This is a genomic window from Nostoc sp. DedQUE09 (genome assembly GCF_034530915.1).
Lineage (GTDB): Bacteria > Cyanobacteriota > Cyanobacteriia > Cyanobacteriales > Nostocaceae > Nostoc.
In genome coordinates this window covers 57,672-99,682 of record NZ_JAVRCE010000025.1, presented here as the reverse complement: position 1 = coordinate 99,682, position 42,011 = coordinate 57,672, and the positions used below count along the sequence as shown (strand labels likewise).

Genomic DNA, 42,011 nt, shown 5'->3' with positions numbered 1-42,011 from the left:
TACTCATTACTCATTACTCATTACTCATTACTCATTACTCATTACTCATTACTCAGCACTCAGCACTCAGCACTCATTACTCAGCACTCATTACTCAGCACTCAGCACTCATTACTCAGCACTCAGCACTCAGCACTCCTAAAGCTTTGCATCGCTTCTAATAAATCTTGATGAACAGATTTTGAAGCAGCTACGATCAATCCAGGCATACTATAGTTTTGACAAGTATGCAGTGGCGGTAAAGTCGAACCGTCCACAGTAGTTACAATCCAGCCAGCCTCTTTTGCAATAAAAGCAAGTGCAGCACTATCAAGAAACTTGCCCGACTTGATGACTGCTCCACTCAAGTCACCACTGAGAATACCATTAAGATTGGGAATTTGAATATCACTAGAGTAATCAGCCGCTATATCGATTACTTTATATCGATCTTTTAATAAATGTGCGATCGCATTCATTCCCCATCCCAATAAAATGAAGGTTTGGTGGATGTTATATCTAATGGGGCACAGGCTTCTAAGTTTATGTCCAGCGTGCCTTTAAAAGCACCTTCACCTCTAAGGGCGTAAAAATAAATGTTTTGGGCAGGAGAAATGGCAATTACTGCTTCAAAGTCATCCGCATTTAGAATACTGAGAATAATTTGGTAATTAGAATGTCCATCCATATAAAACTTCGTGCCATCAATCGGATCAAGTGTTACTAAATAATCACCTTCTGAACCGAGTTCGGTAGCGCGAAAATACTTGGTATTATTAGAACTTTCATATTCTTCACCATAAAAGCGAATATCTGGGAAAGTTCCTAGTAATACTACTTCTACTAAATTTTGAATAGCCACATCTGCATCAGTAAGTGCAGCACTAAAAAAGTTGTTTCCTTGTTCTTTGGCGGGAAGTGCAGCAATTTTTGGTTGAAGAAAATGGGCATAGGCTGCTGCTACTTTGAGATGGGGGAGTAAAGTCTCTAAAATTAATCGAGTAGTTGGTGTTGTGGACATTGCAGCAAACTCCTTTTAGAAATAATCTACCGTCAGCTGGCGATAGAATTCTATATCTAAACAAAATTACGGTATCATTTGGATGCAATGATACCACCGTTGCTATATTACTTTAATCTGTATGTCTCCAAGAGCCTATAGAGCGATCGCAAGTTTTCTTATGAGTTTAAGGGTTTAAAACCGAATGTCAACACTTAGTACAGCATTTCATTAATTCATCGCGAATTAAATTTGACCATACCTTGCATTGTTAATACATCGGCTTGTATTGTTAATGCAGCAGCTTGTATTGTTAAGGGAACTCCAAGAAAAAATTATCCAATATTGTGGGGTTGGCATCTTGCCCGCCATATAAACGCGTAGCAAGATCCCTGTTAGGGTATAATTTGGAATTTTTATTGATGGTTTTAGGAAACTTTTTCGAGCTTCTTCTGAGTAAATTTGGATAGATTGTGGCGTTTGAGTAATGAAGGTGCGCCAACAACAGTACCAAGAAAGAGCAGGCTAAGAATAGAAGTGGGTTCAGAAACAGTGACTATGGTTGCAGAAAAACTAATAGGTAACTCACTATCTTCTAATCCTAAATTTTCAAAACCTGGTATGAGTGGCGGCGCAGAAAATACCTCTAAATAACCTGGTGTCGGCAAAAAACTCGCGAAGAATGGACTAGAATAGTTTCCTCCCGAAGTGGAATACCCAAAACCATCACCTGTTAACTGCTGAGTATTAAGACTAATTAAATTATCAACATTAAAAGGTTCGTTTCCTGGGATTGGAGTCCCGGTGGGTTGCAAACCAGTAATTGTTTCACCATTTCGCGTACCAGTAATTCCAGTAATCAAGTAAGAACCCAAATCGTTAGGGGTGTCATTAGTAGTGAAAGTACCATTTGCCACAATGCCAGTACCAGAATAATTCCAATTCCAACTTAAAGCAGAAGCTGCTGGCATTGTCCCGAAAACTAATCCAGATGTGGTGGCGAGGGCTATGGCAGATAGAGCTAGATTTTTCATGGAAGTCGTTACTGCGATCGTTCCCGTGTATTATACGGAAATTAGGAAAGATCGTATTATCAATCTTGGCTATTTACTTAGCAGCGATCTAATAACCATACCAAAGCAGCATCAACATTACTAACCTGCTCCCCTGGCGGTATCGCTGGACGATTTACCATTACAACCTTCACCCCTAGTTCTCGCGCGGCAATAATCTTGGGCTTTGTGGCATCGCCACCGCTATTTTTACTGACGATGGTATCAATGTTATTCTCAATCAGAATTTGTCTCTCATTATTGAGGGTAAAGGGCCCGCGATCGCACAATACCATCCCCGGCGGTACTAAAGCATCTTCGCCAGGAGGGTCAATCATCCGCATCAAAAACCAAATTTTCTCCAAATGAGCAAAAGCGGCCAGTTCTTGTCTACCAACTGTCAAAAATACTCGCTGTGCCTGATTTTGCAGGGTTGTTGCTGCGGCTGCAACACTATCAACTTCAATCCAGCGATCGCCACTTTCTTTTTCCCAAGGCGGACGGATTAACATCAGACGGGGTACTCCAACTTCTGTTGCCGCATCTGCCGCATTGAAAGAAATTTGAGTCGCAAAAGGATGGGTTGCATCAATTAATAAGTTGATTTGCATGACTCGCAGATAGCTAGCCAATCCAGCCACACCCCCGAAGCCCCCAACCCGTAAATCGCCCAACGGTACTGACGGTTCACGGGTGCGTCCAGCTAGAGAGGTGATTACTTCTAATCCTTGGATAGCCGTAACTTTGGCAGCTAGTTCTGCTGCATCACTCGTCCCACCCAAAATCAAAACGCGCATCATTTAGATAGATAACGGTGGAATCTTTGCTAAAATCCCCTTTTTCATTGCTTCTGGACGCTCTGACCAAGGCAGTAAACCATCTGCTTTAGCATAGTATTGGCTAGCACATTCCAGTACCGCAGAGGCACTACCATCAACAGCTAAATCACCAAATAAATATGTTAATTTGCCTTTGGCACTAAAGGCGATTACACAAGAACGATTACAAGCACTCATGCATTCAACTTCCTGAATTGGGAATTGTTCTCGTAAATCCCAATCTTGTGCAAGCTGCTGAAGTTGGTGTAAAAGTTTTTCACCACCACTTTCACCTAAGCGTTTTCCATTTTGCCAAACACTGGCACAGGTTTTGCAAACAAATAAAGTATGTTCAGCAACACCCAATGGACTAGTTGGGGAAATATTTGCAGTCGTAGTCATCTGTACCTCGCAGATATGTGAAACTAATAAATCGATTTCGGCGGGCATCCTGACTCACTCAATTTGAGATTTTCGATTTAGTTCCTTAATCCCAAATTGGGTTCACAGTTGCGGGACAGCGCCGGATTTGCACCGAACTTTCCCCGTTACCTCTGGTGGCTGACTCCCACCAGAACCGAATAACCTTATCGATCATACACTAGGGTTATCGGAGAATACGAAACAACAAGCTTTGCGCCAACTATCAAACTGGACGACAACCAGATAAAATACTGTGCATATTCACTACTTGTCCAATAACTGCGATCGCAGGCGCACTAAATCCAGCTTCCTCTACCTGTGTGACTATTGTTTCCAATGTTCCAATTAATTCTTCTTGTTCTGGGCGCGTACCCCAGCGCACCAAAGCAATAGGCGTTTCTAAATTCAACCCAGCTGTAATTAATTCTTCCACAATATAAGGCAGATTGTGAATTCCCATATAAATTACAATGGTTTCGGAACCGTGAGCGATCGCACTCCAATTCACTTGCGGTCTATACTTACCCGCTGCTTCATGACCAGTTACAAATGTCACTGACGAACTATATAGCCGATGCGTCAAAGGAATACCTGCATAAGCTGCTGCTGCAATTCCCGAAGTGATACCCGGCACAACTTCCGTTGATATTCCCGCTTGAACTAATTCTTCCATCTCTTCGCCACCGCGACCAAAAATAAAGGGATCGCCGCCCTTGAGCCGCACTACAATTGCATGATCCTGTGCTTTTTCAATCAACAATTGAGTTGTTTCTGACTGCAACAACGAATGTCTCCCCGCACGTTTACCAGCATTAATTTGCTCGGCTTGGGGATTAATCATTGCCAGAATTGCCGGACTCACCAAAGCATCATAGATGACTATATCTGCACATTCCAACAAACCTTTCGCCTTCAGGGTAATTAATCCTGGATCTCCTGGCCCCGCACCTACTAAATAAACCTTTCCCAAATACTTGTTCTCCTGTTTTTCTGTGCGGTTCATCTCTGTGTTAAATCCCAAATTAGCTCGGCTAATTCTGCACTTGCTCCCAGTGGCTGCGCCAGTTGGAAATTCACCGCAGAAAATTGTAATTTTAGCTCCTCTATTGAGGTGGCGATCACATCGGTTATTCCACCAGCGAATAAAAAGTATGGCAAGATTGCAATTTCCCGATAACCAGCAGTTACCAACTCTTTCACCCGTGATTCTAAACTAGGAGGCCCAGCCCAATAAGCAGCAACTGCTCCCAAACTCGCTGCCATTGCTTCCACAGTTTTTTGCGAACCTGGGCGACGGCTACCATGAGCTAAGAGAATCCATGCTTCTGCTTTGATAGCAGCTATTTGCTTTGCCAGCAATTTCTCTAAATTGGGGTGAGAGCCTAAATATGGTTGCAACTCAATGATGATATTTTGACCAACAGCCTGTTGTGCAAGTGCTACTTCGGCAGGAATATCTGTCATCACATGCACTCCCGGCAGTAGAAATAGCGGTAGAATTTTCAGGCGATTTTCATTTGGAGACAGTAAGTAATCGCCAAAAGCACTTTTAGCAAATTGTTGAATCTGCTCGTGTAAAGGCTGAGGACTCATTTCTAAAGCAGCGATGCCAACCAAATGTTCGCTTGACAATTTCTGACATACCAGCCTAGCTAGTTGCTGCATAGCAATTTCTGGGCGGCGATCGCGACTTCCGTGAGATAATAGTAGATAGGCAGATGACATCGGCAAAGCTTGAACTTTCAGTTACTATATCTTACTTAAGATTCAGCCGGGGTTGATAAGTACTCTGGTAATGATTGAAACTATTATCAATTACTAAACAGAAGTATTATTAATCATTATTTACAGCAGAATTCAAGTTGTAAAGTACACACCTACTCGTTTTAAAACCAAGTAGAAAGCCTGTTTTTCTTTTGTTAGCGTAGAGGGGCGTAGCCCATTCTGACCCTTCTCTACGAGACGCTTTGCGTAGCTTGCTTCCCCGGAGGGGTACAACGGGCTCAGGGCATCGCTCCCAAATTCTGCTGTATATTCTTTTGCTGCTTACCTTATTGTTCTTCAGCAGTGTAAGTATAAAATTGATTAAAAGCTCCTACCGTTTCAAACTTGTATGAAGGTATCCAGGAGTTTATTTTCAAATCCGTATGGTAAACACTAAAAATAACGTAATTTTGCCTTTCTGTAGTTTTGGCAATGATTTCTTGGATTTGCGGGCTAGCCGAGTCAACCAATTTATCGCAATTAAAACGGATTAAATTTTCTATAATGTTAGTAGTTTTTTTACATACATCGGTTTTTAAGTATTTTGTCAGGCGTTGAACTGCATATTCTTCATATTCAGCTTGACCGGGATTGGTTTTCGCCATTGTCACACCCAAGGCGGCGAGGCCTACTGCTGCTCCAGTATACGCGATGATGGTCAATGGTTTCATATTTGCCAAGTAAAATTCATTGTAATTGTTAGATTCCAGAGACTCTAAATCAACTAAGTCCGTTCCTAGAACAAAACTCTTGATCGATTGCTAAATTATTGCTATAATTCAAATTGTTGAATGGCGAGCGTAGCCAAGTGGTTAAGGCAGTGGTTTGTGGTACCACCATTCGTGGGTTCGATTCCCATCGTTCGCCCTACATGATTTCATATTCATAATTTCATATTAATATCTACACTCCTCTAGAAGGTGGATCAAATGGTGTAAATCCTTGTAATCATAACTTTAACAAGGATAAAGATATACGATCTGTAGCTTTATAGACTTACAGAGTGGCGATCGCAATCCTAAAGCCGTGACCAAGTTCATCCTTGATAGTCTCTGTATTCTGAGATGGACATTAACATCTAAGAAACAACACGGCAAGATCCAGGATTCTGCGATGAACTATAAAGCTTGGTCGGTGCATTCGCTGTGACTTCCAACTCACCTTTGGCATTTATCAGCCACCCTGTAGCTTCTACAATGGGTTTTGGCGTAGCAGTAGTAGGTTTGATGGTAACAGGTAGACTCTTGATTCTCAGGAATTGTATTCTCTGGCTCAAATGAACCTATGGTAAGGAACAGAGAACATTTTTCCGTCTACTGACTTTCTTTGACCGCAGCCATCGCCTGCGTCTAACTCCCTCATCATAATGATTATCATTACTGAAGAAAAGCAATATTTACTTTACTCAAAGGTATCTCTGATCAGGTTCTCGCTGAATTCGGCTCAAATCCTGGCTCGTCAATATTTAGATGCGTTTGCCCTGCTAAGTAGGTTGGCACAATTAAACCGAACTATACAAAGTTTTGTATGGGTAAAGGGAAAAGGTTAAAGGGTAAAGGTTTTTCCCTTTTACCCTTAACCTTTACCCTTCTTAATTTAGTTGTGTTTTTTAGCACCTACTTACTTACCCCATCCAGTTGCGCACTTATAAATAAAGTTGATTTACTTGGTAATTGAGTTAATCTCTGCATAATCCACCCTCAGATAGATGAGTGAATTAGAATATCATTTTATTACAAAGATAAGGCATAAATATTGAAAAATTTTTCATGATTTGCTGTCAAACTTACATCATGTTCGACTGATTACTTAAGAATAAAATATCTCTATGTTCATGTTGTGTTTAACAATAGTGAAACACAACATAAATATGGATAAAATATTGGGTTTTGTTTTTCAAAAGTTGCTTGCTTGTCGGGAAACCCCCAGATGTTCGCGGTAGCATCCTTAAGAGTTGCTGTGCCATTGGTGTACCCTTACAGAGAAGCAAGCTATGTGTAGCGTCTCCCTTTGGGAAAAGAGAAGGTTTTACCCTGCACTATCGCCCTTGCTAGCTCCCCAAAGTACAGATATTATAAACATTCAACTAACCTGATATTACTTGTATATTAACAGCGCAGATAAAAATGAACTCTGCCAGCACCTATTCAAGGTTGGTTTATGGTAGCAATTTTGAAGATTTATTGCTGATTTATTGCTTTTTACGTAATTATACCGTGGCAAGTTGAGGCATTAGAAAGTTCTCTTGTAATTCTCTTAAAAAGAAGTTCAATATTTAGGTAATTTCAAGTATTTACTAAATAATTTTTATACAGTCTAGAGAAATGGGTTTCCTGAGACTTGCAGTCATTACGTTCGTTTCTAGCCAGTGAAGGATTGCCAGGAATAATCATTGCAGATACTTCGCCAATGTTAATGGACTACTCACGTATCAACTACGAAGACAACGGCAAGGCATACTATGATTTACAAGATCAGACCCAAAATACTGGTATTAGCAATTGTTCAAGGGATTGCTTTTCAACCAAATGACGCGCCTGTACCATCTGGGTATATTAAAGATATCGGGCAAGCCTACAATGATAGTAGAGGTTTTGGTTGGGTGCGCGAAGATAGCTTAGGCAATGCTACACACACTCCCCTTGATATCCAACTCAATACACGCGATCGCAACCAAAGTAGCATCGATCGGCGACTAAATAGACTGATTCATCTGCAATATCCTCTTAGCAGTGCGGGGCCAGGAGTCACGATACCTGCTGCTTGGGAATATGCCCTATCTAATGGTTCCTACAATGTGACTGTTAGCGTCGGTGATGCTACTAATACTGTAAATAGTAAGCACCAGATTAATATAGAAGGGACGGCTGCTATTTCTGGCTTTTTACCAACTGCAACCAAAAAGTTTGCCGCAATTACCCGGATTGTTAATGTTGCTGACGGCAAGCTCACAATTGATGCTAAAGGTGGTAGGAATACCAAGCTCAACTATATTGCGATCGCACCAGGTAATCGTCCCTCGATCAGAACGACCAATCCCAATGATGGTCAGACAAACGTGTCGCCAGATATCGCGATTACAGCAGACCTAAATCTCCCTAACAGTGGGATTGCGGTTAACACTATTTCTGCCTCAACCATCAAGCTGATCGATAGCACTACTAATATACAAGTCAATGCCAATTACAACACTTCTGGTGGTGGAGATGTGATTGTAGTGTCTCCGATAAATCGTCTCAAGAACAATACCAAATATTTGTTACAAATCACCGATGGGGTTAAAGATAGCAATGGTGCTGCATTCTTACCCTATAGCATCAGTTTCACAACAGGCTCCTTTGTGAAACCAGTAAGCAATATTACTTTCGAGCAAATCTCACTAGCTAATGTACCTATCAAACCTTACACCACAGTATTGATTGGGCCTGACAATAAACTCTATGCTGCTACCTTATTAGGTGAGATTTTGCGTTTCCCGATCAAGGCTGATGGTACTCTGGGTATGCCACAAACGATTTCCTCATTGCAGACTGCAAATGGTGGTAATCGAACGATCATTGGTATGCACTTCGATCCCTCATCAACAAATGCCAGCAACCTAATTCTCTGGGTAACAAATAACTACTACTGGAATGGAACTGTTGATGCGCCAGAGTGGAGTGGTAAAATTACTCGTTTACGCGGTACTAATCTAGAGACGGTAAAAGACTATGTGGTTGATTTACCGCGATCGAGTCGGGATCATCTAACCAATAGCATTGAGTTTAAGCCCAAAGAGGCAAATGTGCTGTATGTATTGCAAGGTAGTAATAGTAGTACGGGCGCACCAAACACTGCCTGGAGCAATCGTCCTGAGCGGTTGTTAACTGCTGCTGTATTACGAGTAGACCTGTCCAAAATCACCTCACCTCCTTTAAGCGTTAAGACGGAGGATGGAGGTACTTATAACCCCTTTAAAGCGGGCGCACCTGTAACTATCTTTGCTAGTGGTATACGTAATGCTTACGATCTGGTTTGGCATACCAATGGTCAGTTGTATGTGCCAACGAATGGTTCGGCGGCAGGTGGCAATACGCCAAATACACCTATCCCCCTGCCTCTTGCCTGTCAAAACCGGATTGATAAAGCTACTAATGGAGCATATACTAGTCCATCTGTGCCTGCTCTTAGAAGTCTAGGCACGCAGCGAGACTTTCTGTTTCGCGTTGTTAGAAATGGTTATTATGGCCATCCCAATGCGAAACGTTGTGAGTGGGTGTTGAGTGGAGGAAATCCTACAGCCGGTACAGATCCAGTTCAGATAAGTGAATATCCCGTTGGTACTCTACCTGACCGAAATTGGAAGGGTATTGCCTTCGATTTTGGAGAGCATTTTTCACCTAATGGCATTATTGAATATCGTAGTAATGTTTTAGATGGTCAGCTGCAAGGCAAGCTGCTTGTGACACGCTTCAGTTCTGGGAAAGACATCATTGTGCTAACACCAGGTGGCGCAAAGTTGGATATTATAAATTCCCAAATGGGTATTAGTGGTTTCACTGGTTTTAACCCAAGTCCATTGGATTTGGTTGAGAATCCCACGAATGGAAATCTCTACGTGGCGCAACTCAGTCAAGAGACAGGCATGGGCAAAATTACACTTCTGCGTCCACTTAATTAATATCAGTACCGAGCGATCGCAATCAATTCATGCTTGTACTTGGGAAGGGTTTTTACTGAAACGCGAGCATTCATGTTTGCATTTACTCTCCAACAAGCATTTATCTCATCAGTTAATTTTTCTACTTTTATAGTTCACTCCTAATTACGGTTGCGTTAGAATGCAACCGTAAACTTTTTATGTGCATTTATCTAAATCACCGATTACGCAGCATCTAGAATTTTATAACCCGCAACTTGGTTTATTATGTTAATACTTATATTCCAAATAATTCGGTAACACTAATTTTCTGCGAAAACTTCGCATAATTCAATTGAGTCCAAAAAACAGCCCCAAAAGATTAATTTGCGAATTTACAAAAGCCAGCAGCGGGATTTGAACTCGCGACCTTCCGATTACAAGTCGGATGCACTACCACTGTGCTATGCTGGCAAGTCTGACGATTACTCTTAATTAGCAACCACGATTTATTATTGTACCATAATCCATTTATTTGTCTAGCTGTAAATTCTAAAAAATATCTGCTCGATCATACAATTAGGCTAAAAGACCAGAAATTTTAGCAATATCAATGCTTTTGTCGGCTTAAATGATTGTTCTGGCGTTGCTATTGGGGTGAACCAGAAACAATCAGGCATTTTGAATCACTGATAAAGTTGATAAATTAATATTTATAGCAAAAGCTAACTCAAATCCTGGGCTAAACCCAAAAATACCTGGCCAGTTCTAAAACTGTATTTTCTTGACACGGTTGAATAAAGGAACAGAAATATATAATTATTTTTTACAGATTACAAGCATGGCAGCATTGCTCGGACGAGATTTATTAAGTCTAGCGGACATCACTTCTACTGAACTTCAAGAACTCTTGCAATTGGCAACTCAACTTAAATCACAGCAGTTGAAGTTGCAGTGTAATAAAGTTTTGGGGTTGTTGTTCTCCAAAGCTTCAACTCGCACACGGGTGAGTTTTACTGTGGCGATGTACCAACTGGGTGGACAGGTAATCGATCTCAATCCTAATGTCACTCAAGTTAGTCGCGGGGAACCTTTGCAGGATACGGCGCGGGTGTTAGATCGATATCTGGATATTTTGGCAATTCGTACTTTTGCACACCAAGATTTAGAAACTTTTGCTCACTATGCCAAGATTCCGGTGATTAATGCGCTTACTGATACAGAACATCCTTGTCAAGTATTAGCGGATTTATTGACGATTCAGGAAACCTTTAACACCCTGGCTGGGTTAACTCTGACCTACGTGGGCGATGGGAATAATATGGCTAATTCTCTGATGTTGGGCTGTGCTTTGGTGGGGATGAATGTTAGAATTGCTACTCCTAGCGGATACGAGCCAGATTCTCAGATTGTAGAACAAGCAAGAGCGATCGCTAATAACAAAACGGAACTCCTCGTCACTCACGATCCAGAATTAGCAGCCAAGGGTTCTAATGTACTTTACACTGATGTTTGGGCGAGTATGGGGCAAGAAGCCGAAGCAGACAACCGGATGCCAATTTTCCAGCCTTACCAAATTTCAGAGCAGCTATTAAGCCTTGCTGACCCAGAGGCAATTGTTTTACACTGCTTACCAGCCCATCGTGGTGAAGAAATTACCGAAGCTGTTATTGAAGGTTCTCAATCACGAGTTTGGGAACAGGCAGAAAATCGCCTGCACGCCCAAAAAGCCTTACTTGCTAGTATTTTAGGAGCAGAGTAGGAAATAGGGCACAGGGTATAGGGTATAGTTTTCTTGGTTGTAACCTGTACCCTCTAACCTGTAACCTGTAATATTCTTATTTGTCAAAAGGCAAAAGAGAAGAAAATAATTTTGCTTTTGCCTTTCATATTTTTACTTTTCTCTTGTTATGGGGAGTTTTTTGTAGTACTAATGTTCTAGAGACATTTATAATTACTTCCCGCAAATTTATGGAACGTCTAACAGAAGCTCAACAAGAACTTTACGAATGGTTAGCAGAATACATCAAAACGCACCAGCATTCGCCTTCAATTAGGCAAATGATGCAAGCGATGAACTTGAAGTCACCAGCACCAATTCAAAGTCGTTTAGAGCATTTACGCACTAAAGGATATATTGAATGGACTGAAGGACAAGCGCGAACGATTCGGATTTTGCATCCTGTAAAGCAAGGTGTACCGATTTTGGGCACGATCGCAGCTGGTGGTTTAATAGAACCGTTTACTGATGCTGTAGATCATTTAGACTTTTCTAATTTCGATTTACCTCCCCAAACCTACGCTTTGCGGGTAGCTGGCGATAGCATGATTGAAGATTTAATTACTGATGGTGATGTGGTATTTCTGCGTCCAGTAGCAGAACCAAATCATTTAAAAAATGGTACTATCGTCGCCGCCAGAGTAGATGGATTCGGTACCACATTAAAACGTTTTTATCGCCAAGGCGATCGCGTTACTCTCAAACCAGCAAATTCTAAGTACAATCCCATTGAAGTCATGGCTCAACAAGTGCAGGTGCAAGGTTCTCTCATTGGTGTTTGGCGTGGTTATAACTGAGGAATGGGGAATGGGAAAGATAAGTACCAATGACCAATAACTAAATAAATATGTACCTGACGAAAAATTCGGTGCAGCAACTGCCCACTTTCCGTTTAAAATTACCGTTTGCAAGGGAAAGTAAGGGCAGTTATTATACTCAGCAACCATTACCAGGATGCCCAAGAATGCCTGTGTCTCTGCAATTGCGGCAATATCAGCGACAAGCGATCGCTAGCTGGTTTACCAACAATGGCAGAGGGACGCTGAAAATGGCTACTGGTAGTGGTAAAACAATTACTGCACTAGCGATCGCTTGTGAATTATATCAGCAAATTAATTTACAAGTTCTCTTGGTGGTATGTCCCTATCGCCATCTCGTCACCCAATGGGCACGAGAATGTGAAAAATTTAATTTACAGCCCATTTTAGCTTTTGAGAATTTACGCACTTGGCAAAGTCAACTTTCTACCCAAATTTATAATCTGCGTTCTGGTTCTCAACGGTTTGTTACTGTGATTACTACGAACTCGACATTAATTGGAGATGGTTTTCAGTCTCAACTCAAATATTTTCCCGCCAAAACTTTAATTATTGGGGATGAGGCGCATAATTTAGGCGCACCCAAGTTAGAAGAAAGTTTACCGCGCAGTGTGGGGTTGAGACTGGCTTTATCTGCCACACCGGAAAGATACTTTGATGATTTTGGTACACAATCTTTATTTGATTATTTTGGCCCAGTTCTCCAGCCAGAGTTTACTTTGAGAGATGCGATCGCTCAAGGTGCTTTAGTACATTATCTTTATTATCCGGTGTTGGTAGAGTTAACTGAAGCCGAAAGCATTGCCTATTTAAAGTTAACTAAAAGAATTGGGCGATCGCTTCTTTATCGGGATCGAGAAAATGGACAAGCAGGAAGTTTTGAAGACAATGAAGATTTAAAACCGTTGTTGATGCAAAGAGCAAGATTAATTGGTGCAGCAGAAAATAAATTAACCGCCTTGCATGAATTAATGGCAACTCGCCGCGAAACTAGCCACACTCTGTTTTATTGCAGTGATGGTTCCCAAGATGCGGGACAACGTTCATCACTACGCCAACTTAAAGCTGTTGCTAAAATTCTCGGAGTGGATTTAGGTTACAAGGTAAGCACATATACGGCTCAAACAACTTTACAGGAAAGAGAAATATTGCGGCATCAATTTGAAAGTGGAGAGTTGCAGGGTTTAGTCGCAATTCGTTGTTTAGATGAAGGTGTCGATATTCCTGCAATTCAAACTGCAGTAATTTTATCAAGTTCTGGTAATCCCCGCCAGTTTATTCAGCGACGGGGGCGAGTTTTACGTCCTCATCCTGGTAAAGAACGTGCGACAATATTCGACATGATTGTTTTGCCACCAGATTTAGATAGAGAAACTATAGAAGTTGAACGTAATCTATTGAAAAAGGAATTGCGTCGCTTTGTGGAATTTGCTGATTTAGCTGATAACGCTGGTGAAGCAAGAATGAAGTTACTTGATTTACAAAAACGATATGGTTTATTAGATATTTGATGATGAACTATATAGTTGTATTTTTTTGTAAAATTTTTCGAGTTTTTAAAAAACAAGCATTGAGTATGAAATAATAAAATCATGAATTAGATCATAATGGGATGTAAATAGCTTTAAAAATTCTGCTTACATCCCATTATGGTCTAGATTGTTAATATTAATAATAACAGAAGGCAATTCAATAATAAAGTCTTTTTTCAAAGAAAAGTGTAAATTTAAAAAAATAGTTTTTACAAAATTAAAGATAGCGCTAACAGTGGCTTTACGGAGGTAAATGCAGTACTAGAGAAAGTTAAAATATAGAAAAACTATATTTCCAAACCGAAGATGTCACAAGGTGCGAATATCGATGATGTGCAAGAGCCAATAAACAGCGCTCCGCCGGAGGTACGGCGAATTATTGAGCGGGTATGGAAGCTGGAAAAAGGCAGGCTAGATAAGAAGATTAACAGCCATATAAATGATAATATTTTGGACATTATTAAGGAAGAGGTGCGATGAAGCTGACTTCAATCAAGCTATGCAACTTTCGCTCCTTTTATGGTACGACACCAGAGATGATTCTGGCTGGAGGGGATGTTCAAAACACAACGATTATTCATGGCAATAATGGCTCTGGAAAAACCAGTTTACTAAATGCCTTTACGTGGGTATTATATGAAAAATTTAGTGCAGCATTTGCATCGATAGAACAGTTAGTAAATAAGCGTGCGATCGCAGAAGCTCAAAAAGGTCAAGTTGTAGAATGTTGGGTAGAAATTGGCTGGGAACATGAAAGTAAACGCTATCGAGTGAAACGCGCCTGTCGGGGTTATAAAAACGAAGGTGATTTTGACGCTAGCAAAACTCAACTAACCATGTGGGTTGGTGCGGATGATGGCAAATGGAATATACCAACTCAGCAACCAGACGATATAATTAATCAAATTTTACCCGCTACTCTACATCAATATTTTTTCTTCGACGGCGAACGAATTGAAGAAATAGTCCGTTCTGACAAAAAAGCTGAAATTGCTGAAGCTACAAAAATCTTCTTGGGTGTGGAAGTAATCAACCGTTCCATCAGACATTTGGGAGATGCTAAAAAAACTCTAGAAAATGAGTTAAAAGCTATTGGTGATTCTGAAACTAAGCAACTATTACGACAGCAAGAAAAGATAGAACGCGAACGTGAGCGCATTACCAAGCGGCAAACTGAAATTAAAGAAGAGTTAGAATATCAGCAAACTTTTAAAAAAGAGACAAGTAACCGTTTGCGAGAACTGAGTGCTGCTAAAGAACTGCAAGAAAGATGGCAATATCTAGAATCGCAGAAGACGGCGAATCAAGAAGAATATAAAAAAACTAAGGAAGCGCTAAAAAAAGTTATTTCCGCACGAGGTTATACAGTTTTATTGTCGGAAACTACAGCGCAGTTTCGAGGTATTATCAATGATTTGAAGCAGCGCGGCGAATTAACATCAGGAATTTCACGAGAATTTGTGAATGATTTACTCAATTCTCAACGCTGTATTTGTGGTGCAGAGTTACACGAGGGTAATCATTCTCATACTCATGTAAGTACTTGGTTAAATAAAGCCGGTTCGTCGGTGGTGGAAGAAACTGCAATTAGGATGATAGCTCAAGTAGATGAAATTGATAAGCAAGCGGTAGGATTTTGGGAAGAAGTTGATAGAGAACAAAGTAGAATTAATCAGTTAAGGCAAAGCATATCTCAAATTGAAGGCGATTTAGATAATATTCAAGAACGGTTGCGAAAAGATGCTAATGAAGAAATTAGCAGTTTACAAAAACGCTTAGATGAAATTGAAAGTAAAATTGATGAATTAAATCGAGAACAAGGTGCAAATCAGCAGCAAATTGCTCAACTCACAACTGAGATTGAAGGTTTAAATAAACAAATTGCAAAGCAAAAGCTGAATGAAGACAAGCAAACTCTAGCACAACGACGAATTAACGCCACTCAAGATGCAATCGAACGGTTAACGGAAGTTAGAAATCGTCAAGAGCAACAATTTCGCCTGCAACTGGAAAAGCGAGTGCAAGAAATATTTATGGAAATTTCTGTTACTCCCTACATTCCTAAAATTAGCGAAAAATATGAACTGACATTAGTAGAAAATACTACAGGCATAGAAGCACCAGTTGCAGCATCCACCGGGGAGAATCAAATTCTCAGTTTATCCTTTATTGCCAGCATTATTGACAAAGTACGGGAATGGAGTGAGAAGCGTAAAATGATGATGATTCCCGATAGTAGTACTTTCCCAATAGTGATGGATTCACCCTTTGGTAGTTTGGATGAGAATTCGCGGCGACACATTGCGAAAACAATTCCCCAATTAGCGAATCAGTTGATAGTTTTAGTTACTAAGACTCAGTGGCGGGGTGAAGTTGAAGCAGAAATGACAGAAAGAATTGGGAGAGAATATGTGCTTACGTATTATTCTTCCAAGCCTGATTGTGAGCAGGATTATATTGAATTGGGTGGGGAAAAATATCCTTTGGTGAAACAAAGTCCCAATGAGTTTGAGTATACGGAAATTATGGAAGTTGAACGGGATAAGTAATTACAGTGTGTCAACTTAGAACAAGGGCGATTAAAACCGTCTTTTTAACTTCTCAAGCCCCCGCGAAATGCTTTAATGGCTTTAGTTTATACTAAAGCTTACTAATGCTCCTCCGAAAAACTACACTAGTCGTTGTCTCCCTCTTAACTCTATCAACCCCCAACGCCCTAGCCTTTTCTGATACCCAAAGCTATTGGGCAAAAAATTGTGTCCAGCAACTAGGAGAGCGTAAACTTATTACAGGCTACCCTGATGGTAGTTTTCGCCCAGAAGCAACAGTGACACGCGCGGAAGCAGCAGTGTTGATGCTAAATGCTTTTCCTGATTCACCAGTGAAACGCACTGCTACGTCATTTAAAGATGTACCCAGTAATTATTGGGCGAATAAAGCAATTTCTACCGCTTACCAAAAAGGATTTTTTTCTGGTTATCCCGGTGGAATTTTCCAACCCAACCAGCCAATTCCTCGTGCCCAAATCATTGGTGTTGTAGCTGGTGGTAAAAATTACAGCCCTTTATCCAACCCAACGCAGATATTACAACAGTATTTTAACGACGCGGGACAAATTCCTAACTATGCCCAGAGTTCCATTGCATCTGCGACTATTAATAGTATTGTTGTCAATTATCCCAATGTTAAACAGCTAAAACCATTGCAAAGCGCTACTAGAGGCGAAGTTGCAGCTTTGATATGTCGGGCGTTAAATATCTACACGGTTCCCCCACAATATATTGCCGGAATCGAAGTACATCCGCAAGAAGTCCGCCCTTTACCAGGAAAACTCGATATAATTCCCACCTTTAACAGTAATAGTCCCGAACTCGTCACAACTGAAGGAATTTTACTCTCAACTTTTCCTCCAGATGGGAAGCAAGTACAAGAAGCGCATTTAAATTATCCCTTTCAAGGCAGATTTGATATATTTGCTCATCATATTGTCAGGGCGGAAACATCAGCCCAAAGCCGTACTGTTTACCAAGGAATACTCGTACATAATCCAGGGAATGAACCTGTGACACTGCAAGTTTTACAAGCAGCTAGTTATCTTACCAGAGAAGCACCATTTATCGCTTTACCTGATATGGTAGAAAATCCTCAAGGTACAGTTTACTCTGGGCCAGGCGATCGCACAATGAATGATGTGTTGCGGGAAGTTAGGCAAGGGATTTTCCCTGAAAAGCTGGTGATAGAACCAAAAGGAACTCAAATATTAGCGAATTTACCCATTCCCGTACAGGCTCCTGCTTCTAACGGTCGCACTACAATGATGCGCTTGGCAAGTAGTAGCCCAGTTTATCTGGCGAATTTAGCAAAGAATAGTGATCGCTCTCCCACCTTAGCCGAGTGGCAAAAGCTGCTGGATACTGGCAGTTTAGCAGGAAAACGTGACCCCATTCCCACACCTCTCGACCCTCCCAGAGAACCAACAGTATTTAGTCGCGTCGCTGGTGTCTCCCAAGGAACGCAATGGCAAACACAGCTTACGGATAATCCTAATGTGTCTGAGTTAACGATACCCCAACCAGGAAAGGCGTTTTCTTATCCTTTGGGAACTGTACATTTAATTACTCTCAGTACTAGACAAATTCAAAGCGCAGCAATGCTAAAACGCTATCCTGATACGGCGTACTTTGCTCACAGTAACTATGGTGTTGAATACAATCTGACTTTACCCCTCAGAAATATTACTAACCAAACTCAGACGGTAACTGTATCAATCCAGACTCCTGTAAAGGATGAAGGGGGAACAGATAGACTTTTGTTTTTAAAGCCAGGTGTAGAACAAATATTCTTTCGGGGAACAGTGCGGGTGCGTTATATCGATGATAGTGGTGTGGAAAAGACGCGCTATGTGCATTTGGTACAGCGTCGAGGACAAAGGGGTGAACCGTTGGTGACGCTGAAAATGTTAGCGGGTGGGAAGCGAGAAGTACAGGTGGACTTTTTGTACCCTCCAGATTCTACGCCGCCGCAGGTTTTGACGGTGAGAACGGAGGGGTGATGATGAGGTAGCTGAAGCTGAACCCGCAGTACCAGGATGGACTATGTTAGTGGATAATTTGTTTGTTTAGCGATCGCCCACATACTAGTATAAAATAATGCGGTAAAATGTGCGATCGCTTTTGACTTTCGGTTAAGATGGCAACACGGTAAATATTAAAACAATGCCTGCAAACAGAATCAAGATTGCTAAAGATAAAGCTGAGTTGGTGAAATCCCTAGTATCCTCAAAAGACACAACTGGGCCTTTTCAAACTTATGTAGAAGTTATGGTGTTTGCAGCAGCTTTGGGAGCAAAGCAAAAAAAACGAGTTCCTTTAGAAGGAATCGCTAAAGATTTATCTCCATTACGACAAGATTATTTTGCTAGTAGCTTTATTCTGTTAATTAATTTGTTATCAATCACTGAAACTAAAGACATCAGAATTATAAGTGATGATGATTTAGCTGACGAGCAGCGCATCCATATTTTTGAAGAGTATGCTAATGGTGGACTAGAAATTTTGCAAAATAAACTGCATGGAGCGGTAGACTATTCAGAGAGACTTCTATTGGTTCTTAGCTCGGAAAGATTTAAGGAGGAACAAGATGAAGAAGAATTTGATTTAAGCAAATTTTTAGCTTAAATTATCACGCCTAAAATGTTTTTTTATTTTTCCATTTCAGGTATGTCTAAATATGAGTACATGAAGAGAGTAAACGCTTAAAACTAGATGAGCTATCCAATAGTAAAACTTGCACTCCCTTCATCTCAAATTTTATAGTTTTTACCAACCAAGTTGAATTTTTGCTACATGAACAGCCGTTTTTACGGCACTTCCACTAGCAGTGATTTTGTAGGGTTTTGCTGGATCTTTGGGATTTGGATCTTTTCTAACTACATTATTCTCCCATAGCTGATTTTCTCTTGACCAATCTAGTTTAGCCAGTTTTAAAAGCATTACCTCATCAAAACAATTGTTCTCATCGTCATAAGTAAAGTAGAGTAATCTACCTAAAATTTCCAGCCCAACACTCACACCCAGTAAGCAGTCTTCCTTAAATGCAGTAATTTCCTCAACTGTCAATTTTTCAACAGGACGATCAAAAATATACTTAGTATCAGAGCATTTTGAGAAAAACTGATTCAAACACTCAATTAATACCTCGGCTAACGCATCAGAATCACGATTTAAAAGCTCATCATTTGGATTGTTTGCAAAAGCACAGCTTACAGTCTTAGCTATGTAGTTGCTAGTATAAATGAATTTAGTACCAGAACCAGGAGATGCCTTAACCAACTGCGTTTTACCTCGAAACATAGGTACTTGTTCAACTAATTTTTGAGTAATTCCGTCACGCCCCAAAGCACCAAATGAGACTAACAAAGATTTAGGTAAAGGAGCGCTTTGAGCCATATCCCGAAAATCTGTTTGGCACTGACGAAAATCACCTTCTAAAACTAGGGTAATTGGAAAAGAGTCTTTACTAATTAAGTCTCGGTCATTGCCTATACTCATTATTAATTCTTGGATGGCGCGAGTACGATGTTGTCCATCGGTGATGTCTAGAAAAACTGATAATGGAATCCTGACATAGCACACACCCAAGCCCAAGCGTTTGATCTGAATAATGGTAGGGTTTTGAGGATCGTCTGCCAAATTTGCAGTTAATGTCCCCAAAATCCACTTTTTACCAGCCGTAGCACGATCAATGACGTACTGTTTGATTTCTTCAGCATGTCCTTTAATAACTGGGCGATTCTTACCTGAGTGTGGATCGTTATTTGCTGCATCCGAAGGTTTAGCTTTCAGGAGTGTGGGCAAAAGACTAGCAGGAACATTGATTTGCAACATAGTTCGCCCTCCCTGCTTGAACTCTAGTGCAGGATACCACTTAGAGTCATCGTAGTGTTCATACATGTAAGGCTTGACAATATGTTTAAATAGTTCCTCCTCTGGAACAGGTTGAGGTGTAGTGGTATTGATGGTGTTGATATCAAAGTTTGTCATATAGAAGTTCCTTGCGAAAAAAGAGACAGAAATATTTGCAGCAGAAAAATTTCCCATAGTTCAAGAAGTTTATCCCTCTTTTGTCAGAGTGGGAAAACCCAATTATTGGAACCCTTTTGGAGCTTTAATTTCCGCTTTTTAACTAGAAATTTTAGTTACTGTTAGAAAATAAAGCCTCAAAGCTTGATTTATTCCGAGTCTCAGAATTTAGGTTCGATTATTGTTTTCCGAGAGTGACAAAACAGGGGTAGTCAGAATGCGCCCCAATTCTTGTAGTCAGCTAGCACTGGTTTGCTTGAATATTTGACGCAACTCCTCTAAGCGCACCCATTGAGCGTCTTTTTTTATTTCTATGTATTCCCATCCCCCAACGGAACTACCATTAACCTCTGTCGCTAATGGGCTAGGTAGATCGAATTCTTGCCCCTGAAAAATAATCGTGCCTCTACCTGAAATTTCCATGCTATTTATATAGCTCCGACACAACTCTTTAGCGCAATCGCGTTTGAGCCTGACTCTGATAGGCATACCCTGCTTGGTGATCCCAGCATCGTATAACTGAGTGAGAGTAATGCGAGTGTTATTTCCTTCCGATTCATGAGCTTGATACTCAGGTTTCAGTACTAGTGATAACTGTTTTGCGGATTCTTTAGGTTTGCTGGAATACCTTTGAAAAGATGTTTGTCTGATGCTAGACATTTTAGTCATTTGCCAATGCAGTAGCTGTGTGCGGAGCGCAGAAGGCATTTGCGATAGATCCTCTTCAGTCAGATTAATATTCATGATTTTTCTTTCCGTAAATAAGCTCACTCTATATAGCATTCCATTTGAGTACGTATTCCCTGCAATTAGAGGAATACAAGCAGGACGGGAATATTACGTATCAATGTGTCCCTTGCGGCTCATCCCCAAGCTCTTCTCTTTTGATGATGAAGAGATTCCGCCAGAAATGAGAGCGCAACGAACACTGAACAAATCCCGTGTACCGGAAATTGCCAAATACATTTTGCACAATCCCACGGGTTATATTTTTTCAGCTATCACGGCATCAATCAACGCCAAGATTACTTTTGAATCTATTGGTTTAGAGGCGGAATCGCAAAAAATTGGGCGATTAAGAGTTCCAATGGATGCTCCGTTTATCATTAATGATGGACAGCATCGAAGGGCTGCTTTTGAACTAGCTCTCAAAGAGAATCCTGAACTGGGGTATGAGACAATAGCAGTTGTCTTCTTCCTGGATATCGGCTTAGAGCGCTCTCAGCAGATGTTTACTGACTTAAATCGCTATGCAGCACATCCCGATCCATCCTTAAATATCCTTTACGATCACCGTGATAAAAAAGCTATACTAGCTCGATCTGTAGTCAAGCAAGTAAAAGTTTTTCGCACACTTACACATACTGAGCGCAGTACTTTACCTACCCGTTCTGGTAAGTTATTCACTCTCAGCAGCATTTATAATGCTACACTTGCTCTTCTGGTTAACTATAAAAATGCTGAACTAGAGCAACAAATTGAACTAGCAATACGTTACTGGGAGGCTGTTAGTACCTATATTCCCGATTGGGAGCAGGTTTTAGGGCGCAAAGTTAGTGCAGGCGAAATGCGCCAAGATTATGTCCACAGCCATGCGATCGCATTAGCAGGATTAGGCGGAGCAGGAGCCACACTGATTTCAATTTATCCAGACAATTGGCAAGAGCATCTTCAAGGACTACAAACTATTGACTGGCTACGCTCCAACCCTGATTGGGAAGGGCGCATTATGCACAGTGGACGTATTTCCAAAGCTCGAACTTGCGTTAGTTTTATGACTGCATACATTAAAAAACGTCTTGAATTACCTCTCACAGTTGAAGAAGAGCGTTTAGAAACTGCTCGTATGCGCCAAGATAAAACAGATGACGAGAAATCTAAAGATAAATAATAAACCTGAATGTGTAATTTGTGGTGAGGTGATTATACTTCATCCTCATTACAGAAAAGAACACAAAACTTGCCGCCGTTCTGGCTGCATGAAAGCATATAGGAAGCAACATGCTTCTGAACTTGACATTAGCAGAAGAGCAGCACAAAGAGCGGGCAATGAACAAAATGATCTAGAAATGATTCCTTGTAGTGTCTGCGGAGAACATTTTGAAATTATTCAACACACACATTTAAGAAAGCATGGACTAACTTTAGCCCAATATAAACAGGAGTATCCTTTTGCGCCTTTGATGACTGACAAAATGAAAAAAGTGCGAGGTAGAGGTTCAATAGTTCAATCTCGTTATTTAAATTATGCAGGCAAGCAAGCTGATAATTATCTATTTGAATTTTTGACAGGAACGCTCTTAGGCGATGGGAGTATTGAAAAGCAACCACACAAAATCAATGCTCGATATGCAGAAGGAGGTAACAATGAACTGTATCTTAAGTGGAAACATGATTTACTTGAGCAATACTTTCCTTGTTCGTGGAAAGAAAAAATGTCATCTCCACACACTAAAACTGGCAAAAGGTATCATGGATGGTGGATGAGAACAACTGTACATCCTTTACTAACTGAGTGGCATGGCCAATGGTACACAGAAAACAGGAAGATTGTACCACAAAGCTTAATAGACAAATATCTCACGGAATTTGCACTTGCAGTTTGGTTTTGTGATGACGGGCATTCCAGTCCACGCTTTCCTCGCTCATACCTATATACTATGGCATTTTTACCAGAAGAAGTCAGATTTTTATCTGAGTTGCTTCACTCTAGATTTGGACTATTTAATAGTATACTTAATAATAAAAATAAACAGCCTTTTCTTATCTTGTCAGGTAATGCCAGTCACAAAATTAGAGAAATTATTAGGTCTTTTTCAATACCTGGAATGGATTATAAAAGCCAGCAATTATCAGCAAAAAAAGATATATTAGCAAATAGAATAACTAAAGATTAATTTAAGAAATATTACAGGAGTTTTAAATATGACAGAAAAGCAGTTGTCTATCTTCCCACCACGCACTGTTCAAGACTTAGTAGAAGATATAGAAAAAATAACTAAAGAAATACAAGATTTATACTGTCTTGATGCAATACCTTGGATTATAGGGGTATCTTGGGGAAAAGATTCAAGTACAGTATTACAAATAATTTGGAATGCTATTGCTGGGCTTCCAGCAGAAAAACGAACCAAAATAATCCATGTAATTACAACAGATACTCAGGTAGAAAATCCAATAGTCTCTGCTTGGGTTCGCAAATCTTTAGAACAGCTGAAGGTTGCTGCCAAAGAAAAAGATATACCAATAGAACCTAATCTGCTAAAACCAGAAGTTAAAGACACTTTCTGGGTAAACCTTATAGGTAAAGGCTATCCAGCCCCACGCAATCAATTTCGTTGGTGTACTTCGCGTTTAAAAATTAACCCTGCTAACGAATTCATTCGTAAGATGGTGCGAGCCAATGGTGAAACAATTCTTGTTTTAGGTACTCGCAAAGCAGAGAGTACAAAACGTGCCACCACTATGGAAAAGCATCAAGTAGGTAGAGTACGCGATCGTCTCAGCCCCAATGCCAGTTTACCCAACTCTCTGATTTACACTCCCATCGAAGACTGGAGCAACAATGATGTATGGATATATCTAAATCAATGGGAAAATCCTTGGGGACAAAGCAATAAAGAATTATTCAATATGTACCGAGGTGCGACAGCAGATAATGAATGCCCCCTAGTTGTTGATACATCTACACCTAGCTGTGGAGATTCGCGCTTCGGATGTTGGGTTTGTACAATGGTTAGTAAAGATAAGTCGATGGAGGCAATGATCCAAAATGACGAAGAAAAAGAATGGATGCAGCCTCTGTTAGATATTCGCAATGAATTAGATGTTGAAGATGATCGTGATAGAAGAGATTTCCGTCGGATCTGGGGTGAGGTTCAACTTTTTGAACGTAACGTAGATGGTAAAATTGAAGTTGACAATATTCCTGGCCCATATACTAAAGAATGGCGAGAACATTGGCTTAAACGTGTTCTTTCAGCACAAACTGAAATCCGTAAAAAAAGTCCAAAACAAGTAGACGAGATTACCCTTATAAACTCTCTAGAACTTAACGAAATTCGTAGGATTTGGCTAGAAGAAAAGCACGAATTTGATGACAGCCTACCCCGAATTTATAAGGAAGTTACAGGAGAAAGCTTTGACTATGACGATACTTATTATGGTACTGTCAATAGTTTGCTAGGAAGCGATGAATGGGAGGTACTTGAAAAAGTATGTAATGGCGATCCAATGCACCTAGAACTGATGGCGAAGTTATTAGGTACAGAACGTCAGTTTTACACAATGGCCCGTCGCAAGGGCATTTATGATGCTTTAAAGAAATGCTTTGAAAGTAGTTCCCGTTCGGAAAAAGAGGCGATGGATAATGCCCACTACAAACGGGACTTGAAAAAGGCTGCCCAAGAAGGTGACGTTGCTACTGTTAAAGAAGTAATTAGCAACCCCAACTACAAAAATAATTCAAAAAAAACTGTAGCAAAAAATGAGCTTTCTAATTCTAAACAACTTACTTGGGCTAGCTTAAAGTTGTCAGTTGATAATAATATCGACTCTGATGAATAGGAGCTATTAAGAAAAGTTCCTATTTATAATTAGTTAAATTGTTTGGTTCCGCACTGTGATATTTATCGAACTAGTTCTACAAAATTTTGGCCCATACCTTGGGAGGCAAGTCATTAACTTAGTTCCTAAAAATGATCTTAATGATTGCCCTATTATTCTATTGGGTGGTATGAATGGAGGTGGTAAAACTACCCTTTTAGATGCTATTCGTCTTGCTCTTTATGGACACAGAGCGCAATGTTCTACCCGTGGTAATTTAAGCTATAGTGAATTTCTCAATCAGTCTATTAATCATCATACTAAGCCACAAGAAATTACAACAATAGAACTTGCTTTTGAGCATATAATTGATAATGAAACTCAAGTGTTCAGAGTTATACGCACATGGACAAAGAATCAGCGTAATGGTAAAGACAATTTAGGTATTTTGGTAGATGATTGGCCAGATGTTTCCTTAGTTAAAATCTGGGATGAGTATATAGAAAATCTTATTCCTTTAGGAATTTCTAACTTATTTTTGTTTGATGGTGAACAGGTAAAAGAATTAGCAGAAAATGAAATAACTCCACCTGTTGTAATAAATGCAATTCAATCACTCTTAGGTTTAGAATTGGCAGAAAGATTATCAATAGATTTAGAAATTCTAGTTCATCGCCAACGCAAAGATATAGCTGGCGCTAAAGAGTTAGTTACGTTAGAACAAATTGAAAAACAGCTTGATTACCTGAGAAAAGATTATACATTAGCTAAACAAGAACTAGCCGTTTTACAGAATAATTTAGATTACAGCCGTAAACAGCACTACTTAGCGCAAGAAAAATTTCTCTCAGAAGGAGGTAAAATTGCAGCAGAAAGTAGTCAGTTAAAACAACAAAGCGATGATTCCAGTGCTGCATTAGAACAAGCACGCCAAAAAATTATAGAATTGGCATCTGATATTTTACCTCTGGGTTTAATTTTACCCCTATTAATCCAAGCTCAATCACAAGTAGAAAAAGAATATCGCACCTCACAAGCAAAAAGTGCATTAAATGTATTAATAGAGCGAGATAAACGTCTTTTGAATTGCATAAATCAGTTAAATTTGCTAACTGAACAAATTGACAAAATTAAATCTTTTTTGGCATCTGAAAATCAGTATCTTCAACAAGAAATTTGCTCTGAGAAAGAATTATGGTTGACAGACGATACTGAAATACTCAAACAGCTAGATAATCTCCTTCAGCAGGATCTGCCTAGTCAAATAAAACAAGCTCAAGAACAATTAGTTAATATCAGCAATCAAGAAGAAGAAATTCTAGCTATAGAAAAACAACTAGCCACAGCAGCATCTCCAGAAGAGTATGAAAAGTTAGCTAATGCAGTAAGAACATCACAAGTTTTACTGATTGAAAGTCAAACTACATACGATGTAGGTCAACGCCGAATAGAAGAGTTAGCGGCTGCAATTGAAAACAAGAAAAAAGATTTACAAGAATATAGTAAACAAAACATAGATAGCAAAAATTACGAACATATCATATACGCTTCTGCAAAAGTTCAAGATACACTCAAGCTTTTTCGTGAGCAATTAGCCATCAAAAAGCTAGGTCAACTTGAAGATGAAATAACTAAACACTTCCGTTTCCTTCTGCATAAATCTGATTTAGTGCATCGTATCACTATTGACATAAGTACATTTAGCCTTTCCCTTTATGAATTCAATGGTCAACCCGTCCCTAAACATCGCCTCTCGGCTGGTGAAAAACAACTACTTGCGATCGCATTCCTCTGGGGTTTAGCCAAAGTCTCTGGACTCCGCTTACCAGTAGCTATAGATACACCATTAGGTAGGCTTGACTCCTCCCATCGCCAAAACTTAGTGGATAAATACTTCCCCGCCGCTAGTCATCAAGTAATTCTGCTATCTACCGACACCGAGATTGGAAAGAAAGAAGTAGAAACACTGCGAGAGAAAGAAGCGATCGCTCGTGAATATCTACTTAAATACGACTCCTCCACCCGCCAAACAACAGTGGTAGAAAATCAATATTTTTGGTAGTAGATATCGTCTAAAAAAGATATTTACAATATATATCACGACCTTTGGAAAGTAGATAAGCAATTATGAACTCGCCCCATGTATCAAAGATAGAGAATTACCTACGTGTTCTGTCATTAGAAGAATTAGAATGGTTATTAGAATGGATCGCACAACAAGTGCAAGAAAGAAAGCAAATAGTAAATAAATTTACTGATGTTAAATATATGAATGAACAACTAGTTGCAATGGCTAGTGATTTAGATATAAAAACAGAAATTAACTCTATCAATAATGAATTTGGTGTTACAGAAATGGATGGTTTGGAAAAACTGTGAGCGGTTTATGAATGAAAACTACCTCAATTTTTAGAAAGATAATGGAATCCCCAATCGAAAGAATAAAACTCTCCCAAACAGCCAAAGACCAACTTACCAAACTTAAGCGCAGCACAAAAATCGACCAATGGAATATCCTATGCCGTTGGGCGTTTTGCCGTTCCCTCGCAGAAGCAACCGCACCCTCCCCCGTTCCAATTCCCCAAGATAGTAACGTCGAAATGAGTTGGCGCGTTTTTGGTGGCGAAATGTCTGATATACTCCTCCTCGCCCTCAAGCAACGCTGTCACAATGACGGTTATCCCACCGACAAAGAAACCCTTGCTACTCAATTCCGCTTACATTTGCATCGCGGTATTGGCTACCTAGCTGGCGATCCAAATATCAAGAAAATTGAAGATTTAATTGAACTGGCGGTTAAAAATTGAAAGGATATTAGTTGATTGTTAACTGTTCGCTGTTAACTGACAACTAATATTATGCCTGAAGCGCTAGAAATTGAGCGTCATAGAGCTGCGATCGCTCGCACTGACATCTCTCGCCCCGTGCGATTGGCAATAGAATGGGCAATCCTAACTCAAGATACTACTTTTTTTGACTACGGTTGCGGCTATGGTGGTGATGTCCAACGAGTCAAAAACTTAGGTTACACCAGCGCAGGCTGGGACCCTTACTACTATCCCGATGTCCCACGCATCCCCGCCGATGTGGTCAATTTGGGTTACGTCCTCAACGTCATTGAAGACTCAGAAGAACGCCGTCAAAGCTTGATCCAAGCCTGGGAACTCACCGGGAAAGTTTTAATTGTCGCGGCTCAAATACTAATTAACGCTCCCAGCAAAACCCAACTTGCTTACAATGATGGCATTGTGACGCGCCGCAATACTTTTCAGAAATATTACGAACAAGAAGAACTCAAAACCTATATTGATGAAGTTTTAAATGTAGATGCAGTACCGATCGCACTAGGCGTTTACTTTGTTTTTCGAGATGAAGCTGAAAAAGAAAGTTACAAAGCTATCCGCTTTTTTTCTGCGACTTCTACACCGCGAGTCCGTATACCCACCAAGCGGTTTGAAGATTATCAAGAACAGCTGCAATCACTTATGGCTTTCTTTACCAAGCGCGGTAGATTACCTGTGAAAGGCGAATTGGAAAATGAACAGGAATTACTCAGCGAATTTGGTAACTTTCGCCGTGCATTCGGTGTAGTTTTGCAAGCTACTGATGAAGCAGAATGGGATGCGATCGCTTACCGTCGTTCTCTAGATATCCAAGTTTATCTCGCTCTCACCCACTTTGATAAACGTCCTGCATGGCAAAAGTTAGCCCCAGAAATGCGCCACGATATCAAAGCCTTTTTCAGCAGCTATGAGGAAGCTTGTCAAGTAGCCGATCAAAAGCTTTTCAGCTTGGGTAAACCTGGGGTGATTCAAACTGCTTGTGAAAAAAGCAAAATTGGTAAACATACTCGCGGTGCGCTTTACGTCCATGTTTCGGCATTAGCAGCTCTTGATCCATTGCTGCGAATTTGTGAAGGCTGCGCTAGCCGTACTATTGGGCGTGTAGATGGAGCCACATTGATCAAATATCACACTGATAAGCCGCAAATATCCTATCTGTTTTACCCTGACTTCGACAATGATCCCCACCCAGCGTTAAAAGCCAGTATAGGTATTGATTTAAAAACCCTCTTCGTCACTCACCGAGACTACGAAACTAGGGCAAATCCGCCGATTTTGCACCGTAAAGAAACATTTGTTACCAACAACTACCCACGCTACGAAGAATTTGCTAAACTCACCCAACAAGAACAGGAATTAGGGTTGCTTAACCAAAAAAGCGACATTGGTACGCGTGAAGGTTGGGAAAAATGCCTCGCCGCACACAGAGTAGAAATCAAGGGGCATCAGGTTTATCCAATTCAAGAAAGTTAAGAAAACGCTGGCCCTATAAGGTTATCCTGAATTTGTATTTAACCCAAGTAAATCTTGGTAGTTTGTCATGTTTGCGGAAAATCACACAGCAGCTATGGTAAGTTTCAATTCCTGATCGGGATTAATAGAGACTGCTGGCGCTGCGATCATTCAAACCCTTATAGGTACTAGTTACATGATATACTTTTCGATTTCCTCGTCGTACTTTATTGATATTTCCTCAAAAGAGGCAAAAAGTTGAAACTATGAGGAAAATTAAATCGCCACTGGAAGTTTTCGGTAGTCGCAAGATGGCGGCTTTATTATTTTTAGGCTTTTCATCAGGTTTACCGTTATATTTAATCGGTAGTACCTTAAAGGCGTGGATGACCGATGAGAAGGTAGATTTAGCCGCTATTGGTTGGTTTAGCCTCGCTAGTTTGCCTTATTCCTTGAAATTTTTGTGGGCACCGTTTTTGGACAGGTTCACCCTACCAGTTTTGGGGCGACGACGGGGTTGGTTAATTTTGACGCAGATTGCTTTGATTGTAGCGATCGCAGTTATGGCTTTTCAACAACCCAAACAAGCATTACAGCTACTAGCCATCAACGCCATAGTCATTGCTTTTATCAGTGCAACTCAAGATATCGCTGCTGATGCCTACCGTACCGACGTTTTAGAAAAATTAGAAATGGGGGCTGGTGCAGCAGTTTTTATCTTAGGTTATCGAATTGCCCTGTTAGTCGCAGGTGCTTTAGCCTTAATACTTGCCGACAAACTGCCTTGGTCATCGGTTTACTTGTTTATGGCAGGGACGATGGTAATAGGTATTCTTGCCACCTTATTCGCACCAGAACCGAAGGAAATTAGCCCTCCAGGTTCTCTTGCTGATGCTGTCATCTTGCCCTTTCAGGAATTTTTTCAGCGTCAAGGTATTATTAAAGCTATTCTCACGCTTGCATTCATTACCCTATACAAGCTAGGTGATGCTTTGTTGAGCAATATGACCACGCCTTTTTTGCTGCAAACTGGTTTTACCAAAACCGACATTGGGGCAATTCAAGTGGGGATGGGGTTAATTGCGACGATTGTCGGCGCTTTAGCCGGTGGTTCAATTTTGAGTACTATTGGCATCAATAGATCGCTTTGGGTTTTTGGTATTCTACAAGCAGTAAGTAATTTAGCTTACTTTTTTCTAGCATACATCGGTCAAAACTACCAAGCTATGGTACTTGCCATCAACGTAGAACAATTTTGTGGTGGATTGGGGACAGCAGCCTTTGTTGCCTTTTTGATGAGTCTTTGTAACCAGCGGTTTTCCGCAACCCAATATGCTTTGTTATCTAGCTTAATGGCTGTCAGTCGTGATATTCTGGCGGCCCCTGGAGGTGTGATCGCCCAAAGCACGGGTTGGTCTATATTTTTCTTAATTACCATCGCCGCCGCTGTACCAGGACTATTCCTATTGCCAGTATTTGCCCCCTGGAACCCTCAGCCAGTGGCAGTATCCAGACCAGGACTTGAGGACGAAGAAGAGGATATATGGGGAATCAAGTAGTTATTGCTGTCGGCACATTCATCCTCTTACTCACTGGTTTATTACTGGGGTATGTTCTCTCGCAGTTAGTTCTGGGATTTCTAGCATTTAACCTCCTAACTTTTTTCGGAACACTCAGCCTAATTTTAATTTTTGGTACACTTTATTACGTTTTGTTTTGGCAATTGCGAAGAGAACAATCCCGGCCATCAACTCCATCAACCATCAATCAAGGGATACCAACCCAGGTAGAGGAGGGTTTATCTGATAGCTATCTCAAAAACAGGCTAATTGCTAAATTATCCGGTGATACTGCCGCAGCCGAACGGTTAATTGAACAGGCAAAGGAAACTTATCCTGGGATGCCGGAGAATTGGTATTGCGAAAGAGTGCTTGATGACTTGGAGAGCGATCGCCAGAGGGAGTAGGGGAGCAGGGGAGCAGGGGAGCAGAGAAGAATAATTAATCCCCAATGCCCTATTCCCAATTCCCAATTCCTATGCACAGAAAATTGCTAAAATCAATCAAGAATACTTCACAAATCTTCAGCTAGGTTCTCATAAAAGTTCCTAGCTTCTTGCAATTAAAATATGGCTATTTTTCGTCAATACATCGCTCCACTGCTTGTAGTACTGGTATTTGTTTTTGCTCTAGTGGCAGTCAGCGCCCGAATCTTTTTACCGTCCGATATGGCGGCACCTGCACCAATTGAAGAGGTAGAGGTAACTTCTCAACCTACTCCCACTGATTTACCTCCAGCAGCACATAACTTAGCTAGCTAAGTCAATAAACATCAGCGTGTCTGAGCAACTATTACCTGGATATATTATTCGCCGTGGCTCACTTTTGGAGCGATCGCTGCTGCTCAAATTCATGCAGCGAACTTACCAGGATCTCTTTCCCAATGAGGATTTTTCCCATCTAGAGCAAACAGTTAAGCAATACTTTTCTAGCGATACGCCCTTGTGGTGGGTAGAAGAGGAGGGGGAGCAGGGGAGCGAGGGAGCAGGGGAGCAGGGGAGCAATAAAAAATCTCTCTCGTGTGCTCCCCATCCCCCTATCGCTTGCCTTTGGGTAGGCAATGTTATAGATCAAGTACATGGGAACCGTCATGCTCACATCTTTATCCTCTACGTTGTACCAGAACATCGGCGGCGGGGTATTGGTACAGCCTTGATGCGATATGTGGAAAATTGGGCTATTCAAAGAGGCGATCGCCAAATTGGCCTGCAAGTCTTTCAATCAAACAAACCTGCATTGAATCTTTATAATCAGTTAGGCTATCAAACCCAATCCCTATGGATGGTAAAATTCCTGAGTGCAGAAAAATAAACTCAAGAATAGCGATAACATACTGTAGCGTCTGAGTTATGGAGGTTCTCGTTTGGATAAAACTCAACGAGGAAGAAAGGAAAATGTATAAGAACCCAACTAATATATATAAAGCTTTAACATTATTAGCGTGGGGGATTATGTGTTAATCCCTGTTCGGGATTGAAATCAAATTATGTATGACGAAGACGATCTAAGCCTACTCGATCTTGAGGAGGAGCTAGAAAGCCCCTTAGATAAAATAGAGCCGCTAACTGCCGAATCAGTTGTGGCAAAGCCCGATCCAGAAGTGATGCTAGCCTTGCTGGAAAATCCCCAGCCCCAGCAAAGAATGTTAGCGGCACGTGCTTTTTGTGATATAGAAGATGCCCGTGCTACCCCCCATCTGATTCGCCTGTTAACTGATACCTGTCCCTTAGTGCGGGTAAGTGCAGCTTATGGCATCGGACGCAATCCCAGTTTAGAAGCAGTGAGTCCGTTAATTGTTCAACTAAACAGTGATTGGAATGGCTATGTACGTAAAGGTGTAGTTTGGGCTTTAGGAAACTGTCGCGATCGCCGTTCTTTAGCACCTTTAGCAAACGCCCTCAGAACCGACATTTCCGCAGTGCGTTTGTGGGCTGCTAGTGCCTTAGCACAGATGGCAGAAGTCGGTTATGAAGCAGTTATAGGGGCAATACCACCATTAATAGAAGCCTTAGTGCAAGATCCCGTAGCAGCAGTGCGAAGTAACAGTGCTTGGGCAATTGGTCAACTGTGCCGCGAATTGCCTTCTAATGTAGTTTATGCCACAGCGATCGATGCCCTAATTCAAGCCTTTGCTGAAGATCAAGATTTGGGAGTCCGAGAAGACGCCAAAGCTTCGCTATTAGGAGTGGGCGATCCCCGTGGCTTGCAGCTAATTGAAACCTTGGAACAAGAAGGGTGGTTTTGATTTGGGCATCGGTCATTTGTCATTGATCATTGGTCATTTGTCAGGAATTATTATTCTCCCCTGCTTCCCCTGCCTCCCTTGCTCCTCTGCCCCTCTGCTCCCCTGCTCCCCTGCTCCCCTGCTCCCCTGCCCTTACTGTCCTTCAGCTACAGGTTTGACCAAATTTAAGTCATAAGGGCGCTCAGTATCATCCTCACCCAAATATTCACCATTTTGAATTTCTAGAATAACTAGGGGAATATGCCCAGGATTTTCTACCTTATGTAGAGTTGCTGCGGGGACATAAGTTGATTCGTTTCGATTCAGTAATATTTCAGAATCGCCACAAGTCACCTTTGCCACACCGGAAACTACAACCCAATGTTCATTCCGGTGATAATGAATTTGTGGTTTGATGCCGTGCCTGGGCTTGATTTCCACACGACTAATTCTATAGGTTTTTCCCTCCTCGATTACCTCTACCTCACCCCAATATCGTGTACCTGAATGTGGAGACAATTCGTTGATATTTGACTGAGTATTATTTTCATTGGGAGTCATAATTCATTTCTCAACCAGATAAGTATTAGTATTTATCAGTAATTTACCGTAAACGAGATAAACCTGGGTAGGGAGATGCAGTCACAACGTATTTATTGATGACAACTGCTCTAACTTTACTTTAGGCAACAGATCCTATCCGTAAATTTCTAAATGTTTGAATGCGTGAATTGCTTAACCACCCGTATACTGAATCCGATAAATTCGATTATTAGCTTCTTCTGTTAGTAGTAAACTGCCATCTGGCAATACGAGTAAACCTACAGGCCGTCCCCAAGTGGTTGGTACAGAAGGATTTAGCAAAAATCCTGTGAGAAAATCTTCGTAGTAGCCAAGCGATCGCCCCTTAGCATCGAAGGGAACAAATACAATTTTATAACCAGTGCCGCGATCGCGGTTCCAAGAACCACGAAAAGCCGCAAAAGCACCGTTCTGGTATTTTTTGGGAAACGTTTTACCATCATAAAACTGCAAACCCAATGCTGCGGAGTGCGCCTGAAACAGTACATCCGGCGTTTGAGTACGGGCTACTAAATCAGGACGTTTACTTTTGTCATCAGTCTTTTGCCGCGGATCGAGGTTGTTTGGTGTTAGATAAGCATAGGGCCAGCCGTAAAATGCCCCCTGTTTAACGCGTGTCAGATAGTCTGGCACCAAATCATCACCAATTCCATCCCGTTCGTTGACAGTGGTATAAAGTTCCTTAGTTACAGGATGAAAGTCTAAACCAACAGGGTTACGCAAGCCGGAAGCGAAAGTTTGCTGCTGGGAACCATCTAAATTCATCACCTGTATCGAAGCCCGTGGCAGGGGTTCCTCGTCTACATTGGTTCCCGATCCAACTGAAATATATAATTTATTGCGATCGGGTGCGACAACAACATTGCGCGTCCAATGATTGTTATAACCTTGAGCGGGCAAGTCGGCAATTTTTTCCCCCTTACCTGTAATCTTGTTTTGATCTTGAGTATAGGGAAAACGCACCACAGCATCTGTGTTTCCCAGAAAAAAGGAATTATCTGTAAAAGCCATTCCAAACGGTCTATTGAGTCCGTTTTCCCCACTGGCAAAGGTTTCTCGAACATCAGCTACACCATCCCCATTGCTGTCACGCAACAGACGAATGCGATTTTGCCCGGTTTCAGTCACTAAGACATCACCGCTGGGGGTTAAAGCTAGCCAGCGTGGGGCATCTAAACCTTCAGCAAAGACGTTTACTGTGAAGCCTTGTGGTACGCGCAGCACCGGATTTTGCGGAATGGGCACAACTTCAGGCCGCTTGGAAGCACTTTCTGTTGCAAAGGGTGCTGGTAAATTCTTCAGATTGATTCGGATGGGTGTAGGTGAAAGTGCTTCAGTACGGACAATATTTTTTGGCTGTGTAGGATTCTGTGTTAGTTGGGTAGAGGGTACAGATTTTTGAGGTGTAGAATTATCTGAGTTAGCGCGAGTCTGGTTACAGGCTGCTGCCAAAGTCATTAAAAAAACTGGCAGCAAAAAACGCGCAGGAACTTTCATGGTGGTAGACACTATACACAATGTTCCTACTCTAAACTTGAGGCTTAATGATTGTCGCCAGTCAAAAGTTTGATTTTTCTTAGTTAGTCAACCTATTAACAATTCAAAAATAAAGCACTAGTGACTAAATTCTATTATCAATGCCCAATGCCCAATATTTACACATATAAACATTTGTTAGTGAAAAAAAAATTTTTCAAATTCTGCTGCTGGTAAGGGACGGCTAAATAGAAAACCTTGCATAGAATTACATTTGTGTTGGCGTAAAAAACCTAGTTCTGCTTCTGTCTCTACACCTTCAGCCACTACATCTAGATTCAGATTATGAGCCATCTGAATTAATGCCTTAGCGATGGCTGACTTTTGCGAATCTTTACCAACATTATGGATAAAATAACGGTCTATTTTTAATGTATTGATTGGTAAGTTTTTTAGATAAATCAAAGAAGAGTAACCCGTACCAAAATCATCGATCGCAATTTTTACACCCAAAGATTGCAATTTACTCATAGTAGCGATCGCACTATTTACATCTTGCATAATCATACTTTCAGTGAGTTCTATTTCTAGGTCATGTGGTTTTAAATTATTGACAGATATAAAATTGACTACATTATGAATGAAATCTGGCTGATTAAATTCAATTGCTGACAGATTTACAGCAACCATCAAAGAATTAATTCCAGCCTCACGCCAGCTTTTAATTTGTTTGCATACCCTTTTTAATACCCATTTACCAATCGGAACAATTAAACCTGTAGACTCTGCTAACGGAATAAATTCTGTTGGATAAATCATTCCTAGTTCTGGGCTTTGCCAGCGCAATAAACTTTCGGCACCTACTATTTTCCCAGATGCAATATCGACTATTGGTTGATAATAAATTTCAAATTCTTGAAAATTATGTTGTTTTATAGCTTGGTGTAAGCTAATTTCTAACAACTGCATTTTGGGAGACAAGTTATTAATGACAGTCTGAGGAGATAAATACCTTTTTAAAGTAGCGTATTTTTCCAATCTGTTCATGATGGCACTTAATAACTCAGATCGAGTAAATGGCTTAGTTATATAGTCATCTGCACCCATATCCATACCTTGACGAAAGTCAGATTTAGAAGATTTGGCAGTGAGAAAGATGAAGGGAATTGTTGCCGTTGATGGATCTTGACGTAATGCTGTTAGCACGCCATAACCGTCAATTTCTGGCATCATCATATCACAAAGAATTAAATCAGGAACTTCGGAGATAGCCAAATGTATCCCAATTCTGCCATTAGCCGCAGCAATAGTTTCAAAATTCTCAGCTTCTAGCAAATCTAAAATGTTTTCACGGACTGCTTCTTCATCTTCTATTATTAAGATTTTTGGCATAAGTTACCTCTGATTTATATTTTCTTATTTAATGGCACCTACAGCAATATTTATAAAAAATATTATTATAATTGTAATAAAAATTTTACCTTTGTAGATATTTAAACGCTTTTTTAAGCTTACCATTTTTCATGCAGTGGCTAATATATTAGCACTATTATAAAATAATAAAATAGTTTAGTAAAATACTATATTTTCTTGAAAAAAGAATTTTTAAATCTTTAATTTCAAATACAGTTTGTCTATCTTTACTAAGTAAATTAAACTTGAAAATGCCATTATCTGAGAAATATTTAATCGCATTTAAAAATAAGTTAGTCAAAATGTGTGCCAGCAGTTTTTCATCGATACACCAGGTTACAAATTTATATAGACGGGTGAAAAAAATCAAGCACCGATAGCCCAGATTCATCTGTATTTGTTCTGGCGATTGTCGGCTATGTTCAACAAAATTGAAGGATGTTGGTTTATACTCTAATTTTTCCACTTCTAACTGGGCGATAATCAACACATCATTCAACATTTCAGTCATGATTATGTGATATTTGGGCGTATTGGTCTGCATTATCCTATTAGACTTACGATAGAAGTCCAAATCTTCCTCATAAACTTCAATGAAGTGAGTGTATTTGCTGCTCGTAGCTTTACGTACTATAGCGTGTGCTAGTAACCATTGGGACTTGAGTAATTGTCTCTCAATGAAAATCTGATGTTCTACATCAAAAAAACCAATAGTAGCATTAACTCTACTTTTCTCTGTTTTTTGTGCCATTGCTTGACAGATACAGATACTTTCAGGAGTAATATTACCTTGCTTACTTACAACTAGCAGTAGTTCCAACTGCTGCTCTAGTAACCGTGATAACACTGAGACTATTTCCGAAAATTATGACACGTTCAATGTCATGACTAAGGTATGCATAACTTCAAAAGTATTGGCTGTTTTCAAGCTAGTTCCAGAAGCTACAAACAGTACCATATCATGCTTGGTGAAGTATCCTACTAGCTGCGAAGATGAAAAAACAAGATATTACGCCGTGCTACATCAGTGCGTAAGCATAGCCCATTGTAGAAATGGCATCTACTCCAATAGTGATATTTTTAATACAACCTTTAGCGGCAAACAGCCAATTCTTAACTCTAAGCTTTGTAGCCCGGCGATCTGAGGTAAAGCCTGGATAGATTTTAACGATAGCTATCAGCAAACTCTAGTTATCTAAAGTCAGTTATCTGAGTATTTTCCAATATTTTGATGATAAAAAAGTAGTAATATTTGGGATACAAACACTACAAAAAGTGTGTTAAGAATTACAAACTAGCTTATATACAGCTAGTTGGGTATTGACCATTAGGCATGGAGAAGATGATAAACGAGTGGACTTAATATCAGGTGATTATAAGGCTTTCACGTTAAGTTAACACCAATGCCCTGCTTCCCGCCTGCCTCTTCACAAAGGACGCAACTGCACCCGCCGTTCGCCATAATGTAATAGCCTTTCTATAGTTACGAGCCGATTTTCCCAAACTTTGACTTGATAGGAATTCGACTTAATTTCTTGGCTCATCAATACCCGAAATTGAGACTGGAAGCGGGTTAGAGATGCTCTTGCTACGAGTAACTTACTAGTAGAAGGTGAAGCGGCAAGCTGATTTAAAGCACTGCGTAAAACTTCTGCCTGGTTGTTAAAATCTGAAATTTTCTGAGATGGCCTTTGTCGTTGGTCATTTTGGAAAACGAATTTCCATTCCCGTTGTAGCGCGGTATAACGAATGGCGGCAGTTTGAAAAGGCTGGCGGTGAGGAATCGGTTCACTTGTTGTGGATTGAATCCTACCTTGGGTGCTACTAAAGATTTTTTGGAGATCGTTGCTAAAATTTTCTGCGGCAAATAGTGCATAACCACTAACTGGCAAGTCCCTTACCAACTGGAGTTGATCGAATGCTCCAATTGTTGGCAAAGAAAGTAAGCGAATTCCCGGCACCAATAAGGTAGCTCCCAATTGTTTAGAGGCAATCCAGGGTTGGGCCAGTCTTTGAAACCGAGAAGTATCGAGAGCATAAGTCATGGGAACAATTAAATCTACATCCCCCTGCCTTGCCCAAGTTTCCCAATTTTGTTGAATTTTCTGAATCCGTTCTAGTTCCGGCAAAGGAAATACTGCAACCGACAAAATCAAATTCGGTTGCTTTTGTCGTAATTGCTGTGATACTTGGGCAACAAAGCTATCAACTTGCTCGGTGCGAAATTTTGTCCATTTTCGCCACAAATCTGCTTGGCTAGGAGAGATATTCACTGGATCTACACCAGTAAGTTTCTGAAATTGCGCTCTTGCAGCTTTCCCATAGCCATAAGTTCGACCTGCTGATGGGTCTTGGAAAGGGTAGCGAATGTAGTCTAGTTGTAGACCATCTACGTTATATTTAGTAACAATTTCCTCATACAGCTTGAGCAAGTATTGCCGCACTTCGGGGTTGGCTGGATCGAAGAATGGCTTGCCCTGACCAACGGGAATCATGTTGCCCAGGTTATCGTAGTTTGCCCAATCAGGATGAGCCGCCAGTACTGGCCCTGGATAATTAGGATTAAGGTTGAGAATTTCATTATGACGTTGATTGCCAGCAGCAAAAGTCCACACCCAAGCGTGTAATTCCATGTCTCGCTCATGGGCTAGTTTCACCGCTTCTTCCAGTGGGTTCCACCCACGAATTAATGGGTTTTGCTCTTTTGCGACTTGGCTGGGATAAATTGTATAGCCAGCGTTAACAGTTTCAAAAAAGACAGTATTAATCCCGGCTTGAGCGAGGCGATCAAAAATCTGTGCCAGTCCTGCCTTACTACCAGCGCGAACAATCGTCCCTCGATCTAACCAAACTGCGCGAATTTCTGGTTGAGCTAGTTTCCGATCGACAGGAAATTGCTGCCACAAAGTCGTTTTAGCGAGCAGCCACTGCTGACGAGCCAAAGCATAGTTTTTTTGAGCAATCAATTGGGGTAAATTTTTGGCAATTAGCCTTGCTTGTGCTAAAGCTTGGTCTTTACTTATGGCTAGCGCCCCCAGTTTGGTTGAGGCTAATTGTATCGGCTTTTCTTTGACAGACTGGGGAGTGTTTAAATGCCCAGAAAACTGCTTTTCCCCAGATATTGTTTCGCCAACATTAGCTGCATCAGCTAACACCGCTAAATGAGCGCTTTCCACTCGACCAATCAGATTTTCTAGCTCTTGCTGGAGAGCGATCGCTTGGTTGTTATCAATCGGCTCGTTGGAGTTGGGTGCAACATCCAAACGCACCGCTTGTTCTAATTGGTCAATAGCCTCCTGAGAACTTGGGGGTTTGACCATAGGCAAAGGTCTAGGTATGGGACCAGTGGCAGTTTTACCAGGAGATGAGAGAGATGAACTACCCCTCTGCCCCTCCACCCCTCTGCTCCCCTGCCCCCCTGCCCCTCTGCCCCCCTGAGCTGAGGGCACAGCCGCCACAGTCGTAGAGCAGCTTTGAGAACCTCCCGCTATTTTTTTGGCACGATTTGATGGCGCTAGTGCTGTCAAATAGCGATTGAGAGTAGTTTTTAACCAGGCATTATCTAACTCGGCTGCTGAGGCTGTGTCTGTTCCCCAGCGCCAGCCCAAAAAGGTGGAACGCTCAGTTGTCACTACTGCGGCCGGATTATCTTTGGAATTCCAAACAGCAGGAGATTCAGCGCTCATATTGTTAGGAATCACAACACCGCCACGCACTTTCCCGAAGAGTCCAGTTTGATTTGCCCATTCTGGGATCTTGGTTTTTGCAGCTTGAATCTGTTCAGTACCATTAAGGCTGAATCCCCAATAACCTCCCAAGAGCGATCGCAATAATTGCCGTACTCCTGGGGATGACAAACTACCTACAGGCCCACTAGCAATCAAACGCCCTCCCTTACTCATCCATTCTTCTAGGGCGATCGCTTGAGTTGGTGTTAATGTCTCAACGTTTGGCAAAAATAATACCCGGCGATCGCCCCAATCTGCCCCATTCTTGACATCATTTAGGGAAATTACACAATATTTCACCCCTATTGTCTGTAAGCGATCGCTTATCCCTTTCCATTGATTTGCATTTTCTTGTCCATACACTACGCTCAATACGGGTTCTTCAGTCGCTGCCGTTACTGGTAAAATACTCAACAAATTTAAAACTACAATTTCACAACTTAAAATAACTAATCTTCTAGCTTTTTTAATTTTTAAACTTATATCTTTTTGGTTTTCCTGATAATTCACCAGTGACTCCTCATTTCATTATTAATTTAGTTATTAGTCAGAGTTCATTAGTACACAATATAGGACTCTAGCTTTATCCTAGTAAGTTTACTGATATTCTTACTTGGATTAAGCAAAGCTAATCTTTAGCTTTTCAAAAATCAAGTAGATTTCTATAAGCTTTTCGTAGAAGTAGTTAGTAAATGACTTTCATCAATCTAGCCTATCAAAAGGAGTAAAAAATGCCAAGATGGATACTCAAATTACCCAAGCGATTCTATAGAAATTCTTAGCTATTACATTGTGAATTTCATTCCATTGGTGACTAGCTTTTTAGAAAATTTTGTGTTTACCAATTCCAATAGGCTTTTGGGCAATTGCAGGGAGTTTTCACTTAAACCTAAAAGAAAAAATGCTGCTCTTATTCTAATTATCTGTTTTTCAGGGTTTTGTGAGTTAAAAAAGTAATACTAGCGCATCTTAAAGCCCTCACCCTAAATCCCTCTCCCAAGCTTGGGAGAGGGACTTTGAAATTGGCTCGGCTCCCGTTCTTCCAATTTTGGGAGAACGGGTTGGCGCATAAAGGCAAATTTTGTATTTGTGCAATAAGTCTAAAAGGATGTTTTAAAAGTCCTCTTGTTGGTAATAAAAGGTTTTAGATCCCCTAAATCCCCCGATAAATTGGGGGACTTTAATTCCCGGTTCCCCCTTTTTAAGGGCAGGACTGTTTCATTCCCTAAAAGGCGCTGATTTACAAGCGTTTCAAGCAAAAAAACCAGGTGACTAAAAAATCTGATTGGGCAAGAAAATGGTGAACGCACTAAAGAATACTGGTTGAGGTGATAGTTTTTATTTTTCCCACTCAAGCAAATTTCTGACCCATACTCTTGACAAAATCCCTAAGAGATCAAATGAATCAGCCCTGCTTTTTAAGGGGGGTTAAGGGGATCAAGAAGTGCTTACAATTACAGCTAATTACTTTTCAAACAACCTCTAATTAGCATTCTTGATAAGCGCCAGCATTAAACTAACAATAATTTCTCATAAGTTTGTCTAGGAACTTTTAAATAGGAGAAAACAATAATTTCAATAGTCGCAATTATAACCACCAAAATGTAAAAGTCAATCCAGTTCAGATAAGCCCAAACTCATGATATAGAGATGTAATTTATCGTGTATAAAAAAACTGTATTTTCTGCTTAAATGATACAGGTTTTGATTAAATCTTCAACTCCTCCTACTGGTAAAATTTTTGTCTCCAATTTACAGGTTAGTTCTTCAATACTCATATCATCTAAAAATACTAATTCACCATGTTTAAGCATTACATTTGGC

General features: G+C 40.6%; 38 protein-coding genes, 2 tRNA genes and 1 riboswitch (1 of these 41 only partly in view). Of the genes, 22 read left to right on the top strand and 18 right to left on the bottom strand.

Annotated features, from left to right (window positions below; all coding sequences use genetic code 11):
* Positions 1-122: 122 nt before the first annotated feature.
* The 8 genes from RMY27_RS17585 to RMY27_RS17550 all read right to left on the bottom strand — a co-directional run bounded on the left by RMY27_RS17585 (position 123) and on the right by RMY27_RS17550 (position 5,707).
* Positions 123-458, bottom strand: coding sequence for a hypothetical protein (locus tag RMY27_RS17585; RefSeq protein ID WP_322665331.1), 336 nt, complete (start codon positions 456-458; stop codon positions 123-125).
* Complete coding sequence (locus RMY27_RS17580; protein ID WP_322665330.1) at positions 455-1,000, bottom strand: inositol monophosphatase family protein; 546 nt, start codon at positions 998-1,000, stop codon at positions 455-457. The genes RMY27_RS17585 and RMY27_RS17580 overlap by 4 nt, the downstream gene beginning before the upstream one ends.
* A 407-nt stretch (positions 1,001-1,407) precedes the next feature.
* Positions 1,408-2,013 (bottom strand): PEP-CTERM sorting domain-containing protein, encoded by a 606-nt coding sequence (locus tag RMY27_RS17575; RefSeq protein ID WP_322665329.1) that lies wholly within the window; start codon positions 2,011-2,013, stop codon positions 1,408-1,410.
* Between the two features lie 77 nt (positions 2,014-2,090).
* The gene (locus RMY27_RS17570; RefSeq protein WP_322665339.1) at positions 2,091-2,828 is read right to left on the bottom strand and encodes a cobalt-precorrin-6A reductase; all 738 of its coding nucleotides are present in this window, start codon (positions 2,826-2,828) and stop codon (positions 2,091-2,093) included.
* Positions 2,829-2,831: 3 nt separating this feature from the next.
* Complete coding sequence (locus tag RMY27_RS17565; protein WP_322665327.1) at positions 2,832-3,251, bottom strand: DUF1636 family protein; 420 nt, start codon at positions 3,249-3,251, stop codon at positions 2,832-2,834.
* A gap of 21 nt (positions 3,252-3,272) precedes the next feature.
* Positions 3,273-3,446, bottom strand: a riboswitch (cobalamin riboswitch).
* A 49-nt stretch (positions 3,447-3,495) separates the two neighbouring features.
* A complete protein-coding gene (gene cobA / locus RMY27_RS17560; protein ID WP_322665325.1) occupies positions 3,496-4,275 on the bottom strand; it encodes a uroporphyrinogen-III C-methyltransferase in 780 nt (259 codons plus the stop codon).
* Positions 4,272-4,997, bottom strand: coding sequence for a sirohydrochlorin chelatase (locus RMY27_RS17555; RefSeq protein WP_322665323.1), 726 nt, complete (start codon positions 4,995-4,997; stop codon positions 4,272-4,274). Before RMY27_RS17555 ends, cobA begins: the two co-directional genes overlap by 4 nt.
* 326 nt (positions 4,998-5,323) lie before the next feature.
* Entirely contained in the window at positions 5,324-5,707 is a 384-nt protein-coding gene (locus tag RMY27_RS17550) for a DUF4359 domain-containing protein (protein WP_322665322.1), read from the bottom strand.
* 123 nt (positions 5,708-5,830) lie between these two features.
* Between RMY27_RS17550 and RMY27_RS17545 the strand changes: the two genes are divergently transcribed.
* The 3 genes from RMY27_RS17545 to RMY27_RS17535 all read left to right on the top strand — a co-directional run bounded on the left by RMY27_RS17545 (position 5,831) and on the right by RMY27_RS17535 (position 9,696).
* Positions 5,831-5,903: transfer RNA gene (locus RMY27_RS17545), tRNA-His, on the top strand.
* A gap of 278 nt (positions 5,904-6,181) precedes the next feature.
* A complete protein-coding gene (locus RMY27_RS17540; RefSeq protein ID WP_322665320.1) occupies positions 6,182-6,316 on the top strand; it encodes a hypothetical protein in 135 nt (44 codons plus the stop codon).
* A 1,181-nt stretch (positions 6,317-7,497) separates the two neighbouring features.
* Complete coding sequence (locus RMY27_RS17535; RefSeq protein ID WP_322665318.1) at positions 7,498-9,696, top strand: Ig-like domain-containing protein; 2,199 nt, start codon at positions 7,498-7,500, stop codon at positions 9,694-9,696.
* Between the two features lie 360 nt (positions 9,697-10,056).
* Here the strand turns inward: RMY27_RS17535 and RMY27_RS17530 are convergent.
* A tRNA-Thr gene (locus tag RMY27_RS17530) sits at positions 10,057-10,128 on the bottom strand.
* A gap of 367 nt (positions 10,129-10,495) precedes the next feature.
* Between RMY27_RS17530 and argF the strand changes: the two genes are divergently transcribed.
* The 7 genes from argF (at position 10,496) to RMY27_RS17495 (ending at position 18,961) form a co-directional block, all read left to right on the top strand.
* Entirely contained in the window at positions 10,496-11,416 is a 921-nt protein-coding gene (gene argF, locus RMY27_RS17525; protein WP_322665316.1) for an ornithine carbamoyltransferase, read from the top strand.
* A 209-nt stretch (positions 11,417-11,625) separates the two neighbouring features.
* On the top strand, positions 11,626-12,231 hold the full coding sequence (gene lexA, locus RMY27_RS17520) for a transcriptional repressor LexA (RefSeq protein ID WP_322665315.1): 606 nt from the start codon (positions 11,626-11,628) through the stop codon (positions 12,229-12,231).
* 50 nt (positions 12,232-12,281) lie between these two features.
* Entirely contained in the window at positions 12,282-13,763 is a 1,482-nt protein-coding gene (locus RMY27_RS17515) for a DNA phosphorothioation system restriction enzyme (RefSeq protein WP_322665314.1), read from the top strand.
* A gap of 327 nt (positions 13,764-14,090) precedes the next feature.
* Complete coding sequence (locus RMY27_RS17510; RefSeq protein ID WP_229556048.1) at positions 14,091-14,264, top strand: hypothetical protein; 174 nt, start codon at positions 14,091-14,093, stop codon at positions 14,262-14,264.
* The gene (locus tag RMY27_RS17505) at positions 14,261-16,333 is read left to right on the top strand and encodes an AAA family ATPase (RefSeq protein ID WP_322665313.1); all 2,073 of its coding nucleotides are present in this window, start codon (positions 14,261-14,263) and stop codon (positions 16,331-16,333) included. Before RMY27_RS17510 ends, RMY27_RS17505 begins: the two co-directional genes overlap by 4 nt.
* 104 nt (positions 16,334-16,437) lie before the next feature.
* On the top strand, positions 16,438-18,336 hold the full coding sequence (locus tag RMY27_RS17500) for a DUF3370 family protein (protein WP_322665311.1): 1,899 nt from the start codon (positions 16,438-16,440) through the stop codon (positions 18,334-18,336).
* A 163-nt stretch (positions 18,337-18,499) separates the two neighbouring features.
* The gene (locus RMY27_RS17495; RefSeq protein WP_322665310.1) at positions 18,500-18,961 is read left to right on the top strand and encodes a DNA phosphorothioation-associated protein 4; all 462 of its coding nucleotides are present in this window, start codon (positions 18,500-18,502) and stop codon (positions 18,959-18,961) included.
* A gap of 141 nt (positions 18,962-19,102) precedes the next feature.
* Here RMY27_RS17495 and RMY27_RS17490 read toward each other — a convergent pair whose 3' ends face one another.
* Complete coding sequence (locus RMY27_RS17490; protein WP_322665308.1) at positions 19,103-20,326, bottom strand: DNA sulfur modification protein DndB; 1,224 nt, start codon at positions 20,324-20,326, stop codon at positions 19,103-19,105.
* 276 nt (positions 20,327-20,602) lie between these two features.
* Positions 20,603-21,109, bottom strand: a complete 507-nt coding sequence (locus RMY27_RS17485; protein WP_322665306.1) for a hypothetical protein — start codon at positions 21,107-21,109, stop codon at positions 20,603-20,605.
* Here RMY27_RS17485 and dndB point away from each other — a divergent pair.
* The 12 genes from dndB to RMY27_RS17425 all read left to right on the top strand — a co-directional run bounded on the left by dndB (position 21,108) and on the right by RMY27_RS17425 (position 33,009).
* Positions 21,108-22,256, top strand: coding sequence for a DNA sulfur modification protein DndB (gene dndB, locus RMY27_RS17480; RefSeq protein ID WP_322665304.1), 1,149 nt, complete (start codon positions 21,108-21,110; stop codon positions 22,254-22,256). The two genes, RMY27_RS17485 and dndB, sit on opposite strands and share 2 nt — an antisense overlap.
* Positions 22,231-23,262, top strand: a complete 1,032-nt coding sequence (locus RMY27_RS17475; protein ID WP_322665302.1) for a hypothetical protein — start codon at positions 22,231-22,233, stop codon at positions 23,260-23,262. Before dndB ends, RMY27_RS17475 begins: the two co-directional genes overlap by 26 nt.
* A gap of 28 nt (positions 23,263-23,290) precedes the next feature.
* Positions 23,291-24,931 (top strand): DNA phosphorothioation system sulfurtransferase DndC, encoded by a 1,641-nt coding sequence (gene dndC / locus RMY27_RS17470; RefSeq protein WP_322665300.1) that lies wholly within the window; start codon positions 23,291-23,293, stop codon positions 24,929-24,931.
* 55 nt (positions 24,932-24,986) lie between these two features.
* On the top strand, positions 24,987-26,972 hold the full coding sequence (gene dndD / locus RMY27_RS17465) for a DNA sulfur modification protein DndD (protein ID WP_322665298.1): 1,986 nt from the start codon (positions 24,987-24,989) through the stop codon (positions 26,970-26,972).
* Positions 26,973-27,037: 65 nt separating this feature from the next.
* Positions 27,038-27,289, top strand: a complete 252-nt coding sequence (locus RMY27_RS17460) for a hypothetical protein (protein ID WP_322665296.1) — start codon at positions 27,038-27,040, stop codon at positions 27,287-27,289.
* Between the two features lie 41 nt (positions 27,290-27,330).
* A complete protein-coding gene (dndE, locus tag RMY27_RS17455) occupies positions 27,331-27,717 on the top strand; it encodes a DNA sulfur modification protein DndE (protein ID WP_322665294.1) in 387 nt (128 codons plus the stop codon).
* A gap of 51 nt (positions 27,718-27,768) precedes the next feature.
* Positions 27,769-29,226 carry a DNA phosphorothioation-associated putative methyltransferase gene (locus RMY27_RS17450; protein WP_322665292.1) on the top strand — a complete coding sequence of 486 codons (1,458 nt, stop codon included), beginning with the start codon at positions 27,769-27,771 and terminating at the stop codon, positions 29,224-29,226.
* A gap of 245 nt (positions 29,227-29,471) precedes the next feature.
* Positions 29,472-30,764 carry an AmpG family muropeptide MFS transporter gene (locus tag RMY27_RS17445; protein ID WP_322665290.1) on the top strand — a complete coding sequence of 431 codons (1,293 nt, stop codon included), beginning with the start codon at positions 29,472-29,474 and terminating at the stop codon, positions 30,762-30,764.
* Positions 30,749-31,171: an ABC transporter permease gene (locus RMY27_RS17440; RefSeq protein ID WP_322665288.1), complete on the top strand. Its 423-nt coding sequence runs from the start codon at positions 30,749-30,751 to the stop codon at positions 31,169-31,171. Before RMY27_RS17445 ends, RMY27_RS17440 begins: the two co-directional genes overlap by 16 nt.
* Positions 31,172-31,333: 162 nt before the next feature.
* Complete coding sequence (locus tag RMY27_RS17435) at positions 31,334-31,525, top strand: hypothetical protein (RefSeq protein ID WP_181928466.1); 192 nt, start codon at positions 31,334-31,336, stop codon at positions 31,523-31,525.
* A 16-nt stretch (positions 31,526-31,541) separates the two neighbouring features.
* Positions 31,542-32,075, top strand: a complete 534-nt coding sequence (locus RMY27_RS17430) for a GNAT family N-acetyltransferase (RefSeq protein WP_322665286.1) — start codon at positions 31,542-31,544, stop codon at positions 32,073-32,075.
* A 175-nt stretch (positions 32,076-32,250) separates the two neighbouring features.
* Positions 32,251-33,009 (top strand): HEAT repeat domain-containing protein, encoded by a 759-nt coding sequence (locus tag RMY27_RS17425; protein WP_322665284.1) that lies wholly within the window; start codon positions 32,251-32,253, stop codon positions 33,007-33,009.
* Positions 33,010-33,141: 132 nt separating this feature from the next.
* Here the strand turns inward: RMY27_RS17425 and RMY27_RS17420 are convergent, their stop codons facing one another.
* The 7 genes from RMY27_RS17420 to RMY27_RS17390 form a co-directional block, all read right to left on the bottom strand.
* Positions 33,142-33,549, bottom strand: coding sequence for a phosphomannose isomerase type II C-terminal cupin domain (locus RMY27_RS17420; RefSeq protein ID WP_322665282.1), 408 nt, complete (start codon positions 33,547-33,549; stop codon positions 33,142-33,144).
* 174 nt (positions 33,550-33,723) lie between these two features.
* On the bottom strand, positions 33,724-35,067 hold the full coding sequence (locus RMY27_RS17415; protein ID WP_322665280.1) for a sorbosone dehydrogenase family protein: 1,344 nt from the start codon (positions 35,065-35,067) through the stop codon (positions 33,724-33,726).
* Positions 35,068-35,244: 177 nt separating this feature from the next.
* Entirely contained in the window at positions 35,245-36,438 is a 1,194-nt protein-coding gene (locus tag RMY27_RS17410) for an EAL domain-containing response regulator (RefSeq protein WP_322665278.1), read from the bottom strand.
* 157 nt (positions 36,439-36,595) lie between these two features.
* Positions 36,596-37,306 carry a hypothetical protein gene (locus tag RMY27_RS17405; protein WP_322665276.1) on the bottom strand — a complete coding sequence of 237 codons (711 nt, stop codon included), beginning with the start codon at positions 37,304-37,306 and terminating at the stop codon, positions 36,596-36,598.
* 172 nt (positions 37,307-37,478) lie between these two features.
* The gene (locus tag RMY27_RS17400) at positions 37,479-37,643 is read right to left on the bottom strand and encodes a hypothetical protein (RefSeq protein WP_322665274.1); all 165 of its coding nucleotides are present in this window, start codon (positions 37,641-37,643) and stop codon (positions 37,479-37,481) included.
* Positions 37,644-37,886: 243 nt separating this feature from the next.
* The gene (locus tag RMY27_RS17395; protein ID WP_322665337.1) at positions 37,887-40,700 is read right to left on the bottom strand and encodes a glycoside hydrolase family 10 protein; all 2,814 of its coding nucleotides are present in this window, start codon (positions 40,698-40,700) and stop codon (positions 37,887-37,889) included.
* 1,175 nt (positions 40,701-41,875) lie between these two features.
* Positions 41,876-42,011 carry the 3' end of a TIGR03279 family radical SAM protein gene (locus tag RMY27_RS17390; protein WP_322665272.1) on the bottom strand. 1,190 nt of this gene lie beyond the right edge of the window, so only the last 136 of its 1,326 coding nucleotides appear in the window; the start codon falls outside the window, past its right edge; it ends in the stop codon at positions 41,876-41,878.

What these genes read in the sequence shown, in the direction of transcription:
- RMY27_RS17585 (WP_322665331.1), bottom strand. Translation starts at nt 458, where the DNA reads ATGAATGCGATCGCACATTTATTAAAAGATCGATATAAAGTAATCGAT.
- RMY27_RS17580 (WP_322665330.1), bottom strand. Translation starts at nt 1,000, where the DNA reads ATGTCCACAACACCAACTACTCGATTAATTTTAGAGACTTTACTCCCC.
- RMY27_RS17575 (WP_322665329.1), bottom strand. Translation starts at nt 2,013, where the DNA reads ATGAAAAATCTAGCTCTATCTGCCATAGCCCTCGCCACCACATCTGGA.
- RMY27_RS17570 (WP_322665339.1), bottom strand. Translation starts at nt 2,828, where the DNA reads ATGCGCGTTTTGATTTTGGGTGGGACGAGTGATGCAGCAGAACTAGCT.
- RMY27_RS17565 (WP_322665327.1), bottom strand. Translation starts at nt 3,251, where the DNA reads ATGACTACGACTGCAAATATTTCCCCAACTAGTCCATTGGGTGTTGCT.
- cobA (WP_322665325.1), bottom strand. Translation starts at nt 4,275, where the DNA reads ATGAACCGCACAGAAAAACAGGAGAACAAGTATTTGGGAAAGGTTTAT.
- RMY27_RS17555 (WP_322665323.1), bottom strand. Translation starts at nt 4,997, where the DNA reads ATGTCATCTGCCTATCTACTATTATCTCACGGAAGTCGCGATCGCCGC.
- RMY27_RS17550 (WP_322665322.1), bottom strand. Translation starts at nt 5,707, where the DNA reads ATGAAACCATTGACCATCATCGCGTATACTGGAGCAGCAGTAGGCCTC.
- RMY27_RS17535 (WP_322665318.1), top strand. Translation starts at nt 7,498, where the DNA reads ATGATTTACAAGATCAGACCCAAAATACTGGTATTAGCAATTGTTCAA.
- argF (WP_322665316.1), top strand. Translation starts at nt 10,496, where the DNA reads ATGGCAGCATTGCTCGGACGAGATTTATTAAGTCTAGCGGACATCACT.
- lexA (WP_322665315.1), top strand. Translation starts at nt 11,626, where the DNA reads ATGGAACGTCTAACAGAAGCTCAACAAGAACTTTACGAATGGTTAGCA.
- RMY27_RS17515 (WP_322665314.1), top strand. Translation starts at nt 12,282, where the DNA reads ATGTACCTGACGAAAAATTCGGTGCAGCAACTGCCCACTTTCCGTTTA.
- RMY27_RS17510 (WP_229556048.1), top strand. Translation starts at nt 14,091, where the DNA reads ATGTCACAAGGTGCGAATATCGATGATGTGCAAGAGCCAATAAACAGC.
- RMY27_RS17505 (WP_322665313.1), top strand. Translation starts at nt 14,261, where the DNA reads ATGAAGCTGACTTCAATCAAGCTATGCAACTTTCGCTCCTTTTATGGT.
- RMY27_RS17500 (WP_322665311.1), top strand. Translation starts at nt 16,438, where the DNA reads ATGCTCCTCCGAAAAACTACACTAGTCGTTGTCTCCCTCTTAACTCTA.
- RMY27_RS17495 (WP_322665310.1), top strand. Translation starts at nt 18,500, where the DNA reads ATGCCTGCAAACAGAATCAAGATTGCTAAAGATAAAGCTGAGTTGGTG.
- RMY27_RS17490 (WP_322665308.1), bottom strand. Translation starts at nt 20,326, where the DNA reads ATGACAAACTTTGATATCAACACCATCAATACCACTACACCTCAACCT.
- dndB (WP_322665304.1), top strand. Translation starts at nt 21,108, where the DNA reads ATGATTTTTCTTTCCGTAAATAAGCTCACTCTATATAGCATTCCATTT.
- RMY27_RS17485 (WP_322665306.1), bottom strand. Translation starts at nt 21,109, where the DNA reads ATGAATATTAATCTGACTGAAGAGGATCTATCGCAAATGCCTTCTGCG.
- RMY27_RS17475 (WP_322665302.1), top strand. Translation starts at nt 22,231, where the DNA reads ATGACGAGAAATCTAAAGATAAATAATAAACCTGAATGTGTAATTTGT.
- dndC (WP_322665300.1), top strand. Translation starts at nt 23,291, where the DNA reads ATGACAGAAAAGCAGTTGTCTATCTTCCCACCACGCACTGTTCAAGAC.
- RMY27_RS17460 (WP_322665296.1), top strand. Translation starts at nt 27,038, where the DNA reads ATGAACTCGCCCCATGTATCAAAGATAGAGAATTACCTACGTGTTCTG.
- dndE (WP_322665294.1), top strand. Translation starts at nt 27,331, where the DNA reads ATGGAATCCCCAATCGAAAGAATAAAACTCTCCCAAACAGCCAAAGAC.
- RMY27_RS17450 (WP_322665292.1), top strand. Translation starts at nt 27,769, where the DNA reads ATGCCTGAAGCGCTAGAAATTGAGCGTCATAGAGCTGCGATCGCTCGC.
- RMY27_RS17445 (WP_322665290.1), top strand. Translation starts at nt 29,472, where the DNA reads ATGAGGAAAATTAAATCGCCACTGGAAGTTTTCGGTAGTCGCAAGATG.
- RMY27_RS17440 (WP_322665288.1), top strand. Translation starts at nt 30,749, where the DNA reads ATGGGGAATCAAGTAGTTATTGCTGTCGGCACATTCATCCTCTTACTC.
- RMY27_RS17435 (WP_181928466.1), top strand. Translation starts at nt 31,334, where the DNA reads ATGGCTATTTTTCGTCAATACATCGCTCCACTGCTTGTAGTACTGGTA.
- RMY27_RS17425 (WP_322665284.1), top strand. Translation starts at nt 32,251, where the DNA reads ATGTATGACGAAGACGATCTAAGCCTACTCGATCTTGAGGAGGAGCTA.
- RMY27_RS17420 (WP_322665282.1), bottom strand. Translation starts at nt 33,549, where the DNA reads ATGACTCCCAATGAAAATAATACTCAGTCAAATATCAACGAATTGTCT.
- RMY27_RS17415 (WP_322665280.1), bottom strand. Translation starts at nt 35,067, where the DNA reads ATGAAAGTTCCTGCGCGTTTTTTGCTGCCAGTTTTTTTAATGACTTTG.
- RMY27_RS17410 (WP_322665278.1), bottom strand. Translation starts at nt 36,438, where the DNA reads ATGCCAAAAATCTTAATAATAGAAGATGAAGAAGCAGTCCGTGAAAAC.